We start from the raw sequence: 57671 nt of genomic DNA on the forward strand, positions 1-57671 counted from the left end.
TGAGTGTCACCTTCGCGACGAAACGGGGACCCGTGCGGGCCGTGGACTCGCTCAGCTTCGACGTCCACCGGGGCCGCACCCTGGGCATCGTCGGCGAGTCCGGCTCGGGCAAGTCCGTCACCTCGATGGCGGTGCTCGGGCTGCACACAGCCGCCGATGTCACCGGCTCGATCCGCCTCGAAGGACAGGAGCTGCTGGAGCTCGGGGAACGTGAGTTCAACCGGCTGCGGGGCCGCCGGATGGCCATGATCTTCCAGGACCCGCTCTCCAGCCTCCACCCGTACTACACGGTCGGCGAGCAGATCGCCGAACACCACCGGGTTCACTTCAACTCCCGCCGTGCGGTGGCTCACAGACGGGCCGTGGAGATGCTCGCCGAAGTCGGCATCCCCGAGCCGGAACGCAGGGCGGGCGAGTATCCGCACCAGTTCTCCGGCGGGATGCGCCAGCGCGTGATGATCGCCATGGCGCTGGCCTGCGAGCCCGAACTCCTCATCGCGGACGAGCCGACCACCGCCCTCGACGTCACCGTCCAGGCCCAGATCCTGGAGCTGATCGCCCGGCTGCAGGAGGAGCGCGGACTCGCCGTCGTCATGATCACCCACGATCTCGGGGTGGTCGCCCGGGTCGCCCACGAGGTGCTGGTGATGTACGGCGGGCGCGCGGCCGAACAGGCCCCGGTGGACGACCTGTTCGCAACCCCCGCCCACCCCTACACCCGCGGGCTGCTCGACTCCCTGCCCCGGCTCGACGACGGCGACGACGAACCGCTGCGGGCCATCCCCGGCAGCCCGCCGTCCCTGCTGGCGCCCGCCCCCGGCTGTGCGTTCGCACCCCGCTGCCCCCGGGCGGCAGGCGCCTCGCAGAGCGAGCGGCTGCGCTGCGAGACCGAACGGCCCCTGCTCTCCGGACCGGCCGAGCATCCGGCCGCCTGCCACCTCCCCGCGTACGAAGGCGTCGCCTCATGACCAGTACAGCTCAGCCACTCCTCAGCGTGCGGGACGTGACGATGGCCTTCCCGGGAAAGCGCCGCCGTGCGGATCCCGTGCGGGCCGTCGACGGCATCAGCTTCGATGTGGCTGCCGGGGAGACGCTGGGCCTGGTCGGCGAGTCCGGCTGCGGCAAGTCCACCACCGGGCGCATGATCGTACGGCTCCTGGAACCCACCACCGGCTCCATCACCTACGACGGCCACGACATCAGCCACCTGTCCCAGCGCGAACTGAGGCCACTGCGCCGCGAACTCCAGATGGTCTTCCAGGACCCGCACTCCTCCCTCAACCCGCGCCAGACCGTGGCGCGGATCATCTCCGACCCCCTTCTGGCGCAAGGGAGTTCGTCGTCGGACGCACGCAAGCGGGCAGCCGAGCTGATGGACCTGGTCGGCCTCATCCCCGAGCACATCGACCGCTATCCGCACGAGTTCTCCGGCGGCCAGGCCCAGCGCATCGGCATCGCCCGCTCGCTCGCCACCGGCCCCCGGCTGGTCGTCGCCGACGAGCCCGTCTCCGCCCTCGACGTCTCCGTACAGGCCCAGATCGTCAACCTCATGGAACGCCTCCAGCAGGAGCTCGGCCTGGCCTACCTCTTCATCGCCCACGACCTCTCGGTCGTCAAGCGGGTCTGCGACCGGGTCGCCGTCATGTACCTCGGCCGGATCGTCGAGATCGGCGACAAGAAGCGGGTGTACGCCGCCCCCGCCCACCCCTACACCCGGGCGCTGCTCTCCGCTGTGCCCCTGCCCGACCCCGCGGCCGAACGTGCCCGTGAGCGCATCACGCTCCTGGGCGACCCGCCCAGCCCGGCCTCGCCCCCACCGGGCTGCACCTTCCACCCGCGCTGCCCCAAGGCTCAGGCCATCTGCCGCGCCGAGGCACCACTGCTGCGGATCGCCTCACCCGGCGAGCCGAGGGAGGTCGCCTGCCACTTCCCCGAGGCGGCCTGAACACGGTCGTGCCCCGGATCCGCACAACGGATCCGGGGCACAGCTGTTCTGTGGTGGCTGGTCTTCAGGCGAACGGCTGGACCACGCCACGGCCCGGCGTCCGCCGGAGGTCCCGTCACTCGTCGTCCGGCGCCGGCTTGCGGCGGATGCGGGCCGCCATCACCGCGACGTCGTCCTCCGCGTGGGCGGCGTCGACTTCGTGGAGAACCTCGTCGACCAGGTCGTCGAGTGTGCCGCCCGGGTCGGGGCGGACGTGGGCCAGGCGGGCGAGGGAGGTGTCGATGTCCTCGCTGCGGCGTTCGACGAGGCCGTCGGTGAACAGGAGCAGGGTGTCACCGGGGTCGAAGGTGCGCGAGACGAGTTCGTAGCCGCCCACGCCCGTCCCCAGCGGTGGTCCGACCGGGACATTGACCAGGTGGGCCACGCCTTCGCGGCTGAAGACGACGGGCGGCAGATGGCCCGCGCTGGAGAACGATGCGAGCATGCGCGCCGGATCCACCCGGGCGAGCAGGCATGGCCCGGGCCTGCGAGGACGCGTCCCCGCGTCCGTCCGGCGAGTCGGCACGCACACGATCACCTCCTCCCGCACGGGCGCTGACCTCAAGTCTTATGCGCCCCTCGTCCACGCGCATCACAGGTCCGGGCGTGAGCTCGGCCCGCACCCGGGCGAGGATGCGGGCCGGACGGCGGGCGGGTCAGGGCCGGCCGGGAGTGACACCGCCCTGGAGGCGTGCCAGGTCGGAGGGGCGGACCTGGATGGCCAGCACGGCGATCACGGCCGCGACGACGGTGAAGATGGCGGCCGCGACGAACGCGGCGGAGACTCCCGAGGTGAGGATCTCGTCGCTGAAGGGCGGTGGAAGCTGGCCCGTGCGCTGGAATTGCAGCTTCTCCACCGGGGTCGCCTGGGCGAGGAAGTTCGGCACCTGGTCGTCGGCCTCGTTGCGGCTGGCCGTGCCGTACACCGTGACCAGGATGGACAGACCCAGCGAACCGCCCACCTGCTGGGTGGCGTTGAGCATGCCGGACGCCGCGCCCGTCTCGTGCGTGGCCACGCCGGAGACGGCCATCAGCGTCAGCGAGACGAAGTTCAGGCCCATGCCGAAGCCGAAGACCACTATCGGTCCCAGGATGCTGCCCAGATACGTGGAGTTGATATCGGTCAGGGTCAGCCAGGACAGACCCACCGCGCACAGGATCGAACCGGTCACCATGAAGGGCTTCGGGCCGTATTTCGGCAGGAGTTGGGAGGCGAAGCCCGCGCCCACCGCGACGACCGCGCTCACCGGCAGGAAGGCGAGACCAGCCTGCAACGGGCTGAAGTCGAGCACGTTCTGCACGAAGAGCGTGAGGAAGAAGAACATGCCGAAGATCGCGGCAGCGATGCTGAGCATGATTCCGTACGTGCCCGACCGGTTACGGTCGGCGAACATGTGCAGGGGCGTGATCGGCTGTTTGGATCGGCGCTCTATCAGGATGAACGAAGTGAGAAGCACCACCGCGGCGCAGAACGACGCGATCGTCCACGGATCGCGCCAGCCTTCCTGGGCGGCCCGGATGAAGCCATAGACCAGCGCCACCATGCCGAGGGTCGAAGTGAACGCACCGGCCAGGTCGAAGTGGCCCGGATGACGTTCGGACTCCTTGATGTGGCGGGGAGTTGCCAGAGCGATGAGCAGGGCGATGGGCACATTGACGAAGAACACCCAGCGCCAGTCGAGCCATTCGACGAGGATGCCGCCCGCCAGCAGGCCGATCGCGGCGCCGCCCGCGGAGACGGCAGCGAAAACACCGAACGCCCGGTTGCGTTTCGGGCCTTCGGTGAAGGTGGTGGTGATCAGCGCGAGCGCGGTCGGCGATGCGATGGCGCCGCCGACGCCCTGCAGGGCGCGCGAGGCCAGCAGCTGACCGGCGTTCTGGGACAGGCCGCCGAGCAGCGAGGCGAGTGCGAACAGCAGCACTCCGAACATGAAGACCCTGCGCCGGCCGAGGATGTCGCCCATACGACCGCCGAGGAGCAACAGGCCGCCGAACGTGAGCGTGTAGGCGTTGACCACCCAGGACAGGCTCGTGGTGGAGAAGTCCAGCGAGCTCTGGATGTGCGGGAGCGCGATGTTCACGATGGTGATGTCGAGGACCACCATCAACTGACAGGAGGCGATGACGAGGAGTGCGATCACATCGCCGCCGCTCATCTTGTTCGAGGCGGTGATCTGCGATGTGGGTACCGGCTGCGGGGTCGCCATGACGCATCGAGCCCTCACGCGAGGGTCTGTAGACGGTTCCGTCCACTAATGAACGGTAAACCTACGTCGAGCCCGCCACCAGTCGATCAAGATCCGCCGCCGGAGGGCTCCGCGACGAAGGCGCGCAGTGCCTCGGTGAGCGCGTCGGGCCGGTCCTCGGCGATGAGCGTGCAGCTGTCCTCGATCTCCAGCAGCCGCCCCTCGGGCAGCAGTTCGGCGAGCCGCCTGCCGTGTTCGCGCGGCATCATCCGGTCCTCCGTGGCCCAGACCACCAGCGCGGGCCGGTCGAACTTCCGCAGCCCCTCGGCCGCCTCGAGAAGTTCGGTCTTGCGCAGGCCGGCGTTGTAGCGCTTGAAGTCGGCCCTGATCGCTTTGTCGGTCAGCAGCGGACGCAGCCAGTTGTCGATGATCTCGTCGGGCACGGGACGCTTGGTGAGCGCGCCGAAGCCGATGGGCAGCCGGCGCAGCGGTTTCAGCCCGAGGATCCGCGCCGTCAGCGCGATGCCGCCGGGCACCTTGCAGACGAACGAGATCATCTTTCCGGGCGCTCCCGGCGGGTAGTTGTCGAATGCCTCGCAGGAGATCAGCACCAGTCGCGCGAGCCGCTCGGGGTGGCGGGCCGCGACGGTCTGGGCGCGGCCGCAGTCGCTCTCCACCAGGGTGACGTCGCGCAGGTCCAGGCGGTCCAGGAACTGAGCGATCAGCTCGTTGACGGAGTCGGGGCTCAGGGGGACGCCCGGGCGCATGGGGGTGCGGTGGGCGCCGTACGGGAGGGTCGGGGCGATGCAGCGGTGGTCGCGCCGCAGGTCGGCGACGACCTTGCGCCAGACCGTCGCGTCATGGACGAGCCCGTGCAGCAGGACGACGACCGGGCCCGGGCCTCCACTGTCCTCGTAAGTGATCGTCCCCGCGCTGAGCTCGATCTCCGGCATGGCTTCTCCCTCGGTCATAACGATGTTATGCAGAGGGGGTGGCGGCCCGCCAGAGTCCGGTCAGGGCAGCACCGCCGTGCCGTCCAGTTCCACCATGGCCTCCTCGTCCCAGAGCCGGTCCACTCCGATCACCGCCATCGCGGGATAGTCGCGGCCCGCCAACCGCCGCCAGATGCGGCCCAGTTCAGGGGAGTGCGCGCGATAGCCGGCGACATCGGTGGCGTAGACCGTGACACGGGCGAGGTCCTGCGGGGCGCCGCCGGCGGCCGCGAGTGCGGTGAGCAGATTCGCCAGGGCCGTCTCGAACTGCTCGGGCAGCGTCTCGCCGACGATCTTGCCGCCGGGGTCCAGCGCGGTCTGCCCGGCCAGGAACACCAGGCGCGAGCCGGTGGCCGTGATGGCGTGCGAGAAGCCGGTGGGGGGCGAGAGCTCGGCCGGATTGTGACGGTGCAGGCTCATGCGTGCGGCTCCTTGACGCTCATGCGTACAGCTCCCTGGCGATGATCGTGCGCTGGACCTCGGTCGCGCCCTCGTAGATCCGCGGCGCGCGGACCTCCCGGTACAGATGTTCCAGCAGATGACCGCGCTGGAGCCCGCGGGCGCCGTGCAGCTGGACGGCCGCGTCCACGACGTACTGCGCGGTCTCCGTCGCGAGCAGTTTCGCCATCGCGGACCGCTTCGGCACGTCGGCGGCCCTTTCGTCGTACGCAGCGGCTGCCGCATAGACCAGCAGCCGCGCGGCCTCGGTGCGGGTGGCCATCTCGGCGACCTGGTGGGCGACCGACTGGAGGTCCTTGAGCGGGCCGCCGAAGGCCGTGCGGTGGGCGGTGTGGTCGATGGCCGCGTCCAGGGCAGCCTGGGCCATACCGACGGCGAAGGCGCCGACGCTGGGCCGGAAGAGGTTCAGGGTGTTCATCGCGACACGGAAGCCACCGTCCACATCACCGAGGACATCGTCCCTGGTCACGGGCACATCGGCGAAGGTCAGAGCGCCGATGGGGTGCGGCGAGAGCATCTCCAGGGGGGTTCCGGTCAGTCCCGGCCGGTCGGCGGGGACGAGGAAGGCGGTCACGCCGCGCGCTCCTGCACCCTCGGTCGTACGGGCGAAGACGGTGTAGAAGTCGGCCTCGGGCGCGTTGGAGATCCAGCGCTTCTCGCCGCTGAGGCGCCAGCCCCCACGATCCGGCTCGGCCCGGAGGGCGAGGGCCGCCGCGTCCGAACCCGCATCCGGCTCGCTGAGCGCGAAGGCGGCCACGGCGCGCCCGATGATCACGTCGGGGAGCCAGCGCTCCTGCTGCGCCGCGGTGCCCGCCTGGACGATGGGGTAGCTGCCCAGGCCCTGGAGGGCCAGGGCGGTCTCGGCCTCCGTGCATCCGTGGGCGAGGGATTCGCGGAGCAGGCACAGTTCCAGCGCCCCGGCCCCGAACAGCCGGCCCAGGAGCCCCAGTTCACCGAGTGCCGCTACCAGGGGGCGATTGACGTGGCCCGGTTCCCCCTTGTCGGCGATCGGGCGGAGCTGCTCGGCGGCCAGCGTGCGCAGCTGAGCACATCGGGCGGTTTGTTCCGGATCGAGCGAGAATACGGGCATTCGTGCCCCCAATTCATGCGGCCGGGGATCCGGGCTGGGCCCCGGAAAAGCACGGTATCGCGGACTGTTGACTGTCGTCACCTTCACGATACGCTCGATTCGCGACCCCACCACGAGAAGGGGGCGAACCATGGAACTGTCACCCTCGGCCCACCGCGACACCTTTGCGCGCGACCACCTCCCGCCGCCCGGGCAGTGGCCGGAACTCCTCTTCGATCTGCCCGCGCTGCACTATCCACAGCGGCTCAACTGCGGAGCCGAACTGCTGGACCGTACGATCGAGCGCTTCGGCGCCGACCGGCCCGTCTTCCGGACCGGCGGCGGCGAGGTCTGGACCTACGGCGAGCTGCGGGACCAGGTCGACCGGATCGCGCATGTCCTCACCTCCGGCCTGGGCGTCGTCCCCGGTAGCCGCGTCCTGCTGCGCGGCCCGACCACGCCCTGGCTCGCCGCCTGCTGGCTGGCGGTGATGAAGGCGGGCGCGGTGGCCGTCACCGTGCTGGCCCAGCAGCGGGCCAAGGAACTGGCCACGGTGTGCGAGATCGCCGCCGTCAGCCACGCCCTGTGCGACATCCGCTCCCTCGACGACCTGGCCAAGGCCGAGGTGCCAGGGCTGAGCATCACGGCGTACGGCGGCGACGGGCCCGACGATCTGCTGCGGCTGGCCGCCGCCGGGCCCCCGGAGCCCTACGAGGCTGTCGAGACCGCGGCCGACGATGTCGCGCTGATCGCCTTCACCTCCGGCACGACCGGGCGGCCCAAGGGCTGTATGCACTTCCACCGCGACGTACTGGCCGTCGCGGACACGTTCTCCGCGCAGGTGCTGCGGCCGGAACCCGACGACGTCTTCGCGGGCAGCCCGCCGCTCGGCTTCACCTTCGGGCTCGGCGGCCTGGTGATCTTCCCGATGCGGGCCGGGGCGTCGGCGCTGCTGCTCGAACAGGCGGGCCCGGACCGGCTGTTGCCCGCGATCGCGGCCCACCGGGTGTCGGTTCTGTTCACCGCGCCGACGGCGTACCGGGTGATGCTGGAGCGCATCGACGAGTACGACACCGGCTCGCTGCGGCGGTGCGTGTCGGCGGGCGAGAATCTGCCCGCGGCCACCTGGCAGGCCTGGCAGGAGCGAACCGGGCTGCGCATCATCAACGGCATCGGCGCGACCGAGCTGCTGCACATATTCATCTCGGCGGCGGACGACGCGATCAGACCCGGCGCCACCGGGATACCGGTACCGGGCTGGAAGGCCCGCGTCGTGGACCGCTCAGGGGTTCCGGTTCCGGACGGCGAGCCGGGACTGCTCGCCGTGCGCGGCCCGGTGGGCTGCCGCTATCTGAACGACCCGCGACAGCTGGATTATGTGCACGAGGGCTGGAATCTCACGGGTGACACGTACGTGCGCGACCCCGACGGCTATTTCCGCTATGTCGCCCGCGCCGACGACATGATCATCTCGGCCGGGTACAACATCGCCGGGCCCGAGGTGGAGGAGGCGCTGCTGCGGCATCCGGACGTGGCGGAGGCCGCGGTGATCGGCCGCGAGGACGACCTGCGCGGACAGATCGTGGTCGCGTATGTCGTCCTGCGGGAAGGCGTCCCGAGGGGCGAGGAGACCGTGGAGGCGCTCACCGACGCGGTCAAGCGGCGGCTGACCCCGTACAAGTGCCCCCGCGAGATCGTCTTCCTGGATGCGCTGCCCCGCACGCCCACCGGCAAGCTGCAGCGCTTCCGCCTGCGGGCTCTAAAGTGATCACGTGGCCGAGCAGCACACTCCCCGTTCCCTGATCGTCTCCCTGTACGGCGCGTACGGACGCGAACGGCCGGGTCCCCTTCCCGTGGCCGAACTCATCCGTCTGCTGGCTGTTCTCGGCGTCGACGCCCCGTCCGTGCGCTCATCGGTCTCCCGGCTCAAACGCCGCGGCCTGCTGGTCCCCGAACGCACCGAGGACGACGCGGCCGGGTACGCCCTGTCGGACGACGCCCGCCAGCTGCTCGACGACGGCGACCGGCGAATCTACGCCCGCCAATCGCCCCTGCTGTCCGAGGGCTGGGTGCTCGCGGTCTTCTCGGTGCCCGAGGCCGAACGCCACAAGCGCCATCTGCTGCGCTCAAGGCTCGGGCGGCTCGGCTTCGGCTCGGCCGCCCCGGGCGTGTGGATCGCGCCCGCGCGGCTGTACGAGGAGGCCCGGCACACGCTGCGCCGGCTCCAACTCGACCCGTACGTCGAGCTGTTCCGCGGCGAGCATCTCGGCTTCGCGGCGACGGCGGAGGCGGTGGCGCGCTGGTGGGACCTGGGTGCGATCGCCAAGGAGCACGAGGAGTTCCTCGATCTGCACGAGCCGAGACTGCGGGCGTGGGAGGCGCGCGGCGAGCTGCCCCCGATGGAGGCGTACCGCGACTATCTTCCGGCGCTGGACTCCTGGCGGCGGCTGCCGTACATCGATCCGGGGCTGCCGGCCGAACTGCTGCCGCAGGGCTGGCCGGGGGGACGGTCGGCGGAGGTCTTCGCCCGGCTGCACGCGCTGCTGCGGGACGCGGGAGCGGCGTTCGTACAGGCGTGAGTCTGCGAAAGCGCTCAGCTCAGGGTGAGCCGGGGCTTGGGCGCGTCCGTCCGGCCGGTCGGGGGCCTGCGACTGCCTGCCGCGTACTGGTCGGGCCAGATCGCTCCCGGCCCCTTGTAGTTCTGTTCGGCGGCCGCGTGCAGGGTCCAGTGCGGATCGTAGAGATGCGGCCTGGCCAGCGCGCAGAGGTCGGCGCGGCCGGCCAGCAGAAGCGAGTTGACGTCGTCCCAGGAGGAGATGGCGCCGACCGCGATGACGGGAATGCCGAGCGTGTTGCGGATCCGGTCGGCGTACGGGGTCTGGTACGAGCGGCCGTACTCCGGCTGTTCGTCGGACACGACCTGTCCCGTGGAGACGTCGATCGCGTCGGCGCCGTGGGCGGCGAACGCGCGGGCGATCTCGACGGCGTCCTCGGCGGTGTTGCCGCCCTGCGCCCAGTCGGTGGCGGAGATACGGATGGTTATGGGCCGGTCGTCGGGCCAGACCGCGCGCATCGCGTCGAAGACTTCGAGGGGGAAGCGAAGGCGGTTCTGCAAGGAGCCGCCATAGGCGTCGGTGCGCTGATTGGTCAGCGGGGAGAGGAAGCCGGAGAGGAGGTAGCCGTGGGCGCAGTGGAGTTCGAGCAGGTCGAAACCGCACTCGTCCGCGCGCCTGGTCGCGTCGGCGAACTGCTCGCGGATCTGGGCGAGTCCGTCGCGGTCGAGCTCCTGCGGGACCTGGTTCACGCCGGGACGGTAGGAGAGCGGTGAGGCCGCGACGAGAGGCCAGTTTCCCTCGTCGAGCGGCTCGTTAATGCCCTCCCACATGAGCTTGGTGGAACCCTTGCGGCCAGAGTGCCCGAGCTGGACACCGATCGCGGTGCCGGGTGCGTGGAGGTGCACGAAGTCGGTGACCCGGCGCCAGGAGGCGCCCTGCTCGGGGGTGTAGAGGCCCGTGCAGCCGGGGGTGATACGGCCCTGTGCGCTCACGCACACCATCTCGGTCATCACCAGACCCGCACCGCCGAGGCCCCGCGCGCCCAGGTGGACCAGATGAAAGTCGCCGGGGACACCGTCCTTGGCGGAATACATGTCCATGGGCGAGACGACCACGCGGTTGCGCAGGGTCAGCCCGCGCAGCGTGAGGGGCGTGAACATCGGCGGGGTGGCGGGCGGAGCGCCGAAGTCGCGCTCGACGGCATCGGTGAACCCCGGGTCGCGCAACCGCAGATTGTCATGAGTGACGCGGCGGCTGCGGGTGAGCAGATTGAACGCGAACTGCCGGGCCGGCTGGTCGAGATACGTGCCCAGCTCCTCGAACCAGCGCAGACTGGCGGCGGCCGCGCGCTGCGTGGACTCGACGACGGGGCGGCGCTCGCTCTCGTACGCGGCGAGTGCAGCGGGGAGGTCGGGCTGCTCCTCGATGCAGGCGGCGAGCGCGAGGGCGTCCTCGACGGCGAGCTTGGTGCCGGAGCCGATGGAGAAGTGCGCCGTGTGGGCGGCGTCGCCCAGCAGCACCGTATTGCCGTGGGACCAGTGGTCGTTGACGACGGTACGGAACGCGATCCAGGCGGAGTTGTTGCCGTGCAGCGGCCGGCCGTCGAGCGCGTCGGCGAAGATCTTGGCGCACCGGTCGATGGACTCCTGCTCGTCGCAGCGGTCGAGACCGGCCGCCCGCCAGACCTCCTCACGCATTTCGACGATGACGGTGCTGGCGCCGGGCGAATAGGGGTAGCCGTGCAGCTGCATCGCGCCGTGCTCGGTCTCGGCGACCTCGAAACGGAAGGCGTCGAAGGCGAAGTCGGCGGCAAGCCAGATGTAGCGGCAGCGGTGGGTGGTGATGTGCGGGGCGAAGGCATCGGCGTGCGCCTCGCGGGTGAGGCTGTTCACGCCGTCCGCGGCGATGACCAGGTCGTGGGTCGTGGCGAGTTCGGCGGCTGACGGGGCGGGGGTGCGCAGGCGGAGGTCCACGCCGAGACCGGCGCAGCGGTCATGGAGGATCTGCAGAAGCCGGCGCCGGCCGAGGGCTGCGAAGCCGTGGCCGCCGGAGGTGAGGGTGCGTCCGCGGTGGACGATGTCGATGTCGTCCCAGCGGACGAACTCGTCCTGGAGCGCGCGGTAGATGACGGGGTCGGCGTGCTCGATCCCGCCGAGGGTCTCGTCGGAGAGGACGACGCCGAAGCCGAAGGTGTCGTCGGGGGCGCCGCGCTCCCAGACGGTGATCTCGCGGTCGGGGTCGAGGCGCTTGAGCAGGGCGGCGGCGTACAGGCCGCCGGGGCCGCCGCCGATGATGGCGACGCGGAGGGGGTGGGGCTCCGCACCGGACCCCGTACGGCCTGTGGCCGTTGCCTCAAACGCCGGACGGGCTGAAATGGCGCCCCGGGACGACGGGGGTCGCATGGTCAGCGCCCCCGCCACTTCGGGGCGCGCTTCTCCGTGAATGCCGCGTGGAATTCCGCGTAGTCCTCGCCGTTCATCAGCAGCGCCTGCGTCGCCGCGTCCAGTTCCACCGAGGCCGCGAGCGGCATGTCGAGCTCGGAGGTGAGCAGGGCCTTGGTCTGGGCGTAGGCCAGGGCCGGGCCCTGCGCGAGATGGCGGGCCAGCTCGGCCGACCGCGCGTCCGCCTGACCCTCTTCCGTCAACTCGCTGATCAGGCCGATCCGTTCGGCCTCGGGAGCGCGGACCGGTTCGCCGAGCATCAGCAGTCGCGTGGCGTGGCCGAGGCCGACGACCCTCGGCAGCAGATACGCCGCCCCCATGTCGCCGCCCGAGAGGCCGACCTTGGTGAACAGGAAGGCGAAACGCGCGGACGGGTCCGCGATGCGGAAGTCCGCGGCCAGCGCCAGTACCGCCCCCGCGCCCGCCGCGATGCCGTGGACCGCCACGATCACCGGGAAGGGGCACTCGCGCAGCGCCCGTACGACCTGACCGGTCATCCGGTTGAAGTCGAGGAGCTGGGCGGTGTCCATGGAGAGGGTCGCGCCGATGATCTCGTCGACGTCCCCGCCGGAGCAGAACCCGCGCCCTTCGCCGCCCAGCACCAGCGCCCGTACGGACCGCTCCCGTGACAGCTCGGCGAGCAGATCACGCAGGTCGGCGTAGGCGCCGAAGGTGAGGGCATTGAGCTTCTCGGGGCGGGCGAGGGTGACGGTCGCGACGCCGTCCTGCGTGCTGAGCCGCAGATGGCGCCAGCGCTCGGTGCGCTGCGCGGAGCCGGAAAAGGGGCTCATGGAGTGTGGCCTCCTTCAGGCGGGCGGTCTGCTGCTGCCCGCCCTTCCGAAGTTATCACTCTTACGTGACTCCCGTCACGACTACGCGATACGAGCTTTGTAGCCGGTTTGTACCGAGACAAAGGTCCCGTATCAGCCGTGGCACAGGTCCTGTCCAAGACGGGCCCGGGCCCCTGCTTCGCCCCCTGGCCTCTCTAGGGTTGACATCCGGACCTCCCCGTCGAACGGAAGCCCGCCTTGCTCGAAGCCTCCGGCCCCGCCTCCTGGCGCGTCGCCCTGCCGCACTCGGCGGCCGCCGTGCCCATCGCCCGCGCCCTGGTGCGTACGGCGCTGGCGGACATCGAGCCGTCGGCGGACCGCGACACGGCCGAGCTGCTCACGGCGGAGCTCGTCGCCAACGCCGTGGAGCACACGCGTGGCGGGGGCCCCATCCATCTGGTGGTGGAGCTGCTCCCGACGGGCTGCCAGGTGGAGGTCCACGACGCGGACCCGGCCCCGCCGAGCCGGCTGTCCACGCACGCACCCGAGCCCGACGCCATGCAGGAGCACGGCCGGGGGCTGCTGCTGATACGGGCGCTGAGCTCGGCCTGCGGGCACCGGGCCACCGACGCCGGCAAGGCGGTCTGGTTCACCCTCCCGTCGCGGAGCTGACGGCCCCCTGACGGCTCCCTCAGCCGAGCGTGGCCACCATGATCGCCTTGATCGTGTGCATCCGGTTCTCCGCCTCGTCGAACACGACGGAGTGCTCCGACTCGAAGACCTCGTCGGTGACTTCGAGCTCGGTCAGACCGTGCCTCTCATAGATCTCACGGCCGATCTTGGTTCCCAGGTCGTGGAAGGCGGGGAGGCAGTGCAGGAACTTCACGTCTGCGTTGCCGGTGGCGCGCAGCACGTCCATGGTCACGGCGTACGGGCCGAGCAGCGCGATCCGCTCGTCCCACACCTCCTTCGGCTCCCCCATCGAGACCCATACGTCGGTGGCGACGAAGTCCGCGCCGCGCACGCCCTCCGTGACATCCTCGGTCAGCGTGACGCTGCCACCGGACACCTTGGCCAGCCCGCACGCCAGGTCCACGATCGTGTCGTCGGGCCACAGCAGCCGGGGGGCGACGATCCGCACGTCCATGCCCAGCAGCGCGCCGGTGACCAGGTAGGAGTTGCCCATGTTGTAGCGGGCGTCGCCGAGATAGGCGTACGCGACCTGGTCCAGCGGCTTGTCGGTGTGCTCGGTCATCGTCAGCGCGTCGGCGAGCATCTGGGTGGGGTGCCATTCGTCGGTGAGCCCGTTGTAGACGGGGACACCGGCGTGCACGGCGAGTTCCTCCACCACGCCCTGGCCGTGCCCGCGGTACTCGATGGCGTCGTACATCCGGCCGAGTACGCGCGCGGTGTCCTTCACGGACTCCTTGTGTGCGATCTGTGAGCCGACGGGGTCGAGATAGGTCGTCGCGGCGCCCTGGTCGGCGGCCGCGACCTCGAAGGCGCAGCGGGTACGGGTGGAGGTCTTCTCGAAGATCAGCGCGATGTTCCTGCCCCGCAGCCGCTGGACCTCGGCCCCCGCCCGCTTGGCCGCCTTCAGCTCCGCGGCCAGATCGATCAGGCCGCGGAACTCCTCGGCGGTGAAGTCCAGCTCCTTGAGGAAGTGGCGGCCTTCGAGATGTATCGCCATGGTGGCTGCTGCTCCTGGGTCGCGAATGCGGGGACCGTGGAAGTATATACGTACTCCTGCATTGCTATACAGACGGTCCGGCCGGGCAGTCCCGGCCGGCTAGACGGCGTCGCGCTCGAACGGACAGCTCATACAGCGAGGGCCTCCCCGGCCCCGGCCCAGTTCGCTGCCGGGGATCTCTATCACTTCGATGCCCTGCTTGCGCAGATGGGTGTTCGTCGTGACATTGCGCTCGTACGCGACGACGACACCCGGCTCGACGGCGAGGACATTGCAGCCGTCGTCCCACTGCTCGCGCTCCGCCGCGTGCACATCCTGGGTCGCCGTGAGCACCCGGATCTCCTTCAGACCGAGCGCCGCCGCGATCGCGCTGTGCATGTGCTCCGGCGGATGGTCGGTGACCTTCAGCGCCTGCCTGCCCTCGGCCGGTTCGATGGTGTACGAGCGGAGCATCCCGAGCCCCGCGTACTGGGTGAAGACGTCGCGGTCGACCATCGTCATCACGGTGTCGAGATGCATCAGAGCCCGCCGCTTGGGCATGTCGAGCGCCACGATGGTCCGCGCGGAACCGGCCGCGAACATCCCGCGCGCCAGCATCTCCACGGCCTGGGGGGTGGTGCGCTCGCTCATGCCGATCAGCACCGCACCGTTGCCGATCACCAGGACGTCACCACCCTCGATGGTCGAGGGATAGTCGTCCTGCCCCTCCGACCAGTGATGGAACTCCCCCGCCTGCGGACTGGTGAAGAGCGGGTGGTGCTTGTAGATCGCCTCGAAGTGGACCGTCTCGCGCTGCCGCGCGGGCCAGCGCATGGCGTTGATGGAGACGCCGTCGTAGATCCAGGCGGAGGTGTCGCGGGTGAAGAGGTGGTTGGGCAGCGGGCCGAGGAGAAAGTCGTCCAGGTCCATCACATGGAAGCGGACGGAGGTCGGCTCGGGATGACCGGCGAGGAACTCCCGTTTGGTCATGCCACCCACCAGCGCCTCCACCAGGTCGGCGGAGGGCAGCTCGTCGAAGACCGCGCGGAGGTGATCCGTGGCGAGCGGACCGTACTCCTTCTCGTTGAAGACCCGGTCCAGGACGAGCTTCCTGGCTTCCGGGATCTCCAGCGACTCGCGCAGCAGGTCGCCGAAGAGATGCACCTCCACCCCGCGGTCTCGCAGCACGTCGGCGAACCCGTCATGCTCCTGGCGGGCACGGCGCACCCACAGGACGTCGTCGAAGAGCAGCGCGTCCTTGTTGCTGGGCGTGAGGCGCTTCAGCTCCAGATCGGGCCTGTGCAGTATGACCTGGCGCAGCCGCCCGGTCTCGGAGTCGACATGGAATCCCATGACCCCATCCTCACCCGCGCTGAGCGCCATTCAACCTGCGAACAGCTACTCATCCGGTGAATCTTGATGGTCCGCGAGCGTTCACACGACGTTCCACAGCACCACGAGGAGGGCAACGGCCACCACGAGGACCCCGGCGAGGGCCACGACGATCATCCGGCCGTCCTGTGGAGCGGACCGGTCGGGATCGCGCGGGGCCGCCGAAGGCGGCGGGGGCCGGTCCGGCACAGGGCGGTCCGGGAGCCCGTGCGGGACCGACCGGGCTTCGGGGGCGACAGTGTCCGGCCGGCGCATTCCCTGCGCCGCGCTGAGCAGGGAGAACCACACGGCCTCGGGCAGTCCGGGCCGCTCGCCCGACGCTATCTGCCAGACCGCGGCGCGCCCGGCCCGGTGCGGTCCGGTGCTCAGCCGCGGCAACAGCTCGGCCAGCCGGGTGTTCGCGGCCGGGTCCTTCAGCTCGGGCCGGATCGCCCAGCTGTACAGCGCTGCGGCGTTGGCGGCCCGGATCTCGTCACCGGGACCTCCGATGCCGAGCCCGTGCGCCTCGGTCAGAAAGAGGTCCAGGTCGAGGAGGGTGTCGCACAGCTGACGGCGATGGCGCTGCGGCCACTGGGGCCACCTGCGGGCGATCTCCGCCATCACGAGTGTCAGTGCCTCGTAGTGGATGCTCGCCCGCAGCGCGTACAGAAGATCCTCGTCCGCGGCGCCCCGCACCACGGTTCTGGCCTGGGCCTCGGAGCCGTTGTAGCGATCGGGGAAGGCGGCGAGGACGCTCTGGAGGTCCTGGTGCTCGACGGTGGGCCGGCCGCGCCGGCCGCGGGGGACGAGGCGGCGCGGGCTGCCCTGCGGGAGCGGCCATTCCGGCCGGACGACGCGGACTTCGGGCTCGGCCGCGGGGACCGGGGACGGTTGCGGGACCGTGCGCGGGCCGGGGAGCGGGCTCGGGTGCGAAGCCGGCTGCGCGACGGTCCGGGGCTGCTGCACCGGGGGCCGTTGATGCGTCGTATGCGGCTCGCGCCGGGAATACGGATCCGGCTTGGCGTACCTCTCGCGCTCGGCGTACAGGTCCGGTCTGGCGTACGTCTCGCGCTCGGCGTGCGGGTCCGGCTGCCTGGCGTAGGGCGCACGTGCTTGGGGCACCGGCGCCTCCCACGGCGGCGGACGGTGTTCCTCCGCCCGGCGAGTGCGGTCCCGTCCCGCGCTCTCCAGGGCCGACACGGCGCGCTCCACCGTGTCCAGCAGCGTTTCGCGCCCGCCCCCGTTCCCCGCCCGCCGCGCGGCTGCCTGCCTGAGCTCCCTGTCGACCTCGAACTCCCGCCCCTCGACCTGCGCCCGCACATGGTGACGGACCAGTTCGGACGCGAGCTGCTGGGCACGGTCCCGGCGGCGCTCCAGCGGATCCGTACGCAGCCGCTGGGTGTCCTGAGCCGCCGCGCCCGGCCAGCTCCGCACGAAGACGAAGCGCAGCAGCGGCGTCTCGGCGGTGTCGTGAGTGGCGAAGGTCCAGCCCTTCTCGAAGAGTCCGCCGAAGATGCCCGCCATTCCCCACAGCACCCGGCAGGCGCTGTCGCCGCCCTGCCGGTCGAGCACCGTGAAGCAGTGACGCGGATGGCGCAGATACTCCGCGACCAGGCCGGTCAGTTCCTCGTCCACATCCGCCAGGCTCCCCGCCAGCCGGCGCTGTCCCTCGATGGCCGAGCCGATCAGCTCGGCCGCGCGCACGTGGCCGAGGGGCCCGCGGACTTCGTCCAGGGGCAGTTGGCTGCCCTCCCAGCGCCAGGTGTGCAGCCCGAGGCAGGTCTCGGGGTCGAGTGTCTGGGACGACCCGAGCAGCGCATGGCAGATCGTCTGGGTGCGTCCGCTCTCGTCGCGCCAAGGAGTGCGGTGCAGCAGCAGCGCACTGTTGTCGCGTTCCAGCCGGACCAGCGCCGGCACCGTGTCCTCGCCGGTCGCCCGCAGCAGCGCGGCCGCGCTGCGAAAGACGATGTCGGCGTGCTCCTGACCGCAGGACCAGGCCACCGGGCCGAATCCCGTGGTGCCCGAAGCGTTGTCCGCGTCCCAGCGGAAGACGATCTGGTCCACCGATTCCTCTTGCCGGACCATCAGACGCCCACCTCTCTCGGCTCCGCACCCGGCAGGAGCCCGCACATGGCGAAGATCGACAGCAGTGGCGCCAGCACCCGGCGTGGCCTGACACCGTGGGGGAATTCGTCGCCCCTCGCCTGTCCCCCGGTCGCCGCCACGAAGTGCAGCGTGCAGCGGGCACAGTCGTCGAACGGCTTGAGCCAGGCGGAGCTGGCGTGATGCGACACGAACGCGTAGGCGTCGCGGCTCTCCGCCCGTACCGCTTCCGCGTCGAAGTGAGTTGGCAGGGCGCGGCCCAGCCAGCGGTCCACGGACGGGTCGAAGCGCACCAGGTCGCTCTTGTTCACCGCGACCGCCGCCGGGGCCTCGATATAGGGCCCGCGCCGCGGAATCCGGTTGAGGACGGTGGTGAACGCCTCGTCGCCCAGATCCCGCCGCCGCAGCTTGTTGCGCTCGCGCACCGGGTCGAGGAAAGGCAGCCGCAGTGCCCGCAGCGGATCCAGGACGAAGATGAAGGCGCCGACCCCCATCAGAAATCCGGTCACCTCCCCCTCCTCGGCCAGGTCCTCACCGGCGAGGTCGAAGAAGACGACCGGCCTGGTCGCCCCGCGCCCGGTGACGAGGAGACCGTCGGCGAAGCGCGCGAAGGTCTGCTGTCCCGTGCGGGCCAGCTGCTTTCCCTGGTGCAGTCCCTGCACCCGCTCCCGCAGAAAGGTGCGGTGCGAAGCCGGGTTGAGCGGCAGGCACTTGAGTCCGTACGGCTCGAGGCCGCCCTGCTCGATCTCGCCGAGCATGGCGGCCAGCAGATGCGTCTTGCCCACGGCCGAGCTGCCCACCAGGGCGATGGACAGCGGTTCGCCGTTGGTCAGATACGGGACCGGCAGCTCGTGGGACCTGTCCCCGTCGGCGTGGGGGCAGCGGTGAAACGCCTGGCGCAGCGCGTCCTGACGGTGTGCGGGGCGGTGTTCCGTACTGAGGTCGAGCGGTACGCGGTCGCCCTTGGCGGAGATGGTGATGAGCATGCTCTCGTCGAAGGTGACCGGGAGCAGGCAGTGGGGGCAGAGCCGGGAGCGGGTGGGCGCGGGCGGCTCGGGGGCGGGCTGTGCGGGTCCTGCTCCGTTCGCCTGCGGGGGCACGCCCAGCAGCGAGCGCAGAGAGCGGCGGGCGGGTGCGGGCGGGGTGGTGATCACCTCGTCGGGGTGCCCGTCGAGGCCCAGCTCCCTTCGCTTGCGGGCGCGTTGCGCGTCGTATTCGGCACGCGCCCGGCCGAGGGGGTCGCTGGCCCCGGCGGCCGTGGCCAGCGGGTCGGAGACGTTGAGCAGCCGCATCAGTTCCGCCGGTGTGGGCCTCGCCTGCGCCAGCGGGGCGAACACACCGCCGTGGTCCAGTGCGGCCAGCCGCCGGAAGTCGGCGAGGTCGGCGGGCGGGCCCGTACCTTTGTCCGCCCGCCCCGAGAGCAGGAAGTACATCAGCTGGGCCACGGCCCACAGATCGTCCCTCGCATCGGCGACACCGGTGCCCTCGCGCTGCTCCGGCGACGCCCAGGGAGCCGCGCCGAACGCACTCCTGGGCTCCTTGGTGCGCAGCGCGCCATACGGCTCGGTGAGCCGCACATGGGTGCCGTCCCAGCTGACGGTCTCCGGGGCGATGGCCCGGTGTACGAGGCCCACGTCCTCCAGCAGCCGTACGGACAGGGTGAGTTGGGCGAGCACACGGTGCTGCTCGTCCACGCTCAGAGCGCCCCGCCGGGCGCTGATCGGCTCACCGCCGTGGATCCGGTAGAGGATGAAGGGTTCCGGGGCCTCCAGGTCGAAGCCGATCATCCGGGTGAAGACCTCGCCGAACCGCTCGGAGCCGTAGCGCCGCTCCAGGGCTACGGCCGCTGCCACCTCGCGCTCCAGCGTCCCGTACGCCTGGGGATCGCCCTGGGCCGAGAGCGGAAGCCGGTACTGGTGCACCTGCCAGCCCGCACCCAGGATCACCTTGCGGACGAGCAGCGAAGGCCGCTCGGGTGACGGCCGGTCCGCGCCGAAGCGGGCCGCGAACCGGACCGCATCCTCCTTGTGCGTGAAGAATCCCAGCTCGTCCGGTCCTGGTCCCTGCGCGAAGTGCGCGCCGCCTTCCGGCCGGTTCATGGCGCACCGCCCTCCTCTGACCTGACGGTGCGGACGGTCTCCGCGCGCAGCGGCACGAGCCGCAGTACGCCCGCGTGGCGGCCGGCAGCCGTCCACACCACGTCCTCGGCCGCGCCGCGCCAGCTGTCCTGGGTCTCGTCCGCTTCCGCGCCGCGGCGCATCGCCTCCGGGACGAACCGCACCTGGCGTACCGCCACGGGGTCCTTGGAGAGCATCCGCCGGTGTTCGGCACCGCACAGGGGTACGGTCTGCTCGGCCACCCCGCCCGATCCGAGGAGCGAGGCGACCCGCTCGGCCGAGACCCCGAGCAACTGGGATGCGCCCGGGCGCCGTTCGGGATGGGACGCGTAGGGCGGCGGCGAGGCCGCTCCGTCCCGCTGCAGCCGGGTGTGCACCTCGTCGAGCAGCTCGCCCATCGGCCGCTCCAGCGGCATCCGGCCCGCGTTCGACGGGTCACGTTCGACGGCTCCCCAACAGGGTTTGACGATGAGGGCCACTCCGTCCATGAGGTCGGACACGAGCGTGTCGACCAGCGCCGGTCCGCCGTCTCCCCGCTCCCGCTCCAGCCATGCGGGATCGGCGACGGGCTCGGCCTTCCAGGGTTCGGCGGTCGGCTGGTCCTTCCCGTCGGGCGGCAGGACCGCCTCCTGGGCCCGGGCGGGCTCGAAGAGGTCGGCGTGCTCCGGAAAACCGGCGGGCTGCGGACCACCCGCGGGACCGGCCGCCGCCGTGGCATCGAGCCAGCCGTCCTCGGCCGCGCTGTCGCCCCAGCTGTCCCAGCTCCATGGCGCGGACTGCGGATCCGCTCCCGTCGACGGCTCCGGCACCTGCTCCTCCTCCCGCGCCGCCACGGGCTGCGGCGAGCCGCCCGGAGTGTGCTGCTCCGCCGTGTCCGCGAGGCCCCGAAGGAGCAGGGAGACGGCTCGCGCGCCGTCCGAGCAGTGGTAGCGCGCATCCGCGAACAGCCAGTCGTGGACAGCCGTTTCGATGAGCAGCTGATCGACCTCCCCGACCAACTGGGCGGCGAACTCCGCATCCGTACCGCGCCACCAGGAGTCGACGGCAGCGGTCCAGTGGCGTACGGCCAGGAGGACCAGCAGCACCAGCGAGATCACCAGGGCGAGCGCACCGGCCCAGGCGGGCAGTGCAAGGAGCTGACCGGTGAGCGCCCCGGCGAGCCCGCCCGCCAGACCGCCGAACAGGCGGGGCGCGGCCCCCGAACTGCCACCGCCGTCGAGTCGTCCGTCGGGCGAGCGGTTCGGCCGGCGGCGCAGCATGAGGACGGCGAGTGCCGCCCCGGCAAGTCCGGTGGCCGGTCCCAGCGCCCAGCCGAGTCCGGGCCACAGCCCGGCGGCCAAAGCCAGCACGAAGGCCACCACGGCCGCGATGCGCCGTGAACCGCCCGCGGTGAAGGGCACGGGCGAGGTGAGATGCGCCAGATAGGTCCGGTCGCAGATCTCGTCGAGCCGGGCGAGCCTGGCCGTACTGCCTGCCGGGGCCGAGCGGTCCGAGAGCGCCGCAAGCCGGGCGGCGACCGAACGCAGTGGCAGGCGCCTGGCGATCAGGCTCTCCGTGAAGCCGCGGAGCCCCGGTCCGACACTGCTGCGGGAGACTTCGGGGATCTCCGGCAGATCGATACCGCGCTCCACGAGCCGACTGCGCTGCTCGGAGGTGAGCCGTACGCCGCCGCCGTCGGACAGCGCCCCGGCGATCGTCTCCTGGTACCCGGCCAGGGCGAACGACAGCCGTTCGAGGCGGCCGGGCACATCCGCCTCCCCGGCCTTCATGGTGAACAGCCCTCTCCAGCCGCGCACTTGCTCGTATCCGTCCACGGTGTCACGCAGGGCCGCGCCGCACTCCCGGTGCCGCGCCTCGGCCGGACCGCCGGGCAGCAGCCAGGCCCGGCCCTCCAGGTGACGCGGGACGAAGTCCCCGAGGAGAAGCGCCAGTTCGGCGGGGAGGGCGTCTCCCAGCGCGGGGGCGGGGCCATCCTGTCCGACGAGGCTCTCCAGCGCCTGCCACCAGGACCTGGTCCTGGCGTCGTCCGTCAGATCGTGTTCCAGGATGCGCACGGCAGGCACCGCGACGCCGTGCACGACATCCCCGAGCGCACTCAGCACGGCATCGAACACACCGGGCAGGACGAGGAGCTCGACGAGCGGGCGCAGAGCCTCGTCCGCCTCGGGCGTCCCGGGCCGAGGGCCGCCTCCCGTTGTGCCCGACCCGCCGGACACATCGAGGAGCCACAGCACACCGGCGGCGGGGGGCCGCAGGGTGAGCGGCCTTCGCAGGGTCCGGTCGTCTCCGGCGCCCAGCGCCAGACAGATCACCTGGGCCGGTCCGTAGGAGTAGAGCTGCTCGTAGAGGAGTTGATGTGCGATGAGGTCGCACGCGTCGTCGATGACGAGGAAGCGCCGCTCGTCGCCCTGCTGGGGCTCGTCCAGGGCGTCGGCCACCGCGCGTTCCAGCGGCGGGTTGCCGTCGGGCGGCCGGGCCGAGGACCGCAGGTCGAGGCAGACCGCATGGGAGGGAGTGTGGTGTTCGGGTGTCACGGCCGGCTTCACTCCTCCCCGCCGTCCCGGTCCCAGGGATACCGCGCAGAGGACGTGCCGGCTTCCGGAGCCCCGTGCTCCGGGGACTGCCGTGGCCTCGGGGGCTCGCGCCGTTCCGGTTCACGCCGCGGGGCCTCGGGCTCGTGCCACCCGGGCGCCGGTGCCCCGGGGCTGCGCCCGCCGTTGGACCGCCCGTCCGGCTGCTCGGCGGCCTGGCGCACATAGCGCTCGTCCAGTGCCCGAAGCGAGGGCCGGGTGGGCCGCGACGCCCCCGGGAAGCGCAGCTCCAGGGCCCCCTTGAGGGTCTGCTCCCAGAAGTGCCGCAGGGGTACGAGCCACTCCTCGTCCTCTTTGCCGTACTGCCCGGTCAGCTCGTCCAGGAGCGCGATCTGCCGTGGAGCCACCTCGTGCACGAGTGTCTTGAACAGCGGCGAGGGAGCAACGGGCGTGGTGGCGAGCCCGGTGGGCTGGGTGCGCATCAGCCGGTCGCAGAAGTCCTCGATGATCTGCCCCTCGTCCAGCAGCGCCCACCGCTCGTAGGCGGGCAGCAGCCCGGCCCAGCTGGAGACGGATCCGTCGAAGGCCTCCAGGCGCAGGGTCATGGTCGCCGAGTCGCCGTCCTGGAGCCGGATCCTGATCAACTCGGGCGATGTGGCCGGTCCTTCGACGTCGACGCGGCCGTTCCACATCGCGCAGAGGATCCGGTGCAGAATCCGCTGCCGGTCGTCCTCCGTGCTCGCCAGCCAGTCGTCCCGGTAGCCGAGCCGCTGCCGCCAGTGCAGGAAGTCGTCCACCCCGGCGGCGTCCCGCGCCTCCGCCCAGAGCCTGAGCACATGCCGTACCTCGGAGACATCGGTCAGACTCATCCCGCTGCGGAACAGGACCACAGTGATGGACTCGGTGTCCACCGCCCGGTACTCCTGGGTCGCCTGGGGGTCGCGCGGCAGGTTCAGCTCCTGCTGCAGGAACTGTGCGGCCCGGCCGTCTGCCTCGCTCTGCGGGTGTACGACCAGGACCTTCAGCGGACCGCTGCCGTCGGGGGTGAAGCCGACCGGCAGCAGTCCCGCCAGCTGCGAGCGGAACTGTTCCAGCCAGCGGCTGTCCACGGTGGCCTCGGCGTCCTCGTCCCCGGCCGCGGCCCGCAGCAGCACTGCCATCGAGGGCAGCAGGGGGCGGTCGTTGAGCACGCTCGCCTCCCCGAAGAGGCCCTTCACGCGCTGCTCGACGACCTGCTTGATCTCCTTGACGGAGGCGCGCGGGGAGCGGCGTCCGGCTTCCAGCGCGCGCTGCCAGTCCTCGGGCTGGATCAGTCTGGCCAGCAGCCCGGCGGGATCGGTGTTGTCCGGCAGTCCCTCGTGCTGGACGAGCCGGTCGAAGACATCGTCGTAGAAGGCCCTGAGGTTGCTCTGCGGCGGCAGCAGATACGAGACACCGGTGCGGTCGTCGCGGTAGAGCTCCTTGCGGCGCTCCATGAACAGCTTGCGCTCGCCCTCCTCGTGGGCGCGCAGGGCCCTGGCGAGTTCACCGATCTCCTTGCTCGCGCGGGCCAGCGGGGGCCGCCACCGTGACTCCTGCTCCTTCCATGCCTGGTGCCACAGCCGGTTGGCCCGCCAGCGGTACCAGGCGTCCTGCTCGTCGATCGCCTCCTGGACGTCCGGGTCGCCCCAGCGGGCCGGTACGAGACCGCCCACGGCGCCCTTGATCCGCGGGATCTTGGGAGCGGAGGGCTGGATGCCGTCGGGGCGTTCCGGGTCGTTCTTGCGGTTCTCCAGCATCCCGGCGAACCCGACCTCGGCGGGCCGCTGGGGATGGCCGGGCAGTCCGGCCAGGGTCCGCTCCAGCTGGAACGGCCCGATCAGGCCCAGGAGTTCACGCGCTCCGGCCTGCGGTTTGAAGTCCTCGACCAGCCGCGGCATCTCCCGCTCCAGGTCGCGGCCCAGCCTGCTGAGGCGGTCCTCCATGTCACCGATCCGGTCGCGGAGCGCCTGGCCGATCTGCTTGGACCCCTTGGGCAGCGGATCGGGGACCGGGATCTCGGGTGCCTCACGGGTCCACAGCCTGTCGATGCCCGAGCGTTCGAAGAGCTCCCGGACCCGCTCGGTGCCGTCCTCGCGGGGACGCCGGGCGTCCTCGGCCATGCCCCGGACCGCGTGGGCGAGCATCCGGCCCGCCACTATCTCCGCGAGATCGTCGACGGGCACGGTCAGGGAGGCGGCCAGGCTGGTCGACATGCCGCGGTAGCCGATGCCGGAGCGGGCCGGGGTCGAGCGCTCCACGGCCTTGTTGACGAAACTGGCCGCGAACGACTGGTAGTCGTCCTCGGAGCGCCCCTGGTTGCTCTCGTCCCCCAGCTCCGTGCCGATGAGCGACATCACCATCGCGGTGATGGAACGGCGCAGGTCCTCCGGGCGGATGACAGCGGGCCTGCTGAAGAGGAAGGCCGTCTGCACGGTCGAGGGGCGCAGCGCGACGACCCCGTCCCCGGGATAGCGCACGCTGATCGAGCCGCGCTGCTCCACATCCCCGAGCTCGCCGTGGGCGTCGGGGACGTTCTGGTCGTCCACCAGCCGGGAGAGATCCACCAGCGCGCGGGCGGAGTTGAGCTCCGCCTCACGTCCGCCGCCCGCCTCCGGCGGGAACGCCGACGGCATGACGACCAGCGGATAGATCTTCACCCCGGGCACCTTGGACTTGCGGAACTCGTGCCCGATGAGGTGGATGAAGTCGTAGTAGATCCCGGCTCCGGTGCCTCCCGCCACCGAGAACGCCACGAACACGTCGCAGCCGCGGATCTGCCGCCCGCCCAGGTCACGGAGGTCTCCGGCGGAGTTGCTGATGGTGCTGATGGCCGCGCGCAGCTGGCGCAGTACCGGCTCCAGGCCGCTGCGGAGTGTGGCGAAGAGGGCAGCCCGGCCCACCGTGGGCAGCTGCCCGGCGCCGTTGTGCAGCGGTGCCACGCGCGGCTGCCGCTCCTGGGGCGGCAGCCAGCTGTGGGTCTCGTCGTGGAGGGCGACCCGCAGCATGCGGGTCACCTCCGGGGAGCTGTCGTAGCCGGTGGGCAGCAGGTCGTGCACGACGCGTGAGGTACGCGCGTACGCGGCGGCCTCGGCGCCCTTGGCACTGAACTGCGGCAACCGGTCGAGTTCCGCCTCGCTGAAGTCGGCGTAGACGAACTGCAGATGGTCCGGCAGCTGGAAGGGGGCGCGGCGGCCGGCGGCCACCAGGTTGGTGCCGTCGGGGCCGCACAGCTCCCGGCGCAGACCGCGTTCGAGCTCGGCGCCGATCCGACCGCCGGTTCCGCCCAGGCCGACGAAGAGCATGGGCTGGTAGATCTTCATCTCGTCTCCCGTTGGGGCTGTCCGCGACAGCCCGTCGTCACTCAGAAATTGGGGTCGAACCGGCGCGCGCCGGCGGGATGTTCTCCACTGCCGGCCGGGTCGGCCTCCGGGCGTGGGCGCTCCGGCGCATCGCTGCCGCGGCTGGGCCTCGACCAGCGGCCTCGCGGCTGTGCGCTGCCCGCCTCGCCCTCGGTCCGTCCGTCGCGTCCGCCGCCCCGGCCGCTGCCGGACCCTCCATGTCCGCGGCCCCGGCCGCTGCCGGACCACGCGCCACGTGACGGCCGTGCGGCCGGAGCGCGCCGGTCGCGTACGACGAGCTCCAGGCCGTCGGCGATACCGGTGGCCTCGCCCGCGCGTACGGCGCTTTCGCGCCCCTGGTGCGGGCGCAGCAGCAGCTCGCCCCCTCCGGTGCGCCGCAGCCGGTGGGCCCCGGACGCACCGGGGGTACTGCGCTGCAGCGCGGGCGCGGCGCCTCTGGCCCGGTCCACGGTGAAGTGGAATTCGCCGCCGGTGCTCTGCCCCGACCGGATGGTCAGCTCGTCGAGCGCCCGGCCGTCCGAGCTCAACTCCAGCTGTACGCCGGACAGATCACGGCGCCGCCTGCGTGCCGCGAAACGTACGACCGCGAAGGCCGCGAGCAGCAGCGCCAGCGCCGCGCCGCCGGTCACCGGGCCCCACCAGCGGTCCCACCAGGTGGGCGGCGCCTCGACGCGGACATCGAGGAACGAGGTGTCGAGCACCCGTCCTCCGTCGCCGGTGTCGACGACCGTGATGCCTCCGCCCACCTCACCGAGCGGGGTGCCGGGGCCCAGCGAGAGGGTGAACCTGGCGCGGGTGCGCTCGCCGGGGGCCGCCGTGACGGTGGCCGGACTGATACGCACCGCGGAGCCGGGCGACTGGTCGTCGAGGGCGAGGCGCAGGGTGTGCGGGACGGTGTCGTTGTTGGTGACGTCGAGGGTCCCTTCGACGGTGTCGCCGGGGTGCACGGTCTTCCGCTCGACGGTCAGTCCCGCGGTGACCTTCTCGGTGCCCGAGGTGACGCGGGCATGGAGGGGGCGGTGGTCGGAGGTGACCCCGGGAGCGGCCATCTGCGTGGTGAGTTCGAGATCGCCCGAGGCGCCGGCCGGCACGGTGAGCGTGCCCGTGAAGCGCACGTCTCGGGCCTGGCGGTCCGGTTCCCGGCCGTCGTCCGCGAGGCTCACGGTGACCGGCGCGAATCCGCTTCCGGACAGCCGCGCGGAGACCTTGACGCCCGCCAGCTGGCGCGGATCGGTGACCACGACACCGCGCCTGGTCTGCATCCGTACCTCGACGACGGCACGCTCTCCCGCCCTCGGGGATGCCGGGTCGAGGGTCACCGCGGAACGCAGCCTGCCCTGCCAGATGGCCCGGACCGCGACCTCCCGGTCCCGGTGACCCTCGGGCGCCTCGACGTGGACGCGCCAGCGGCCCGGCAGCGGGTTCTTCACCCGCAGCGCCTCGACCGGCCCGTCCTGGCCGCTGGTCTCGAAGGTCGAGCCGTCGAACTCCCCCTGAGTGGGCACCTTTCGGCCACTCGGGTCGTAGTACGTGACCGACACCTTGGGGTCGTGCTTGCTGACCGTGATCGAGCCGTCGGTGGCGATCGGCGGGATCGTCACCGTCAGATCGGCCGGGGGCTTTCCGACCGTTCCGTGCGCGATCTGAGCGCAGCGGGCCGCGGCGAAGGTCTCCTGGAGCGCCTTGTCGATCTCCGCCGAGCTGTCCACCACCCGCATCCGGGGGGTGGCGCCGGGCAGATCGGCGCAGCCGTTGCGGTAGCCGCCTTCGGCCATCGCGGTCAGGGCCGCCTTGTCGATCTCGCTGCCGAAGCCGAGCGGCCAGATCTGGACGGACTCGCTGCGGGCGCGGGCGAGTTCCTCGGTCAGCCGCTTGGCGCCGTTGGCCTGGCGGCTGGCCGCGTCGGTGCCGTACTCCGGGCTGTCACTGACGTCGAGCTTGCCGTCGGTGAGAAGGAAGACGACCTTCGGGACGGCGCTGTCCGCGCCTTCGGACAGCCGGTCGACGGCCTGGCGCACCGCGGCCGGGAAGTCTGTTCCGGGGCCGGTGTGTTGGGGGTCCCTGTGGGACAGCTGCTGTACGCAGTCGCTCAGGCGCTGCCGTCCAGCGGCGTCGGCGACCGTCAGCCCGCACACCTCCCGCACGGGTGACTGTCCCGCCTTCTCGGAGCTGCCGAAGCCGATGACGGCGGCGCGGGAGCGCTCGGAGATCTCGCCCTGGCTGAGCAGTGCCGCTGCCTCCACCTCGCGTATCAGGTCCTTGTCGGCGAGGGACTTCGACTGGTCGACGACCACGGCGAAGTCGATCGGATCCGGGCCTTCGGCCGCCGCGGCGGTCGCGGCTTCGGCTGCGCCCGGCGCGCGGGCGGGCTCCGTCGCCGTCGCGTTCGGCGGCCCGGATATTGCCAGCAGCACACCGGTGACAACCAGGGCGCCCGCCTTGCTTCTCAGCTGCATCGTCTTCTCACCACAGTTCACTGAAGAGGGCCAGTAGCGCGCCGAGCGCGAGGGAACACACGCCCAGGCGCAGCCACCGGTATTTCGCGGCGAGCACCGCTCCGTGCACGCTCGCCTGGTCGAGCAGCCAGCCGGTGACGTCCTCGCCCGACGCGGCGAGGCGGGCCAGCAGTTGTTCGGACGTGGCGCGGGTCGCCAGGTCGCGCAGCAGGGTGCGGTCGGCGCCGATCCGGGTGCGCGGCAGGATCACCGCGACGAGCATCAGTACGCCCGCGCTCCAGAACAGTCCGCCCACGACGAGAAGCGGCGGCACCGAGTCCGCGGCGGGCAGCGGGGTCTGCCCCTTGGAGGCCACGACGGCAAGGAAGGCGACCGCGCCGGAGAGCAGGATCGCCGCCTTCGTGTCGGCTCTGCCGATGTCCTCGCGGACCGAGGTCAGCAGACGTTCCGCCATGAAGCGGACATCCTCGGGCGCGGTGGGCCCTGGCGGACCGGGCCCCAAGGCGCCGGAGCTCATTCGTCGTCCCAGTCGTCGAATGCCTCGCTGGGCCTGAGGGGCGGCCGCCGGGACCGGCGCCGCTCGTCGAGGTCCCGTTCCGCGGCCGACTCCACCCGGGTCGGTTCGTACACATGCGGATCGCCCGGGCCCGCCCCGTAGCCGTCCGGTGAACCGTCGGACGAACCGCCGGGCGAACCGAAACCCGATCCGGAGACCGAACCATCGCGCGAACCGGAGCCCGAACCGAGCCCGGCCGGCGCCTCCTCGTCCCAGGAGGGACGCCGCGGCTCCGGCCGCATCGCCCGTTCCTCCAGCGCGGGCCGCTGCGCGCCCGACCGTGGCAGCACATGGTCGACGACTCCGCCGAGCACACCGCCGGTGCTCTCCCGCAGGAACTGCAGCACCTCGTACATGGGCTCTCCGATGTCGTGACGCTCCAGGACGCCGCTGTCGATGAGCCGGTTGAACACCGCGAGGAAGTCGGCCTGACCGTCACGCTTCTCCTGCCGGATCGCGCGCCTGATCTCCCACTGCTTGTCGGGGTTCTGCGCCATGTGGTGCGCGATCTCGGCCTCCTCGCCGCGGCGCAGCAGGATCTCCAGCTCACGGGCCCGTTCGGCGACCATCCGCCGTTCGGCCGCGTCCTCGTACTGTCTCTGGACGTTCTGCTGGACCACCGTGTTGAGATCGATGAAGACATGGACCCAGGTGCGCAGGCCGAGGTCGCGGCCCAGGACCAGCCGGCCGGCCCGCAGTTCCTCCCGTACCGCCTCGTCAGCGCGCTGTGCTTCGGTCAGTGCGAATCGCCGCGACACGGCGCGCAGCCCGTCGAGTAGCTCGTCGTGCAGCAACTCGGCGACGTCCCAGACCCGTTGGGTGACCACCACATAGGGGTCCGTGACCTCCCAGTGCACCTTCGCCGACGCGTCGAAGAAGATCCCGTCCCCCGAGGCGGGCAGCCGGAGGTCGAACTCGGTGACGTTCCGGCCGAGAAGCACCTCGAACACGGTGTAGGCGCGGCTGAGCAGCCACCGCCTCTCATGGTTCTCGCGGCGCCCCGGCCACACCACGCTGTGTCCGCCGTTGCCGTACATCACGACCGCCACGATCTGGCCGCTGCGGCGTCTGTACGGCGGCGAGCACTCGCGTACGAGTGGCCCCTTGGGACGCTCCCGGTGCTGCTCCCGGTCCTTGTCCCGGTCCATATCCCTGTCCCAGTTCCCGTCCTGCTCCGCGCGCTGCCACGGGCGCTGTTCCCGATTCCGGGCCGGGTTCCGCTCCTGGTTCTGCGCCCGATTGCGCTCCTGCGGCGGCTGTCCGGGTTGCCCCTGGCGCTGCTCCTGCTGCGCTCTTTGGTTCTGGTTCTGGTTCTGGTTCTGCTTCCATTCCCAGCCCTGGTTCTGCTTCGCCGCCGCCGGCTCCTCGTCCTCCCCCCGTGTGGTCATCGCTCGGCTCCTTCACCCACGGCGTCCCACATCCGCCCCGCCGCCGCTTTGTCCATCGGCCTGTCGCGGTCCCTGACGAGGTCCGCCAGCAGACTGCGCAGCCTGTCGCGGTCCCTGCGCGTCGTGGCCAGCAGCGGCAGGAACCCGCAGACCAGCCCGAGCGCTTCCTCATTGCGGGCGGCCCGGCGCAGCAGGCTGCTCAGCTCGTCGAGCGCCGTGCCTCCGGCGCGGGCGGTGGACACGGCGCGCCGCACCAGGACCGCCAGATCCGGCACGAGCTCCGGCCGGGTCGCCAGCAGCGCGACGATCAGCGGCTGCGAGTCGTACGGCTCGAGTTCGGGGACCTCGTCAAGGCCCCAGAGGTAGGTGGTACGCATGGTGAGCGTCCCGATCATGGAGATCAGCACAAGATCGACGAGCTTGCGGCGCCCGTCCTCCAGCCAGTCGACGAGCCGTTCGACGACCGTCTCGGGCTCACCGGACGCGAGGAGCCGCATGACACTGAACGACGCCGTGCCGATCACGCCGGCGTCCTCGTCGTCGAGCTTGCGCACCACGCTCGCCAGCGCGTCGAGCGAGGATCTGACCGATCCGGCCGGCAGGGCATAGCCGTGGGCCAGCACGGCGGTGTCGCGCAGGGAGTCGTCCTCGCTCTTGGCCCACTCCTTCACCAGCGCCTTGACGGCAGGCTGCACCTTCGGCTCGCGCGCCGCCTCGGCGAGCGCCGTGGCCGCGGCCATCTGCGGGACGACGCCGTCCAGCGTGGCCATGGGGCGCACCAGTTCACCGAATCCGTAGATCCAGTCCCAGGAGCACAGGACACCGGCCGCGATGGAGGCGCGCACCCACACCTCGGGGCGCGGGTCGTCGCACAGGACCCGCAGCCAGCGGGCCATGGGGCCGCGCACATTGTGGTAGCCGTGCCACACCTCGCGGAGCACGGCGGTCGCGAGCGCCTCGCCCTGGAAGCGGATGGCCCGCATGGGGACCTTGGCGTCTCCGAGGTCGAGTTCGCCGTCCTCCAGCACCGAGCGGGCGAGCATCGGGCGGATCTCGGCATGCGTGCCGAAGAGCCGTCGCCCCGTGGGCTCTTCGGGGTCGAGGGTCACCGCAAGCTCCCACGCCAGCAGCTCGGCGGCCTCCGCGGTGAGGCTGTAGGGAGAGCCGTTGAACACGGCGACGGCGATACGGAAGGCGGCGGCGCTCAGCGTCGGCTGTGCCTCGGGAAGGGTGCCCGGCCGGTCGGCCCCCGCGAACCACGCGCGTGCCTGTGCCCGGACGAAGGAGGCGCAGTCGTCGAGCAGTTGCTCGTCCGTCAGCTCCCCCTTCTGGCGGCGCGCCAGAAGGTCGGCGAGCCGGGCGGCCTCCCGGGGGCGCAGCTCGTCGAGGCCGAGTGCCTCGGTCACATCGGTCCGGACGGCCAGCGCCCGCGCGCTGTCCAGGGCTCCTTCCTGCTCGCCCTTGAGCAGCACCCGCAGGTGGCGGTGGAGCACCTCATCGGCGGGCGCGGGCGGGCAGTACATGCCGTAGCGGCCGCGGAGCACCCGGTCGGCCAGGTCCCCGCTCTCGATCAGCACCACTCCGTACGCATCGGCCTTGCGCAGCAGTTCGGCGAAGCGGTCGAGGTGGAGCTCGGAGAGTCGGCCGGGCCTGCGGGTTTCCCTGCGGTGCTCGCCCCGGCCGCGCTCGGGTTCACGCCGCCCGTCGTCCTGCGGCAGCTCCAGCAGATGCCCGACCGCACTCTCGATCATCTGCTCGTTGATCTCGTGCACCGCATGAGTGGGGTCGAGACGGGTGACCTGGTTGCCCGTCAGCTCGGAGAGCAGGGCGAGCGCGGTGGCCTTGCGGCCGCTGCCCGGTTCACCGCACAGCACCAGAAGGCCGTCGCTGCGCAGGAGTTGCTTCATCCGGTGGTAGCCGGATGCTTCGCAGTAGACGTCGGCGAGCTGATTCAGCGTCTCCTGCGGGACCCTGCCCTGGACCACGGGCCGGCTGTCCGGGCCGAACTGACCGATGAAGAGATTGCCCTCATACACCTGGCCGTCGCCGCGGATGTCATACGTGCGCTCGGCCCGGCCGGGTGCGAAGGTGCGCCGGGCGGCGTGCGCGGTGCCCGCGCCGCCCGTGCCGCCCGCGCCGCCGAGGGGGTTGCGTCCGGCCTTCTCGAAGGGGTTGGCCTCGGTCTGCTGCGGCTCGCCCGAGTCGCCGCCGCTGTTCTCGGATGCGGAGGCCTGCGGCTGCGGTTCCTCGCCCTTTTCGTCCTGGGGCGGGGCGTCGTCCGGGTCGCTCATGCGGCGTCGCCTCCCGTGCCCGGGCGGTCTTTGCGGATCCCGGTGAATCCACCGTGGATCTTGTTGTCCTTGAAGATCTGTATGTCTCCCTGGGCGTTGTACTGCTTCGTCGGCGTCGCCTTTGTCGGCGTCGTCGGCGGCTCATCGCCCGCTGCGGGGTTCACTTCCGGCGGATAAGGAGGCGGTGGGCCGTCCCCCTTCGGCCCACCGCCGGTCTGGTGCCCGGCCGGACCGTCGAGCGGCGGCTCCGGCCGGCGGGGAATGAGGAACCATGCCGCCTCGTCGGTCTCCTTGTTCTTCACCGGCGCCTGGCGGTAGTGGCCCGGCTCGACATAGCGCCCGCCCTCGGCGACCACATTGGCGTACAGCCAGTCGGAGACCACGATCAGCAGGTCGGCGTCGACGGCGTTGGCCATGACCCGCTTCGCCGCGGCGCTGTCGCACAGCCGGCAGGCGAGGTCCACCGCGCGTCCCACCAGGCCCTTGCCGTCGTTGAGGACGAGGCCCGCGTTCATGCCGACGCGTAACCGCAGGCGCTGTGCGCTGCCGTCGTTGAGCTCCCGCAGGCTCTCGTAGAGGGTGTCGACCCACCTGCCGACCATGAGGGTCGGCGGCACCTCGGGCTGCAGGGCCGCGAGTATGCCGTCTCCCCTGTCCTCCTGGTGGACCCGGCCCGGCTCGATGCCGACGGACGCGTACGCCTCCGCGAATGCTTCGTACATCGCGGCGCGCATGCGCTTCTTGGCTTCCAGGCCCAACTCCCCCGAACCACAGGCGTCGGCGAAGACGACCAGTCTGTGGACGGCTCCCGCACTGCTCACTAGGACTCCCTGCGTGTGCTGTGGCGCTTGTGACAGGACAACTCTTGCCGCGCTGGGCAACCGGCGATGTAGCCGTTTACACAGTCGGCGGAGATTTCTCCGGCGGGCGTGTCCCCGGTGGCTGCCCCCGGCCCTGAGCGAGCAGCAGGAGCACCTGAAGATCGGTGACGATCACCGTGCGGTTGGCTGTACGGACGACGTCCTGCTCCCTGAGCAGGCGCAATGCCTTGGCGACCGCCTCCCGGGTCGCTCCTATGGCTGCCGCCAGGTCGTGCTGCGGCAAGGGAAGTTCGAGCACGATGCCATCGTCGGCACGGCGGCCGGCCCGCTCGGCGAGTTCGACGAGGCGGGCGGCCAGCCGCTGCAGGACGGTCCCGGAGGCAAGGGAGCGGCGCTCGATGTCGGAGCTGCGCAGCCTGGTGCTGAGCTGACGCATGATCAGTGATGTGGCGCGCGGCCGGGCGGCGAGAAAGCCCCGGAAACGCACGCCGGACACGGCCACCGCCTCCACCCGGCCGAGTGCGGTGACGGTGGCACTGCGGGAACCCTGGTCGACGGCGGCCTGATCACCCACAACCTCGCCCGCGCCGCGCAGCGCGAGGATGAGCCGGGCGCTGCGCTCCGTCTCGACCGAGACGACGGCCCAACCGGAGAGCAGCGCCAGCACATAGGTCGTGGTGTCCCGTTCGCGGATCATCACGTCGCCGGGTTCGTAGGTACGGGGTGCGCCCTCGGCGAGCAGCGCCCGGCGGTCCTGGACGCCGAGTGCGTCGAGGAACGAGCGGTCCTGGCCGAACAGACTCATCGCTCCCCCACAATGATCTTTCTGGCCCTTTTCCGGGGGACCACGGCTTCTGTCGGTGTGAACTTCCTCCCACGTCAAGTGGCGTTCTCAGCCTCAGAGTTGATTCCACGTCACACGGCGGGGTGAAAAACGCTAGGTGTCCCCGCACTTGAGCGTCAACGCGAAAGGGGCGTGCGCCCCTCACCCGCACCCGTGCGCCCCTCGTAGCGTCGATCAGGAGTCCGATTAACGTCCTGTACGGCCGATCAGGCCGGAGCCGGGCAAGATCGGCCGGAGGGGAGACCTTGGGGGTCCGGCGGATCCAGCCCGATCCGCCGGACATCCCTCAGAGGCGGGGGTCGACCGGCTCCGACTCCAGTGCGAGCACCGCGAACACCGCTTCGTGGACCCGCCACAGCGGCTCCCCGTCGGCAAGCCGGTCCAGAGCCTCGAGCCCCAGCGCGTACTCCCGCAGCGCCAGCGAGCGCTTGTGGTTCAGGAACCGGTTGCGCAGCCGCTCCAGGTTCTCCGGGCGGGTGTACTCGGGGCCGTAGATGATCCGCAGGTACTCGCGGCCGCGGACCTTGATGCCCGGCTGCACGAGCCTGCCCTTGCCGTCCCGCGCGAGGGCCTGCAGCGGCTTGACGACCATGCCTTCGCCGCCCCTGCCGGTCATCTCCAGCCACCAGTCGACACCGGCGCCGACCGAGGCCTCGTCGGCTGTCTCGACGAGGAGGCGGCGGGTGACCTGGAGCAGACCCGTCGGGTCGTGCTCCACCAGCCGGTCCAGCCAGGCCAGCTGCTCGTGGTGCGGCACGGAGGCGAGCGAACGCCCCTGCACGGCGAGAATCTGGAACGGCGCGAGACGCACCCCGTCCAGCCCCTCGGTCGTCCAGCAGTAGCGCCGGTACGCCTCGGTGAAGGCCGCGGCGTCGGCGGCCCGGTCGCGCTGCTTGGCGAGCAGGGCGTCCATCGGAACGCCACGTGCGACGGCCGCTTCGAGGGCAGCCGTGGCGCCCGGGAAGACGGCGCCGGAGGCGGCTCCCACCGCCGCGTACTGCGAGCGCAGCAGCCCGGATGCTTTGAGCGACCAGGGCATCAGCTCGGCGTCCAGCAGCAGCCAGTCGCACGCGCCGGAGGCGCTGTCGGATGCAGCCAGTTCCTGCCAGAGCCCGGCCGCGGTGACAGCCGTGCGCAGCCGGTCGAGGATCTCCTCCGTGACCGAGGGGTCGTCGAAGAACGGTCGTCCCGTACGGGTGTGCAGCGCGCCCGTGGGGCCGTCGACCCCGAACCGCTCGCGAGCGGCCGCAGCGTCACGACAGACCAGCGCCACCGCCCGCGAGCCCATGTGCTTCTCCTCGCACACGACCTTGGCGATGCCGTCCGCCCGGTACTGGGCGAAGGCCTCGGCCGGGTGCTCCAGATAGCCCTCCTCCTTCGAGGTCGCGGTCGGCGACATCGTAGGCGGCAGGTAGGTGAGCAGCCGCGGGTCGACCGCGAAACGGCTCATGACCTCGAGCGCCGCCGCGGCGTTCTCCTCGCGCACGCCGATGCGGGCCATGTGCCGGGTCTCCACGACCCGGCGCCCCTGCACATCGGCGAGGTCGAGCGGCCTGCCTTCGCGACCGCCCGGAGCCTCGGTGCCGAGTGGCTTGACCGGCTCGTACCAGACCTTCTCGGCCGGTACGTCGACGAGCTCGCGCTCCGGCCAGCGCAGCGCGGTCATCTTGCCGCCGAAGACGGCTCCGGTGTCCAGGCAGATGGTGTTGTTGATCCATGAGGTGTTGGGCACGGGTGTGTGGCCGTAGACCACAGCGGCCCGGCCCCGGTAGTCCTCCGCCCACGGGTAGCGCACGGGCAGGCCGAACTCGTCGGTCTCGCCCGTGGTGTCGCCGTACAGCGCGTGCGAGCGGACGCGTCCCGAGGTGCGCCCGTGGTACTTCTCGGGCAGACCGGCGTGGCAGACGACGAGCTTTCCCTCGTCGAGGACGTAGTGGCTGACGAGTCCGTCGATGAACTGCCGCACCTGCTCGCGGAAGGCGTCGTCCTCCTTCTCCAGCTGCTCGATGGTCTCGGCCAGTCCGTGGGTGTGCTGGACGTTCCTGCCCTTGAGCCAGCGTCCGAGCTTGTTCTCGTGGTTGCCGGGCACACACAGGGCATGGCCGGAGGCGACCATGCTCATCACACGGCGCAGGACGCCGGGGCTGTCGGGCCCCCGGTCGACCAGGTCACCCACGAACACGGCCGTACGGCCTTCGGGGTGTGCTCCGTCCACATAGCCGAGCGTGGCGAGCAGGGTCTCCAGCTCCGAGCTGCAGCCATGGATGTCGCCGATGATGTCGAAGGGGCCGGTGAGGTGGGTGAGGTCGTTGTAGCGGCGCTCCAGGACAACTTCGGCGGCATCGACCTCCTCCACGCTGCTCAGGACGTGCACCTTGCGGAAGCCCTCGCGCTCCAGACCGCGCAGCGAACGGCGCAGTTCGCGGCGGTGGCGCTGGATGACATGACGCGGCATTCCGGCCCGGTCGGGGCGTCCGGCATTGCGCTCGGCGCACACCTCTTCCGGCAGATCGAGGACGATCGCGATCGGCAGCACGTCGTACTCGCGGGCCAGCCGCACCAGCTGCTTGCGGCTCTCCGGCTGGACGCTGGTGGCGTCGACGACGGTCAGCCGTCCGGCCGCGAGGCGCTTTCCCGCGATGTAGTGCAGTACATCGAAGGCGTCGCCGCTCGCGCTCTGGTCGTTCTCGTCGTCGGCGACGAGGCCGCGGCAGAAGTCCGAGGAGATGACCTCGGTGGGCTTGAAGTGCTTGCGGGCGAAGGTGGACTTGCCCGATCCGGTGGCGCCGACGAGGACGACGAGGGACAGGTCGGTCACCGGGAGCCTGCGCTTCACCGGCGCGGTGGTCGTGGCGGACGTGGTCATGCGGCCTTCGCCTCCTTCTCGGTCTCGGTCTTGTCGTTTCTGCTGAACACAGCCATCTGGGTGGGCGGCCCCACCTCGGGGTCGTCGGGCCCCACGGCCACGAACTCGACGCCGTAGCCGTCTCGTTCCGCCACCGCCCCGGCCCATGCCCGGAACTGAGCACGCGTCCACTCGAAGCGGTGGTCGCCGTGGCGCACATGCCCGGCTGGGAGCGTCTCCCAGCGGACGTTGTACTCGACGTTCGGCGTGGTCACGATCACCGTCTGCGGCCGCGCGGATCCGAACACCGCGTACTCCAGCGCGGGCAGCCGCGGCAGATCCAGGTGCTCGATGACCTCGCTCAGTACGGCCGCGTCATAACCCGCCAGCCGCTTGTCGGTGTACGTGAGCGAGCCCTGGAGCAGCGTGACCCGCGCGGCCTGCCGCTCGCCCATCCGGTCCAGCTTCAGCCTCCGACCGGCGATGGTGAGCGCACGCACCGAGACGTCCACCCCGACGATCTCGGTGAAGCGAACGTCCTTGAGCAGCGCCTGCACCAACTGGCCCTGCCCACAGCCCAGGTCGAGCACCCGGCTCGCCCCGGCACCGCGGAGCGCCTCGAGAATCGCGTCCCGCCGGTGCTCGGCCAGCGGCACCGGCTTGTCTTCCGTGTCCGTCGTCTCGTCCACGGCGTTGTCGACGGCCTCGACCTCCAGGTCGTCGGTCTCGGCGAGCCGTACCAGCTCAAGGCGCTCCATCGCCTGCCGTGTCAGTCCCCAGCGCCGGGACAGATAGCGGCTGGTGATCAGCTTCTGCTCGGGGTGCTCGGCCAGCCAGCCCTCGCCCGCCCGCAGCAGCTTGTCCACCTCGTCGGGCGCGACCCAGTAGTGCTTGGCGTCGTCGAGCACCGGAAGCAGGACGTACAACTGGCGCAGCGCGTCGGCAAGCCGCAGTTCTCCCTCCAGCACCAGCTGTACGTAACGCGAGTCGCCCCACTGCGGGAACTTCTGGTCCAGCGCGACCGGCTCCACCTCGACCGATGTCCAGCCCAGCGGCCCGAAGAGCTTGTGGACCAGCTCGGCGCCACCGCGCGCGGGCAGCGCGGGCACCTCGACGCGCAGCGGCATCGGGGCCTCGGCCCGCCCGGGCAGCGCGGTGCACACGCCCCGAAGGGCGCTCTTGAACACGCTGCTCAGCGCGACCGCCAGCAATGAGGACGCGGCGTAGGGCCGGTCGTTCACGTACTGCGCGAGAGCCGAATCGGGCGCTCCGCCGCGGCCCTTCCCCTTGCCGCGCCGCACCAGCGCCACCGGATCCACCTCCAGCAGCAGCGCGGCGGTGCAGCGCTCGGCGGATGCCTCGGGATAGAAGACATGCGCCGTGCCGTGCGAGGTGGAGAACGTCTGCGCCTTGTCGGGATGCTTGTGCAGCAGAAAGCCGAGGTCGGTCGCGGGACGCTCTGGGGTACCGGTCGTACTGATCGTCAGGAACACGCGTCCGAGTATGGCTGGATTCACCCGTCCCGACCAGGGAATTCCCGCTGGGTGCGGGCGAGCCCGGGGCGCGCTGTCCGACACGCACCGCGCCCCCGCGCCCCTACCGGCCGCCGCCCTCGGTGACCTCCGTGACGGCCCTCGCGAGCTCGGCGATCTGCCCCGGTCCCACCCGGCAGCAGCCGCCCACCAGCCGGGCCCCGGACGCCTGCCAGTCCCGCACCCTGCCCGGGTCGTATGTCGACCCGCCCCGCCACCCCCTTTCCTCGGCGTTCCACCGCTCCCCGCTGTTCGGATAGACGACGACCGGCCCCGCGGTAACCGCCGCCGCCAGCTCCACCGCGCGGTCCGCATCGCGCGGATCGCAGCAGTTCACCCCGACCGCGATCACCTGGTCGTGTCCTGCGGCCAGGGCGAAGGCCGCCGCCAGCTCCTGCCCGGCGCGGGTGTGCTCGCCGGTGATCGTGTACGAGAGCCAGACCGGCAGCCCGTATGCGTCCACCGCCCTCAGCAGGGCCTCCGCCTCGTCCTTGTCCGGCACCGTCTCCAGCGCGAGCACATCGGGGCCCGCCGCGACGAGAGCCTCGATCCTCGGCCGGTGGAAACGCTCCAGCTCCCGCACGGTCAGCCCGTACCGCCCGCGGTACTCGCTTCCGTCCGCCAGCATCGCCCCATACGGCCCGACCGATGCCGCGACCCACACCTCGTGCGGAACCGACTCGCCTGCAGTGCGGGCCAGTTCAACACTGCGGGCGAGCAGCCCCGCGGCCTCCTCCCGTGCGACTCCACGCCGCTCGAATCCTTCAAAGGTGGCCTGGTAGCTGGAGGTGATCAGCACCTGCGCGCCCGCCCGCACATAGGCCGCGTGCGCCGCCTCGATCTCGCGGGGATCGTCGGCGAGCAGCCGCGCAGACCAGAGCTCGTCGGACAGATCGCAGCCCTGTGCCTCCAGCTGGTTGGAGAGGCCGCCGTCGAGGACGACGACACCTTCGGCCAGGGCGGCGGAGAGGGGGCGGGCGGGACGCACAGGGATCAGCTCAGCTGGGACTGGACCTGGGCCGAGATCAGCTCCAGGTGCTCGAGGTCGTCGAGGTCCAGGACCTGGAGGTAGATCCGGGACGCACCGATCGCGCCGTACCGCCCGATCTTGTCGACCACTTCGTCGGGCGAGCCGGCCAGGCCGTTCGCCTTCAGTTCCTCCACCTCCCGTCCGATGGCGGCGGCGCGGCGCGCCACCTCTGCGTCGTCCTTGCCCACGCAGACGACCAGGGCGTTGGAGTACACCAGGTCGTCCGCGCCACGCCCGGCCGCCTCAGCGGCGGCGCGGACCCGGCCGAACTGCCGCTCGCTGTCCTCGATCGAGGCGAACGGGATGTTGAACTCGTCGGCGTACTGCGCGGCCAGTCTCGGGGTGCGGGTCGCCCCGTGACCGCCGATCAGCACCGGCACCTTCCCCCGGACCGGCTTGGGCAGCGCGGGCGAATCGGAGAGCTGGTAGTGCCTGCCCTCGTACGAGAACGTCTTGCCGGTCTCCGTGCCCCACAGGCCAGTGACGATCGCCAGCTGCTCCTCGAGCCGCGCGAACTTCTCCTTGGGGAAGGGAATGCCGTACGCCCTGTGCTCCTCCTCGAACCAGCCCGCGCCGAGGCCCAGCTCGACCCGGCCGCCCGACATCTGATCGACCTGGGCGACCTGGATGGCCAGCACGCCCGGCAGCCTGAACGTGCCCGCGGTCATCAGCGTGCCGAGGCGGATCCGCTTGGTCTCCCGAGCCAGCCCGGCCAGGGTGATCCAGGCGTCGGTCGGTCCGGGCAGCCCGTCGGCGGACCCCATGGCGAGATAGTGGTCGGAGCGGAAGAAGGCGTCGAATCCGAGGTCCTCGGCGGCCTTGGCAACGGTCAGCAGGGTGTCGTAGCTCGCCCCTTGCTGGGGCTCGGTGAAGATTCGAAGATCCATGCATCCATCCTGCACCTTCGAACGGCCGTCAACCCCACGGTCCTGGCCAGACCCGCACCGGCCCGGTTGGGTGAGAGTCCTCAGCCCGGCGGCCCCCGCCGCCCATCCCGCCCAGTTCGTCCGACCTCATGCCGACCCTGCCGATGCGTCCACCGCATCGACGGATATGCCCGCGCCGTCCGCCGAGCCGGACGAGCCCGGAAGTCCGGACGAAGCTGGAAGTCCGGACGAGCCCGGCGGGCCCGAGGAGCCCGACCGTCCGGAGGAACCCGGCACCCGGGAGGGGGTCGGCGGGCCCGACGGCTCCCTCACCCCGGACACCCTTGGCACCTTCGACGTCACGGAAGCCTCCCGCACCTCCGGCGCAGCCGCCGGACCCGCTCTGCCGAGGACAGCTTCGGGAGGTCTGTCGCCGTCCCGTACCGTGAGCCGCCGCAGCATTCCGCGTACCCGGTCGCTCGACTCGTCGGCGGCGTCGATCGCCTCGATGCACTGCCAGTAAAGGCCCTCCTCGTCGGTGGAGCACGCGACCCCGACCAGGGCGATGCCCACATCAGCCAACAGCGCACTCAGCCCGATCAACGTCCTGCGCGCATCAGCCACTTCGGACAGCTGCGCGGCTCTGACCCCACCGCTGCGCACCATCGGGTGGTCGAGCACCCCGCACGCGCGTCCACCGATCTCGCTGAGCCCTCTTGCCTCACCTCTCAACTCCGGCGGTCCGTACGCCGCCAGCCTGCTTCCGATCGCCTGGGCGAGGGCCTGCGCCTGCCACGCCTCCGCCACGATGTCGGGCACTTCACGGCTCTGCGCCAAGGCGTGCCGACTGAGCCCGATGAGCCGCTCCGCGTCCATGTGTACGCCGCCCCCGTTCGTACGACTTACTACCCACTCCGTTATTACCCAGAGTGAAGGTGGTTGAGCCTGAACGCCAGGGGAATTCGGAAATCTGTGGACACCAAGGCCGTTGTGGATAACTCGACAACTCCATAGAGTGACGACGCCCTGATTGCCGGGGTATGAGACCCGCCCCAAGTCACTTCGCCGGGAAGCGAATCTCGTTCCGGTCGATCTTTTCGGAGAGCGCCGCCAGCACGTCGATGCCGAGCACCTCGCAGAACTGCAGCAGATACGCGAGCACATCGGCGACCTCGTCCCGCACCCGGTGCGCAGACTCCTCCTTGTCCATCACCCGGGCCGACTGCTCGGGCGTGAGCCACTGGAAGATCTCGACCAGTTCGGACGCCTCGACGCTCAGCGCCACCGCCAGATTCTTCGGGGTGTGGTACGGCTCCCAGCCCCGCGCCGCCGCGAACTCCGCGAGCCGGCGCTGCAACCCCGCCACATCCAGTCCGTCGTCTTCTCTCGTCACGTCACCAGGTCTACCACCGTCACACCGTCCACTCCGCGCGCATACGACGCGTCGGCGACGGCCCCCACCAGCCGGACATGCCCCCTCGCCGCCATCTCCACGCCCAGTGCGACCAGTTGGCGCGCCTGCCGGGGATCCATGCAACGGTCGAAGCCGTCCGCGAGCACCGTGAGCGCCTGGTAGGCGGCCGGGACCTCGGCGGCCTGGTCCATGGCCAGCACCCCCGGCCCGGTGAGCAGCACCAGGGCGAGGGCCAGATATCTCAACTCGCCCTCGCCGAGCCGCCCCAGGGGGGTCGCGACGCGCGCTGTGCCCCGGCCCAGCAACGCCCGTACCGTCCCGTCGCCCAACTCCTCGACTGCCAGCTCCTCCACCCCGCCCGCGCACCCGACCCGTGCCGCCGCGGCGAGCCGCGCGTGCCGGATGGCGCACTCGCTCCGCGTCCGGTGCAGCACCTCGGCGAGGTTGTCGCAGCCGCGCCGCAGTCGTCCCTCACCCGCGGCGACCGGCTCGCGCATCCGGTGCGGCTGCGGATCGCAGGCGAACACCGACCTCAGCGCGACGACGACCTGCTCGGCGGCCGCAAGCACCTGTAACTGGCCCTGGGTCTTGCCGGCCACGCGCAGCGGCAGCAGCGCCGTGCCCAGCCGGTCGTCCGGGAGCGGTGCGCGCGTGACCGCCGCCGCGCCCGCCGTGTGCCATGCCGCCTGCACCGTGGACCGTCCGGGATCGCGCAGTGCGGTGGCCAGCAGGATCCGTCCGCCGCTGGTCAACCGTTCGCCGACGACACGCAGTTCGGGCTCGGCCTGCACGGCGAGGTCGAGCTGTACGGGACCGGCCGGGCCGTCGACCGTGCAGCCGATCCTGAATCCCCGCCGCCCCTGCCCGTCGGCCCCGGCCGACTCCGGCACACATGCCGAGGGATCGGGGAAGACGCTGTCGAGTTCCTCGCCCGCGCCCAGCCGCGCCAGTGCCTCGTACGCCTGCAGGGCACTCGATTTGCCGCTGCCGCTGGCGCCCGCGAAGAGCGTCAGCGGACCGAGGGGGAAATTAACGCCCCTGTGGGTCCTGAAAGCGGAGAGCCGCAGTTCGGTGACGGTGGGGCGGGCGCTGTTCGCGCCGCTGGACGGCGCGTGTGCGGGTCGGGTGCGTGCGGGCGTGAGCGGGGGGCCTGTGGGGGAGGTCGCGTTCATGATCGGGACGGTACGCAGCGCGCAGCGCGCGGAACCGTTCCCTCTGCGCGACCTTCCTACGAACGGGGGACTGCTGCCGCCGCGATCCCTTCGACCTCCGTGCCGATCGGCGCAAGGAGGAAGACATTCCGGTCGACCCGGTGCATCCCGCTGCCCAGTCCGAAGACGACTCCGCTGCTGAAGTCCAGGATGCGCTTGGCGACTTCGGTGTCGGCGCCGGTGAGATCGAGCAGCACTGGGATCTGCGCGACGAGGTATTCGGCGACCTCGCGCGCGTCGGCGAAGACCTGGACCCGCAGCACGACGAAACGACGCTGCTCGGCCGCCGCGTAGTCCTGCGGAACCGTGCGGTGGTCGACTCGCGAGGGCCACTCGTTACGGCTGCGCAGCGGGACGACCTGGGCCAGGCCCTCCCACTGCTCGTCGGTGACGTCGTACCTCTCGTACCTACTCATGAGCCCCATCCTCGCGCCCCTCACCCGTTCGGCCCAACAGCGACACGGGCGAGTCGGCCATGGATCGATGCGCGCGAATCAGCAGCAGCCCGATGCGGGGTCAGCCCGCGGCCGGATCGGGGACGAGGCCGGCGGCGACCAGGCCCGCGAAGACCGCGTCCCTCATGACCTCGACAGCGGACAGAGGGCGGACCATCACGGTGAACTCCTTGATCAGGCCTGCCTCGTCGAACTGCAGGAGATCGAGGCCGTGGATCTCCTTGCCGTTCACGACAGCCCGGAAGATCAGGATCTCCGAGGGGGTCTCGTCGCCGTCCGTGCTGGTCTGCGCCGTGCCGGCGAGCTGTCCGACATAGCGGAAGTCCTCGAAGGTACGCAGCAGGACACCGAGGAGACCGAGCACCATCGGCCGCCCTTCGAAGGGGGTGAATTTCACCGGGCTGTAGAAGCGGATGTCCTCGGTGAACAGATCCTCCATCGCGCTGAGATCCCGCTTCTCCACGGCGGCGCGGAAGCGTTCGGCAGTCTCCATGATTCCTCCTGATGCCCGTCTTCTTGCCGGGACCGATTACTCAAGAATCTGACTAGTCACTTTCTTGAGTATCATGCGGACAGAGACCGAGGGAAGGGGCTGCCGCGATGGCTTTGCGACATGCCGTGCTGGCGGCGCTGCTGGACGGCGAACACAGCGGCTACCAACTGGCCAAGGCGTTCGACGTCGGCGTCGCGAACTTCTGGCACGCCCTGCCCCAGCAGCTCTACGCCGAGCTGGCCCGGCTGGAGAAGGACGGGCTGGTCACAGGTCGGCAGGTGGTGCAGGAAACCCGGCCCAACAAGCGTCTGTTCACCGTCACCGACGCAGGTCTCGACGAGCTGGAGCAGTTCGCCGCGAGCGCGTCCAAGCCCTCCTTCATCCGCGACGACCTGCTCGTCAAGGTCCAGGCCGCCGACCGCATCGGCACCGGGCCGGTGATCGAACAGCTCGAAGAACGCGCGTCCGTCGCAGCCGCCAAGATCGAGCTTTTCGGCAAGCTTCTGCGGAAGATGCGCGGCGAGATGGACGAGGAGGAGTTCCTGCGCCGGGGCGAGCGGATCGGGCCGTATCTGACCTGTCTGCGCGGTCTGGCCTTCGAGGAGGACAACCGCGCGTGGTGCCTGCGGATCGCGGCCGTTCTGCGCGAACGGCAGCCGGAACGCGCGCAATTGTGAGTCGTACGAGACCGCTCAGGCCGGCCCGCGGCGTTGCGGCGTCGTTGTCCTGGCGTTCCAGCGCCAGTGAACGGTCCAGTGCGCGCTGAGCCTTGGGGTAGTACGACGGGTCCGCGGTGTTCTTGGCCTGCTGTACGTAGTCCACTCCCAGCTCCGCCCAGCCGCCGACATCCCGCGGGAGGCGGCGCAGCCGTTCCTGGAGGGCGCTCACCCGTCGGCCGAGGCTGTCCGCGCACGGACGGCTTCGCCGGCCCGCTGGCTGCAGGCGGCGGGCGGCGGGCGGCGGGCGGCGGGCGGAGAGAGCACAGGAGCCCCCAGTGGGCAGGACGCCGGACAACCGCCGCGCTGCACCCTGGCTGTCCGGGTTTGCGGGCAGAAAAGCACTGGTGGCGTGCGACGTGCTGGAGGGTGTTTGAGCCGCGTGGTTCAGCCAATGGCGGCCGGTCCGCGATGACTTCGCAGATCACAGCGAGGAGGTACCGGCTGTTCGGGGAGCCTTGGACTCACCCGACACGGTCACGCCGGGACTGGGCCGTGTGCGGGCAATCGACCTGCTGCGGCGTGCGCTCATCTGCACGCCACCCGTCAGAAGGGCAGATACATGGGGTCCGCGATCCGGGCCGCGGCGCCCACCGGGCTTGCGGACGGAGGGGACAGGCGCGAATCCGGAGCAGGTGGAGGCTTCGCTCCGCCACCGGGGACCGGGACCAAGTCCGGCTGCGCTGACGGCAGTACACCGCCCTCCGCGCGGGCAGGTCCGGTGACGCGGTGCACCCGGGCAGGCCGTGACGCCACTGGGCGGCGCACAGTACCGTCACACGCACGACGGGAGACTGGAAGAGGAACCCCATGAGCCCGAACGCCGGCGAAACCGTACGCCTGGGGGACGCGGTGCTCACGCGTGCCGCGCAGGCGGGTGACGTCGCTGCCCTGGGTCTGCTGCTGGAGAGACACCGGGCGGGTATGCGCGCCGTGGCGCTGAGCATTCTGGGACCGGGTCCCGACGTCGACGACGTGGTCCAGGACGCGGCGGTGACCGCGCTCCGCCGTGTGGGCGACGTCCGCGACCCGGCGGCCGTAGGCCCATGGCTGCGGATGATCGTGCGCAATGCCGGCCGTTCCTTGTTGCGAGACTCCGTTCCCCTCCAGCCGCTCGACGATCTGCAGGTGCCCTCCACGGAGGCCGGTCCGGAGCGGTGGCTGGAGCACCACGCGATGCGGGACTGGATCTGGGAGGCCATAGAAGAGAAACCGGGGTGGGAGGCGGTGACATAGCGGACCTCGACCGCCCGGTCCGTGAAGAAACGGGAGGCTGAGAACACCTCGTACGGTGCTGCGAAGTCGAGTTCCTCCACCCCGTCGAACATGACGATGTGCACCTTGAAGGGTTTCCCGCCCCCGGCGGTGCTGCTCTCGGCCGCGGAGGCGGCCGGGCCGACTCCCAGTCCGGCGACTCCCGCGACCGCGCCGGTGACGCCGAGGGCGGTCGAGGCCCGGAGCAAGTCCCTTCGGTTCAGGCTCATTCAGTTTTCCTCATCGGTCTGGTTCGGACGGCATGGATCCCGGCCCGCCTTGCATGGTCACTCGAGGCGGGGCGGCCGGGCCTGCCCGCCGGGATCCATGGAAAGCGGGGTCCCCCTCGCCCACACCTGTCCTCACGTTCACCGTTCCAGCGAGCCGCAGCCTCTTCGCAGAAGTCGATGGCGCCAACGCGCGAGTTCCCCACGGAACTTGTGGCACGCGCCACAGCGAGCCTGGCGTGCCAAGACAGTCGGGGCTGACCTGAAGACCGGTTCCCCCCAGCGCGCGCATGTGGAGGCAGCAGCCCCGCACGTATGGCGACGGCTTTTGACGGTCAAGTAGTCGTGGTCACCGGAGCCGGGTCGGGCATCGGCGCCGCGGTCGCGCACGGGTTCGCCGCCGAAGGCGCCACCGTCGTGGTCTCGCGCGGACGCAGGAGAGGTTGAAAAGACCGCCGCGGCGGCTCCTGCCGGAGCGATCGTCCTCGCACGCACCGCCGACCTCACCGTGTCGGACGAGGTCGATGCGGTGATCGCCTCCGCCGTAGCCGATCTGGGGCGCCTTGATGTCCTGGTCAACAACGCGGGGTGCCGTCGTTCGGCAGCCCGGCCCGAGCCTCGCACTTCTCTGCGTTCGCCCGCGTAGCTCAACTCGGGTTGCACGCAGGCTGTCACGGCGCCATGCCTGAGTCGGCGTTCTCACAGCTGAGGGGGCAATTATTGAACGCTGCACAACAGTGGGCTCGAAGAATTTTCTGGTCCAATACCCGCCAAATCTGGACGCGGGCGAAGCAGGAGAGGAAAGATCGTTTCCCCTTTTCCCCACGCCGCTGGGAAATGGTGATGATGGTGCTGCACGAGAAACGGTGTCATTGCCGTCGCCTCATGCTGCTGTCTGGACGGGGGCTTCGGGACTCAGCAACTCAGGGGTGAGCACTCGACAAGCAGTTGCCACGAGGCCTTCCCCTACTACACACCTGATCTGGAGTTGTCATGTCACAGTGGGAACCGTGGTGAGCATGCTCGTCGGGGCAGTTGGCACGGCCACCGCGCTGGGCTCCTCCGACTGCACCGGCCAGACACACAACTGGACCTACAAGGCCAAGCAGGACCTGGTGAACCTGCGCAGCGGTCCAGGTAGTGAGGATGTGACTGAGGTGCAGGCTGACGGTGCAGGAGACCCTGCACTCGGGCCTTCAGCACCTCACGGCCATCTGCTGCCGTCGCGCTGCCCACTGCGCCCCCGCCCGAACCCACGAAGAGGGCCGATCGCGCGACCAGCGTTATTTCCTACACACGGGGTGAATTGAAAGTGCTTCTACCTGACTCATATAGGCCCGGCCCTGACACAGCAGCGTCACGGTTCCCCGCACCACCCTTCTCGTCGGTCGCCGCGTCGCCCGACGAAGTCCCCGCCCGCACGATCGTCCCCGTTACGATCGCAACGCTCCTTCCGGGTGAATCTCCCCGCTCGGAGGGTCCGGACCAGGAGCATGTGGCTCGCCTGGCCGAGGTCGACACCCCCCTACCACCGATCCTCGTCCGCCGGTCCGACATGCGCGTCATCGACGGCATGCACCGGCTCCTGGCTGCCTTGATCCGCGGCCAGACCAGCATTGATGTCGAATTCTTCGAGGGAAGCCCCGCAGACTCCTTCCTTCTGGCGGTTCGGGCCAACATCGCCCACGGCCTCCCACTGTCGCAAGCCGATCGGCGCGCCGCCGCATCCCGGATCATCGCGTCACATCCACAGATGTCCGACCGGGCCATCGCCCGGGCCTCGGGCCTGGGAGCCAAAGCGATAGCGACAATCCGGCGCCGTTCAAGTGACGACCTGCCGCAGTTAAGCGTTCGGATCGGACGCGACGGGCGAGCCCGTCCACTGAACAGCGTTGATGGCCGATGGCGTGCGGCCGAACTCATGGCCGAGAATCCGCACGCCTCGCTGCGTGAAGTGGCCCGGCTCGCGAAGATATCGCCCGCTACCGTGAGCGATGTACGCAAGCGCATCCAGTCCGGCGAACTGCCGGCAACCGTACGGCCTCATGCCGACCAAGACACACCAGAAGCCACGCACCCCACCGAGTCACGGGCAGGTGCCGACGCCGGAGCAGACGCAGCCGTCAGGATGCCCGCGCAGGGCGGGCGCCTGCGGCCCGACCGCAGGGCACGGACGCTTGCACAGGATCCCACAATGGTGCTCGACAAACTCCTACGAGACCCCTCCCTGCGCCTCAAGGAGGAAGGACGACACCTCCTGCGACTCCTGCAACAGAACGCATCGGCGGAGTGGTACCAGCTAACCGAAGCCGTACCGCCGCACTGCGGGGAACTGGTGGGGAGTTTGGCGCGCCAATATGCCGCCACCTGGCTGGAGTTCGCGCAGCATCTGGACGAGCGCAATCGAGCCGTCCCTCAGAGAGCGGCCTACTGATGCTCCGCGCCGACTCCAGCCACCTCCATCCCGCCCTCACACGTACCAAACTGCCCACTGGTTCACCGACTATTGCCAGGAATACGCAAAGTCTTGTATTAGGGGCTGAAGCAAGAGGATAGGTCCTGTCGTACAACGGCGCGTCGGACGTCCACAGTTCGGACCCGACGCGCCTCGGCGCGTACCTCCACTTTCCTGGGCGCACTTGACCTTGCGCTGACACACGCAGTCCGGACCCGTCCGGGATTGATCAGCGCACCCGCCCGGCGCCATGGTGGAGCGCCACGGTCATCGAGTTCCTCTGCATCACCAACGATCTCCTCTCACGAGCACGAGGCAGGTTTCCATGGCCAGGAATGACAACCCGGGCAAGGGCCGGACGGGGCTGCGATCCGACAGCCGATCCCGCACCGCCCCGCGGATCGGGCGGAAAACAATACAGGCCGCCCTCGCCCCCAACGCCCGGTGAGTACCCTCCCTTCCACCGGGACGGCACTCACCTGAGGCAGGTATGACAAAGCAGCCCCGGCTCCCAGCGTGAGTGTCGGCGTCGGCTGAAAAGTGGACCAGTTTGGCCGGGTGAGGGGTGACCCGCTGGTGTCGGTTCAGTCGTTGTCTTTGGCGGTGGGGACGCGTCCGAGCTCGCGTCCTTTCATGCGATAGGAGTCTCCCTTGAGGGAGTGGACCTCCTCGTGGTGGACGAGCCAGTCGATCATGACGGCGGCGACGGTCTCGTCTCCGAAGACCTCTCCCCAGGTCCGAACGGTTTGTTGTTGGTGACGATCACGGACGCGCGTTTGTATCTCTTCGAGACGAGCTGGAAGAACAGGTTCGCGGCCTCGGCATCGAAGGGGATGTATCCCGATCCCACCTCGTCCACCACGAACAGCGGATAGCGGCCGAGCCGGGTGAGCTCGTCGGCCAGGCGGCCGGTGTGGTGGGCCTCCTGCCGAGCCCTTCGCCGCACGCTCGTGCTTCGGCGGCCGGTCCATGGCCGGAGCCCGCTTGACCGTGTTCCTCGAGATCCCCAGATGCCGGGCGATCGCCCGGATCGGCATCCGCTCGGCCCGATGCAGACAGATGTCTGCCCAGTCCTCCACGAGCATCACCCTTCCCTCCTGACCCTGATCACCGCGCAGGGTCTGGCCCCTGCGGGCCAGATACCTGGCTCCGCCGGCGAACGCGGTCAGCTTCGCCTAGGCACTGTCCGATGGCTCGTGTGACTGGGCAGTGATCATGTCGTTCTGGCCTGCGCGAGGCGGGGCGATCTGTCGGATACAGAGTGGATTCGGTTGGAACCACACCTGCCGAAGAACGTGGGGCGGGGCGGGCGTTGGAAGAGCCACCGCAGGGTGCTCAACGGCATTCTCTTCCGTCAGCGGACCGGTATCCCATGGCGAGACCTGCCGCCACGGTTCGGAAAGTGGAAGACGGTGTACGACCGGCATCGCCGCTGGTCGGCGGATGGCACATGGGAACGGATTCTGCAGGCTCTCCAGGCCGATGCCGACGCGGAGGGCCGGATCGACTGGAGCATGGCCAGTGTGGACTCGACCTCATGCAGAGCCCACCAGCACGCCTCGGGCGCCCGTAGGACCACACCGCGCGTTCCGGGCCGGCATGGTCAGCCTGCTCAGCACCGCCCCGACGAGGCGCTGGGTCGTTCCCGAGGCGGACTAACCTGCAAGATCCATCTGGCCAGTGAAGGAGGACTCCGCCCCCTCGCGTTCCTAATTACGCCGGTCCAGTGGGGCGATTCCCCACAACTCATCCCGGTCCTAGAACGCGTCCGCGTTCCGCGGCTGAGCGGCGGACGCCCTCGCACCCGTCCCGACCACTTGGGCGGCGACAAGGCATACAGTTCCCTCCGGAACCGTCGCTACCTGCGGCGACGCCAGATCAAGCACACCATCCCGGAGCCGAAGGACCAGCGGGCCAACCGTCGACGCCGAGGCAGCAACGGCGGTCGCCCGACCGCTTTCGACAAGGACAGGTAAAGGCGCCGCAATGAAGTTGAGCGGACGATCAACGTCCTGAAAACGTTTCGGGCGGTAGCTACCAGTTAAGACAAGCGGGCCTACGTCTTCCACGGAACCGTCACCACCGCAGCCATACGGCTCTGGCTCCGAGCCTGAGCTCGGGGCATACGAGCCATCGAGCAGGGTTCCCGCCTCCGACGATGCATCCGCAGAGTCCACTTGATCAACTGGCTTAGGGTTCCTGCATGACGACCACTTGGTGTCTGGGGCAGATCACCCCGGCCAACTTCGACGTCGCGATCGGTCTGCGGGTTCATCCGGATCAGGAGCACTTGGTCGCGCCAGTCGTGAAATCTCTGGCCGAGGCATATCTCTATCCCGGCATAGCTTGGCCCCGCCTCATCCTTGACGGTGACCGTCCCGTCGGTTTCCTCATGGCCTTCTTCGACATCGACTGGAGGGGCGACGGCACAGGCACCGACATCCGTTCCGGTCTTTGGCGGCTCAACATCACAGACGGCGAGCAAGGTCGAGGTTACGGTCGCTTCGCGGTCGAGTCCGTTGCTGCTGAAATCCGCCGTCGCGGCGGCACCCGCCTGACCACCACCTGGCATCCGGGCACGGGCGGCCCCGAAGGTTTCTACCTCGGGCTCGGATTCCGTCTGACGGGTGAGACCAGCGGAGGCCAAGCAGTCGGCGAGCTGGACTTGCGCTAGGACTCGACCTAGCGGACAGGACCTAAGTCCGGCACGGCACCGTCGACCTGTTCGCCGCCCTGAATATCGCAACCGGCAAGGTGATCACGAAGCTGTCCGCGCAGCACCGGGCCGTGGACTTCCGTGACTCCTCGACGAGATCGACCGCCAGACCGACAAGGGCCTGGCGGTCCACGTGATCTGCGACAATCTCTCCGCCCACAAGGCGCCTGCGGTGCACAAGTGGCTGCTCGCGCATCCCCGTTGCCAGCTGCACCCCCACGTACTCGTCGAAGATCAACCAGGTCGAGCGGTGGTTCGCGGAGCTGGAACGGCGCTGTCTTGAGCGCGGGGTGTTCTGTTCTCTCGACGATCTCAAGGCCGCACTCGAAAACTGGATCAAGGTCTGGAACGACGAGGCCCGGCCGTTCAAGTGGACCAGGACCGCCGACGAGATCCTCGACAGGATCTGCCGCTACTGCTGACGCATCTCTGAACCAGATCACTGGTCCTGTCCGGGCGCGGACAGCTGCTCGCGCTCGGGGTTCAGCAGCTGCATCAGGTGACGTGCCGACTCGTCCCAGGACCACGACTCCTGCGCCCACCGGCGGCCCGCAGCGCCCATCTGCGCCGCCCGTCCCGGGTCGAGCAGCAGCTGGGTCAGTGTGGCGGCGACCGCCTTGGGGTCGGTGCCGTCCACCACCCGGCCCGTACGCCCGTCGAGCACTGCGTCCGGAGCTCCGCCGGAGTCACCGACGACGATGGGCAGGCCGCTGGCGGCCGCCTCCAGGAAGACGATGCCGAGACCCTCCGCCTCCAGGCCGCCCTTGCGCGTCCGGCAGGGCATCGCGAAGACGTCCGCGGCCGCGTAGAACGCCGGGGTCTCGGTGTGGCGCTTACCGCCGACGAACCACACGGCGTCGGCGCCGTGCCGCTCGGCGAGCCCCCGCAGCCGTTCCTCGTCAGGGCCCTGGCCCACAACCAGCAGGACGGCGTCGGGCACCTGGCGGCGGATCAGCGGCATGGCCTCGATCAGCCGGTCCTGCCCCTTGCGCGGCACCAGTCGGGCCACGCTCAGGATGACGCGTTTTCCCTCCAGGCCCAGTTCGGCGCGGAGGGCGGCCCCGGCCGCAGCGTCGGGGCGGTACATCTCCGCGTCCACAGCCGGGACGAGCCGGCTCAGCTCCGCGCGCGGTCCGAGGGCGGGTGCGATGCGGGTGAGCGTGTAGTTGCCGAGGTAGGTGACGACGTCCACGCCGTCGCCTATCCGGCGCATCATCCGGCGGGCGCCGGGTATCTTCGCCCACCAGATCTCATGCCCGTGGGTGGTTGCCACGATGCGCCGTACGCCGCTGTCGCGTAGGGAGGGCGCCATCAGTGCGAGCGGTGCCGCCGCCCCGAACCAGACCCGGTCGCATCCGTGGGCCCGGGCTATCTCGACGGCCCTCTTCGTGACGCGGCCGGTCGGGAGCAGCATGCGGCTGGTATCCCGTACCACGGGGAACGGAAGGCTTCTGTCATAGGCGGTGTCGCCCGGCTCGTGGGAGGTGTAGACAACGACGTTGTCGTCCGGCACCCGCGTGGCCATGGCATGAACGAAGGTCTCGATTCCCCCCTGGCGAGGCGGGAAGTCGTTGGTGATGACAAGGGTGGAGCCCATGGCAGTGCAGGTTCCTTCACTTCGAGGTGATCGGGCGGACGGTGAAGAGGTAGTTCCGGCAGTCATCCGTCACTTCGGAGACCTGGTCCCAACCACCGCTGCGCCAGCGATGCATGGTGTAGTCGAGATATCCCAGGCAGCTGACGAGCTCGGCTGGCTTTACGTCGTACTTCGCGAGGTGGCGGTCCTCGATCTCCAGCAGCAGGGAAGGCCGGTGGCGCAGCAGGGTGCTTCGGGCGCCTGACAGAACGGCCCCCTCGGCCCCCTCGACATCGGCCTTGATGAAGTCGACACGGTCCAGCCGCATGTGGTGGCACAGGCCGTCCACCGTCCGCACCGGCGTGGCCACCGGAACGGCGCGGGGGAACTCGCGGTTGGGGCCCGGTCCGGAAGCGCCCTCGGTGAGGTAGGCGCGTCCGTGGACAGGGAGCAGGCGCCGCCGCGGCAGGCTCATCGTGCCCTCCTGGGCGCGCTCGCCCAGAGCGGTGCGGTGCACGGTGACGTTGCGGCAGCCCAGTGCTCCGGTCATGGTGCGCAGCCACTTGGCGGGCCCGGGGAGCGGCTCGACGCTGTGCACTGCACCGGTCGGCCCGACGAGGTCCGACAGGACCCAGGTGTAGAGGCCGTACTCGGCCCCGATGTCGAGACAGACCGCGCCCGGCGGCACGAACGGCCGCAGGCCCTCTAATTCGTCCTCGACGAACGGGAAGCGCGGCGAGGCCCAGCGCAGCCCACCTGCGACCGCGGACACCCGTATCCCCTGTTGGGGATGGCCGCCACGGACCGGTCCAGGCGGATCCGCCGGAGGAGTTGAGCTGCCCAACATCGAAGGCCCTTTCATTCCCATATGGTCCGCCTAGGGCGATCACCCGCCGCCTCTGCCGTCGTCGGCCGGCCCTGCGCACCACCCGGCTGCTGCCGCGCGGCCTGGCCTGCTCGTACGTACGGAACGCGGTCCAGCAGACGAGCAGGGCCGCCGCGAACGCGGGCAGCCAGGCCAGCCGCGCGAGGCCCCAGCCCGGGTTATCGGGCACCGTGTTGCAGTCCGGGCAGGGGGTCTCCGGCGAGGAAGCCGATGGCGGTCACTGCCGGACGATGTCGGCGCCCTGCGCCCCGGAAGCGGCGCGGGCACAGTCGGCGCTGCCGTAGGAGTGGCAGACGAGGGTGGTTCGGGCCGCAGGCTTGCTGGCACCGAGGTCCCTGAGGAACGAGGTGAGCCCGGAGGCGGCTTCCTCGGCCCGCCCCGAAGTCACCGCGGCCAGGCTCACCGTGGTAGGGGTCTGGTAGCCGAGCCAGGCAACGACGACGGCGCGGTCACCCGAGGCGCGCTGCAAGGACGTGCTGCCACTGCGCAGGCGCCAGTAGTTGTCCACGCTGACCCCGGCGCCCGGCACCATCACGGCGATCCTGTCGGCCGTCGACAGGTCCCCGAAGACCTCGAAGAGGCGGCCCCCGTCGCGGCCGTCGAAGGTGAGCACCTGGCGCCCGGGGGCACGGAACTCGCGCAGCGCCGCAGCTCTCTTGCCGTCACCGTGTGCGGTGGCCGTCCGCTCGGCGGCGACGAGGACCGCGCGGGTGGCGTCATACCGCTCGGAGAGAGCCTGCGCGCTCGCGACGGGGACGGTGCCGGAGGTGGCCGGAACCGGCGCGGGTACCTCCGCGGGCCGGGCGGCGCCGGACACCGGAACGGCCACAGACGCCACGACCAACGCGCTGAGTACAGCGCGGCGCAAGCGGATTCCGCTGAGTCGGGAGGCCATGGCAGGTACTTCCTTCCGTGCCGGGACGACTGTCGTACGTTCTCGCCGATTAGGCTATTGATCACACAGTCGAACTGTCATCACCCCAGGGATGTCATTCCGCAGCACTGGCAGGCCAGAACACATCGCACGGCAGGAATTCGCCTGCCGTGCAGTCAATTTAGGCGGTCGGCCGCATAGCCCGCTCCGCCCGTTACCTCCGGCCATTTCTCAATCCGACGTGCCTGCCGGTGCTTTGATGTGGCAAATCGGGCAAGCCGAGGACCACCGGGAATACGGGTTCATCACTCCGGAGAATGGCGGCGAACAGCGCGGAGCAGGGCCCGGTCGGCGCTAACGCGCAACCGGGCCCTGGTCGTTCTGTGTTTGCCCCCTCCGCTTGGTGTCGCAGCGACGGGTCCCCGCAGCAGCTTCTCCACGACGGTGGCCGGTGGGGGCGGCGGCGCAGGCGTCCTCCGTACGGCCTTCGACCGGACATCCGAGGCCGCTCCGTTCGCACCAGGCACCTCGGCAGCGGCGGGGGGCAGTCCCGAAGCGAGCCTCTTACGGACGTCGCTGACCGTGGCTGGCGAGATGCTGGCGCGCCGTGCGACCACGCAGGGAGGTCATCGGGTTCTCGGTGATGATCTCGGCGGCCCGCCTCCTGCTCTCAGCACTGTTCAACGGGCGGACCTTGCCGTCGAGTCCGACACGGACGACCGGCTGCTGCCCCGGGCAGGCCATCTCCCGCTGGATGCTTGCCACGGTCCGCGCCCGCGAGACCCGCGGCCCGCGCGATGGCCCGGTCCGAGCTCTGGGGGTGGGAGCGGATGATCCGCTCCGCGGCCCTGCGCCGGTCACCATGCGACAGCGGAAGGCCGTGCTTCACATTCGACTCGACGGCGCGCAGGAACGCTTCCTCAGCGATGTCGTCGAAGAAGTCGACCTCGATCGACTCCTAGCCCTTGAGAGTGGCGGCCATCAGTCGGTGTGTTCCGTCGATCACGCGCATCGTGCGGCGGCCGACGAGAATCGGGGGCAGCGGGGCGTCGAGTTCCGCCAGCCTGGCTACCTGGCCGACGTCCTTTCCCCGCGACCGGGGGGGAATCCCCCGAATGAATCTGCCGATGGGAACGGTCACGATGCGCGGGAGGGTATTCCGCTCGCGTGCCGGGGAAGGTGGGACCTGCGACTGCCTCAGTGCCCGCCACATCGGATGGGCGGACGTGGGACTTGCTCAATGTGTTTCACCCCGTTGGATAGCTGGTACATCAGCTGCTCATGTCTGTCACGACCCTGGAGCCGACCGCGGGTAAAGCGTGCGGGCCCCCTCCCGCACCTCGTTCCCGCTCGATCCGGCGCTTGGGCAGCCGTCGGACATGGCTACTCCCGCATCCATGTCGACCGCCCTTTACACCACTATTCCCTCGACCGTCGAAAGTTCACTCCATGTTTTGATCAAATCACAAGCAAATCCATCATCTCCTGCACCCCACAATCCTGTCGATACGTCAAATTCGGCCTACGCGCGGATGCCGACCGGACTCTGCGGAATACCGGCGTCCCCGCCCACGATGCGGATGGTCTCATTCGCCCGTGACGCACGTAGCGCACATAACGCGCACCGGGTAAAGATGCAGATCAGACGCCCTTTACGGCGGGCCCAAGGATCGCGACACACTCAACATGATGGGTCCGCCGCATCTGGTCGCCGAGGTGGCCGAGGCCATCCCCGGCAGTTACTTCGTGGAGTTCCCCGACAGCGGGCACCTCGGGAACCTGGAGCGTCCCAAGGCCGTGAACGCGGCGATCGTCGACTTCTTCGCTACGCACTGACCGGACCGGTCCGCGCCGACCGGTCCGCGCTCGACGTACGGGCGCGACGCCCAGGGCGCCGGCCCGTGAGAGCGGTGACGGGGGACACCAGGGCTCACGGGCCGGCTCCGGGCCGGACGCCTACAGGTACTGCGCGTCGCGCGGCACCTGGGCGGTGGTCGTGACAGCAATCTAGAAGATGGGGCGACGGCGGCACCTCCCTCCACCGATGTATCCGTCCGCGGCCGTCATCCTGCGGATGTACGCGGCCCCCGTACGCCGCCCCGGCGGGCGGGTCGGAGAAGGGTCGGCGTTTCCGGCGCCGTTCAAGTGACGCGGGACCTCAGTTGAACGTCAGGTTTCGGCCCCGGCGTGCGGAATTAGCGGCGAAATGCTGGATTCGACCGACGCCGTCCGGCAGTTGAACACTCGCACCGGCCGGGCGGCAACCTGACCTCGTGGCCGAACGGCGCGAAACGGAGCGAAAGGCGACTGCTCGACGCATTCACGCCATCCCGAACGTTGATCATCCACACGCACTCGAGTCATCCTGGCCCTGGAGAGCGCCCATGCGCGCCGAGGCGCGTGTTTCGCCAATCGTTGGATCTCGAAGAGAGGGTGGGGATCAGATGGCTGAGGAGCCGTTGTTTCTGCGTTCGAAGGCCATTGTGGAGCCGTTGGTTGACCGGTTCTTCGCGTGGCCGCATACGCTGGCGCCGGTGCAGGCGGCGATGAATCTGGCGTTTTTGCAGGTGCCGATGCTGGAGTCGTATCTGCAGTCCCCGAAGGTGCATGTCGCGGCGAGTAACAATCCTGAGCTGCGGGGTGGGTATTTCATCAACATTCCGGAGGAGCGTGCCGATGAGGTGCGTGATCTTCTGGAGGGGATCAAGCGGGACCGGGCGGACATGCTGCGGTTCGCGGAGGCGATCGCCGCGGGTCAGGAGATCCTGCGGGCGAACGCGACGGGGTTCGATCTGACGCCGTTGTATCCGAAGATGCCGGCGGAGCTGCACGGTCTGGTGGAGCTGGCGTACGACACGGACAACCAGGCGCAGATGCGGTTCATGGAGCCGCTGGTCTACAAGGGCAGTGTGTATTCCGAGGCGCGGCAGTCGGTGCAGCTGTCGTTGGAGCCGGGGTATGAGCGTCCGTTCATTCTGAGTACGCCGCGGCTGCCGTCGCCGGATGTGCTGGAGCTGGCGGTGCCGTTCCGTCACGCGGGTCTGGAGGAGCTGTTCAAGGCGCGGGTGATTCCGGCGACGCTGTCGCATCTGCGGGAGGCGCTGGGGCTGGACGATGCGCAGGCCAAGCAGTTGTCGG

The 57671-nt window shown here is 70.4% G+C and carries 45 protein-coding genes and 5 pseudogenes (2 of these 50 only partly in view); 15 read left to right on the forward strand and 35 right to left on the reverse strand.

Features of this window, described 5'->3' with window-relative positions:
- Both OHA61_RS08530 and OHA61_RS08535 read left to right on the forward strand, forming a co-directional pair.
- Positions 1–968 carry the 3' portion of an ABC transporter ATP-binding protein gene (locus tag OHA61_RS08530; protein ID WP_406302523.1) on the forward strand. Its footprint begins 37 nt before the window's first position, so the window shows 968 of its 1005 coding nt (coding positions 38–1005); its start codon lies off the left edge, out of view; its stop codon occupies positions 966–968.
- Entirely contained in the window at positions 965–1945 is a 981-nt protein-coding gene (locus OHA61_RS08535; RefSeq protein WP_406302524.1) for an ABC transporter ATP-binding protein, read from the forward strand. Before OHA61_RS08530 ends, OHA61_RS08535 begins: the two co-directional genes overlap by 4 nt.
- Positions 1946–2060: 115 nt before the next feature.
- On the opposite strand, the gene OHA61_RS08540 is transcribed toward OHA61_RS08535, so the two are convergent.
- From OHA61_RS08540 to OHA61_RS08560, 5 genes are all read right to left on the reverse strand, one after another.
- Positions 2061–2534 carry a PP2C family protein-serine/threonine phosphatase gene (locus OHA61_RS08540; protein WP_406302525.1) on the reverse strand — a complete coding sequence of 158 codons (474 nt, stop codon included), beginning with the start codon at positions 2532–2534 and terminating at the stop codon, positions 2061–2063.
- A 106-nt stretch (positions 2535–2640) separates the two neighbouring features.
- Positions 2641–4140: an MFS transporter gene (locus OHA61_RS08545; protein WP_406307302.1), complete on the reverse strand. Its 1500-nt coding sequence runs from the start codon at positions 4138–4140 to the stop codon at positions 2641–2643.
- A 137-nt stretch (positions 4141–4277) separates the two neighbouring features.
- Positions 4278–5123 (reverse strand): alpha/beta fold hydrolase, encoded by an 846-nt coding sequence (locus OHA61_RS08550; protein WP_406302527.1) that lies wholly within the window; start codon positions 5121–5123, stop codon positions 4278–4280.
- Between the two features lie 60 nt (positions 5124–5183).
- Complete coding sequence (locus tag OHA61_RS08555; protein WP_406302529.1) at positions 5184–5582, reverse strand: RidA family protein; 399 nt, start codon at positions 5580–5582, stop codon at positions 5184–5186.
- Between the two features lie 19 nt (positions 5583–5601).
- A complete protein-coding gene (locus OHA61_RS08560; RefSeq protein ID WP_406302531.1) occupies positions 5602–6711 on the reverse strand; it encodes an acyl-CoA dehydrogenase family protein in 1110 nt (369 codons plus the stop codon).
- Between the two features lie 130 nt (positions 6712–6841).
- On the opposite strand from OHA61_RS08560, the gene OHA61_RS08565 reads away from it, so the two are divergent.
- Entirely contained in the window at positions 6842–8458 is a 1617-nt protein-coding gene (locus OHA61_RS08565; protein WP_406302533.1) for an AMP-binding protein, read from the forward strand.
- Positions 8459–8462: 4 nt separating this feature from the next.
- Positions 8463–9269: a PaaX family transcriptional regulator C-terminal domain-containing protein gene (locus tag OHA61_RS08570; RefSeq protein WP_266481982.1), complete on the forward strand. Its 807-nt coding sequence runs from the start codon at positions 8463–8465 to the stop codon at positions 9267–9269.
- A gap of 14 nt (positions 9270–9283) precedes the next feature.
- Here OHA61_RS08570 and OHA61_RS08575 read toward each other — a convergent pair whose 3' ends face one another.
- Positions 9284–11647 (reverse strand): bifunctional salicylyl-CoA 5-hydroxylase/oxidoreductase, encoded by a 2364-nt coding sequence (locus OHA61_RS08575; RefSeq protein WP_406302534.1) that lies wholly within the window; start codon positions 11645–11647, stop codon positions 9284–9286.
- Between the two features lie 2 nt (positions 11648–11649).
- Positions 11650–12477 (reverse strand): enoyl-CoA hydratase family protein, encoded by an 828-nt coding sequence (locus tag OHA61_RS08580; protein ID WP_406302535.1) that lies wholly within the window; start codon positions 12475–12477, stop codon positions 11650–11652.
- Positions 12478–12714: 237 nt separating this feature from the next.
- Here OHA61_RS08580 and OHA61_RS08585 point away from each other — a divergent pair, with 237 nt between their 5' ends.
- A complete protein-coding gene (locus OHA61_RS08585; RefSeq protein ID WP_406302536.1) occupies positions 12715–13128 on the forward strand; it encodes an ATP-binding protein in 414 nt (137 codons plus the stop codon).
- Positions 13129–13147: 19 nt separating this feature from the next.
- Here OHA61_RS08585 and argF read toward each other — a convergent pair whose 3' ends face one another.
- The 21 genes and pseudogenes from argF to OHA61_RS08690 form a co-directional block, all read right to left on the reverse strand.
- The gene (gene argF, locus OHA61_RS08590) at positions 13148–14146 is read right to left on the reverse strand and encodes an ornithine carbamoyltransferase (RefSeq protein ID WP_406302537.1); all 999 of its coding nucleotides are present in this window, start codon (positions 14144–14146) and stop codon (positions 13148–13150) included.
- Positions 14147–14245: 99 nt separating this feature from the next.
- Positions 14246–15478 carry an arginine deiminase gene (locus tag OHA61_RS08595; RefSeq protein ID WP_266481970.1) on the reverse strand — a complete coding sequence of 411 codons (1233 nt, stop codon included), beginning with the start codon at positions 15476–15478 and terminating at the stop codon, positions 14246–14248.
- Positions 15479–15559: 81 nt separating this feature from the next.
- Complete coding sequence (locus OHA61_RS08600) at positions 15560–17581, reverse strand: hypothetical protein (protein ID WP_406302538.1); 2022 nt, start codon at positions 17579–17581, stop codon at positions 15560–15562.
- Positions 17581–19698 carry a hypothetical protein gene (locus OHA61_RS08605; protein ID WP_406302539.1) on the reverse strand — a complete coding sequence of 706 codons (2118 nt, stop codon included), beginning with the start codon at positions 19696–19698 and terminating at the stop codon, positions 17581–17583. Before OHA61_RS08605 ends, OHA61_RS08600 begins: the two co-directional genes overlap by 1 nt.
- Positions 19695–22250, reverse strand: coding sequence for a hypothetical protein (locus tag OHA61_RS08610; RefSeq protein WP_406302540.1), 2556 nt, complete (start codon positions 22248–22250; stop codon positions 19695–19697). Before OHA61_RS08610 ends, OHA61_RS08605 begins: the two co-directional genes overlap by 4 nt.
- Positions 22251–22258: 8 nt before the next feature.
- Positions 22259–25588 carry a tubulin-like doman-containing protein gene (locus OHA61_RS08615; RefSeq protein WP_406302542.1) on the reverse strand — a complete coding sequence of 1110 codons (3330 nt, stop codon included), beginning with the start codon at positions 25586–25588 and terminating at the stop codon, positions 22259–22261.
- Between the two features lie 41 nt (positions 25589–25629).
- Positions 25630–28083: a VWA domain-containing protein gene (locus tag OHA61_RS08620; RefSeq protein WP_406302543.1), complete on the reverse strand. Its 2454-nt coding sequence runs from the start codon at positions 28081–28083 to the stop codon at positions 25630–25632.
- A gap of 7 nt (positions 28084–28090) precedes the next feature.
- Positions 28091–28537, reverse strand: coding sequence for a Pycsar system effector family protein (locus tag OHA61_RS08625; RefSeq protein ID WP_266481952.1), 447 nt, complete (start codon positions 28535–28537; stop codon positions 28091–28093).
- 59 nt (positions 28538–28596) lie between these two features.
- Entirely contained in the window at positions 28597–30027 is a 1431-nt protein-coding gene (locus tag OHA61_RS08630) for a hypothetical protein (RefSeq protein ID WP_406302544.1), read from the reverse strand.
- Positions 30024–32318 carry a hypothetical protein gene (locus OHA61_RS08635; RefSeq protein ID WP_406302545.1) on the reverse strand — a complete coding sequence of 765 codons (2295 nt, stop codon included), beginning with the start codon at positions 32316–32318 and terminating at the stop codon, positions 30024–30026. The genes OHA61_RS08630 and OHA61_RS08635 overlap by 4 nt, the downstream gene beginning before the upstream one ends.
- Positions 32315–33139 carry a hypothetical protein gene (locus tag OHA61_RS08640; protein ID WP_406302546.1) on the reverse strand — a complete coding sequence of 275 codons (825 nt, stop codon included), beginning with the start codon at positions 33137–33139 and terminating at the stop codon, positions 32315–32317. Before OHA61_RS08640 ends, OHA61_RS08635 begins: the two co-directional genes overlap by 4 nt.
- 76 nt (positions 33140–33215) lie before the next feature.
- On the reverse strand, positions 33216–33944 hold the full coding sequence (locus tag OHA61_RS08645) for a Crp/Fnr family transcriptional regulator (protein ID WP_406302547.1): 729 nt from the start codon (positions 33942–33944) through the stop codon (positions 33216–33218).
- 325 nt (positions 33945–34269) lie between these two features.
- On the reverse strand, positions 34270–36849 hold the full coding sequence (locus OHA61_RS08650) for a polynucleotide kinase-phosphatase (protein ID WP_406302548.1): 2580 nt from the start codon (positions 36847–36849) through the stop codon (positions 34270–34272).
- On the reverse strand, positions 36846–38321 hold the full coding sequence (locus OHA61_RS08655; protein ID WP_406302549.1) for a 3' terminal RNA ribose 2'-O-methyltransferase Hen1: 1476 nt from the start codon (positions 38319–38321) through the stop codon (positions 36846–36848). Before OHA61_RS08655 ends, OHA61_RS08650 begins: the two co-directional genes overlap by 4 nt.
- Before the next feature lie 103 nt (positions 38322–38424).
- A complete protein-coding gene (gene mmuM / locus OHA61_RS08660) occupies positions 38425–39348 on the reverse strand; it encodes a homocysteine S-methyltransferase (protein WP_406302550.1) in 924 nt (307 codons plus the stop codon).
- 5 nt (positions 39349–39353) lie between these two features.
- The gene (locus OHA61_RS08665) at positions 39354–40277 is read right to left on the reverse strand and encodes an LLM class F420-dependent oxidoreductase (RefSeq protein WP_406302551.1); all 924 of its coding nucleotides are present in this window, start codon (positions 40275–40277) and stop codon (positions 39354–39356) included.
- A 360-nt stretch (positions 40278–40637) separates the two neighbouring features.
- Positions 40638–41132, reverse strand: a pseudogene (locus OHA61_RS08670) (DUF6099 family protein); the annotation flags it as partial.
- A 181-nt stretch (positions 41133–41313) separates the two neighbouring features.
- Positions 41314–41649, reverse strand: coding sequence for a nucleotide pyrophosphohydrolase (locus OHA61_RS08675; protein ID WP_324978020.1), 336 nt, complete (start codon positions 41647–41649; stop codon positions 41314–41316).
- A complete protein-coding gene (locus tag OHA61_RS08680; protein ID WP_406302552.1) occupies positions 41646–42842 on the reverse strand; it encodes an ATP-binding protein in 1197 nt (398 codons plus the stop codon). Before OHA61_RS08680 ends, OHA61_RS08675 begins: the two co-directional genes overlap by 4 nt.
- Positions 42843–42898: 56 nt before the next feature.
- Positions 42899–43297, reverse strand: a complete 399-nt coding sequence (locus OHA61_RS08685) for a cell division protein SepF (protein WP_142213204.1) — start codon at positions 43295–43297, stop codon at positions 42899–42901.
- A gap of 100 nt (positions 43298–43397) precedes the next feature.
- Positions 43398–43829, reverse strand: a complete 432-nt coding sequence (locus OHA61_RS08690) for a nuclear transport factor 2 family protein (RefSeq protein WP_324978014.1) — start codon at positions 43827–43829, stop codon at positions 43398–43400.
- Between the two features lie 107 nt (positions 43830–43936).
- Between OHA61_RS08690 and OHA61_RS08695 the strand changes: the two genes are divergently transcribed.
- The 5 genes and pseudogenes from OHA61_RS08695 to OHA61_RS08715 all read left to right on the forward strand — a co-directional run bounded on the left by OHA61_RS08695 (position 43937) and on the right by OHA61_RS08715 (position 48460).
- Positions 43937–44506, forward strand: a complete 570-nt coding sequence (locus tag OHA61_RS08695) for a PadR family transcriptional regulator (protein ID WP_406302553.1) — start codon at positions 43937–43939, stop codon at positions 44504–44506.
- Between the two features lie 849 nt (positions 44507–45355).
- Positions 45356–45751, forward strand: a pseudogene (locus OHA61_RS08700) (RNA polymerase sigma factor); the annotation flags it as partial.
- A 590-nt stretch (positions 45752–46341) separates the two neighbouring features.
- Positions 46342–46473 (forward strand): SDR family NAD(P)-dependent oxidoreductase, encoded by a 132-nt coding sequence (locus OHA61_RS08705; protein WP_406302554.1) that lies wholly within the window; start codon positions 46342–46344, stop codon positions 46471–46473.
- A 31-nt stretch (positions 46474–46504) separates the two neighbouring features.
- Positions 46505–46672: an SDR family NAD(P)-dependent oxidoreductase gene (locus tag OHA61_RS08710; protein WP_406307303.1), complete on the forward strand. Its 168-nt coding sequence runs from the start codon at positions 46505–46507 to the stop codon at positions 46670–46672.
- 849 nt (positions 46673–47521) lie between these two features.
- Entirely contained in the window at positions 47522–48460 is a 939-nt protein-coding gene (locus OHA61_RS08715) for a transcriptional regulator (protein ID WP_406302555.1), read from the forward strand.
- Between the two features lie 605 nt (positions 48461–49065).
- Here OHA61_RS08715 and OHA61_RS08720 read toward each other — a convergent pair.
- Both OHA61_RS08720 and OHA61_RS08725 read right to left on the reverse strand, forming a co-directional pair.
- A pseudogene (locus tag OHA61_RS08720) lies at positions 49066–49427 on the reverse strand (ATP-binding protein).
- Positions 49411–49569 (reverse strand): annotated as a pseudogene (locus OHA61_RS08725) (helix-turn-helix domain-containing protein); the annotation flags it as partial. The pseudogenes OHA61_RS08725 and OHA61_RS08720, both read right to left, overlap by 17 nt.
- Before the next feature lie 135 nt (positions 49570–49704).
- On the opposite strand from OHA61_RS08725, the pseudogene OHA61_RS08730 reads away from it, so the two are divergent.
- From OHA61_RS08730 to OHA61_RS08740, 3 genes and pseudogenes are all read left to right on the forward strand, one after another.
- Positions 49705–50595, forward strand: a pseudogene (locus OHA61_RS08730) (IS5 family transposase).
- Positions 50596–50684: 89 nt separating this feature from the next.
- Positions 50685–51155, forward strand: coding sequence for a GNAT family N-acetyltransferase (locus tag OHA61_RS08735; RefSeq protein WP_406302556.1), 471 nt, complete (start codon positions 50685–50687; stop codon positions 51153–51155).
- A gap of 332 nt (positions 51156–51487) precedes the next feature.
- Positions 51488–51619, forward strand: a complete 132-nt coding sequence (locus OHA61_RS08740; protein ID WP_406302557.1) for a hypothetical protein — start codon at positions 51488–51490, stop codon at positions 51617–51619.
- 17 nt (positions 51620–51636) lie between these two features.
- Here the strand turns inward: OHA61_RS08740 and OHA61_RS08745 are convergent, their stop codons facing one another.
- From OHA61_RS08745 to OHA61_RS08765, 5 genes are all read right to left on the reverse strand, one after another.
- Positions 51637–52794: a glycosyltransferase family 4 protein gene (locus OHA61_RS08745; RefSeq protein WP_406302558.1), complete on the reverse strand. Its 1158-nt coding sequence runs from the start codon at positions 52792–52794 to the stop codon at positions 51637–51639.
- Positions 52795–52810: 16 nt separating this feature from the next.
- A complete protein-coding gene (locus tag OHA61_RS08750) occupies positions 52811–53545 on the reverse strand; it encodes an FkbM family methyltransferase (RefSeq protein ID WP_406302559.1) in 735 nt (244 codons plus the stop codon).
- 331 nt (positions 53546–53876) lie between these two features.
- The gene (locus tag OHA61_RS08755) at positions 53877–54554 is read right to left on the reverse strand and encodes an alpha/beta hydrolase (protein ID WP_406302560.1); all 678 of its coding nucleotides are present in this window, start codon (positions 54552–54554) and stop codon (positions 53877–53879) included.
- Positions 54555–55097: 543 nt separating this feature from the next.
- Complete coding sequence (locus tag OHA61_RS08760; RefSeq protein WP_406302561.1) at positions 55098–55298, reverse strand: hypothetical protein; 201 nt, start codon at positions 55296–55298, stop codon at positions 55098–55100.
- 193 nt (positions 55299–55491) lie between these two features.
- Entirely contained in the window at positions 55492–55674 is a 183-nt protein-coding gene (locus OHA61_RS08765; RefSeq protein WP_406302562.1) for a hypothetical protein, read from the reverse strand.
- Between the two features lie 545 nt (positions 55675–56219).
- On the opposite strand from OHA61_RS08765, the gene OHA61_RS08770 reads away from it, so the two are divergent.
- Both OHA61_RS08770 and OHA61_RS08775 read left to right on the forward strand, forming a co-directional pair.
- Entirely contained in the window at positions 56220–56369 is a 150-nt protein-coding gene (locus OHA61_RS08770; protein ID WP_406302563.1) for an alpha/beta fold hydrolase, read from the forward strand.
- Positions 56370–56977: 608 nt separating this feature from the next.
- Positions 56978–57671 carry the beginning of an MBL fold metallo-hydrolase gene (locus OHA61_RS08775; protein ID WP_406302564.1) on the forward strand. Its footprint extends 890 nt past the window's final position, so only the first 694 of its 1584 coding nucleotides appear in the window; it begins with the start codon at positions 56978–56980; the stop codon falls past the right edge of the window.

It is taken from the genome of Streptomyces sp. NBC_00885, from assembly GCF_045207475.1.
Lineage (GTDB): Bacteria > Actinomycetota > Actinomycetes > Streptomycetales > Streptomycetaceae > Streptomyces.

Coding starts and splice junctions, on each gene's coding strand:
- OHA61_RS08535 (WP_406302524.1), top strand. CDS start 965: ATGACCAGTACAGCTCAGCCACTCCTCAGCGTGCGGGACGTGACGATG.
- OHA61_RS08545 (WP_406307302.1), bottom strand. CDS start 4,140: ATGAGCGGCGGCGATGTGATCGCACTCCTCGTCATCGCCTCCTGTCAG.
- OHA61_RS08550 (WP_406302527.1), bottom strand. CDS start 5,123: ATGCCGGAGATCGAGCTCAGCGCGGGGACGATCACTTACGAGGACAGT.
- OHA61_RS08555 (WP_406302529.1), bottom strand. CDS start 5,582: ATGAGCCTGCACCGTCACAATCCGGCCGAGCTCTCGCCCCCCACCGGC.
- OHA61_RS08560 (WP_406302531.1), bottom strand. CDS start 6,711: ATGCCCGTATTCTCGCTCGATCCGGAACAAACCGCCCGATGTGCTCAG.
- OHA61_RS08565 (WP_406302533.1), top strand. CDS start 6,842: ATGGAACTGTCACCCTCGGCCCACCGCGACACCTTTGCGCGCGACCAC.
- OHA61_RS08575 (WP_406302534.1), bottom strand. CDS start 11,647: ATGCGACCCCCGTCGTCCCGGGGCGCCATTTCAGCCCGTCCGGCGTTT.
- OHA61_RS08580 (WP_406302535.1), bottom strand. CDS start 12,477: ATGAGCCCCTTTTCCGGCTCCGCGCAGCGCACCGAGCGCTGGCGCCAT.
- argF (WP_406302537.1), bottom strand. CDS start 14,146: ATGGCGATACATCTCGAAGGCCGCCACTTCCTCAAGGAGCTGGACTTC.
- OHA61_RS08595 (WP_266481970.1), bottom strand. CDS start 15,478: ATGGGATTCCATGTCGACTCCGAGACCGGGCGGCTGCGCCAGGTCATA.
- OHA61_RS08600 (WP_406302538.1), bottom strand. CDS start 17,581: ATGGTCCGGCAAGAGGAATCGGTGGACCAGATCGTCTTCCGCTGGGAC.
- OHA61_RS08605 (WP_406302539.1), bottom strand. CDS start 19,698: ATGAACCGGCCGGAAGGCGGCGCGCACTTCGCGCAGGGACCAGGACCG.
- OHA61_RS08615 (WP_406302542.1), bottom strand. CDS start 25,588: ATGAAGATCTACCAGCCCATGCTCTTCGTCGGCCTGGGCGGAACCGGC.
- OHA61_RS08620 (WP_406302543.1), bottom strand. CDS start 28,083: ATGCAGCTGAGAAGCAAGGCGGGCGCCCTGGTTGTCACCGGTGTGCTG.
- OHA61_RS08625 (WP_266481952.1), bottom strand. CDS start 28,537: ATGGCGGAACGTCTGCTGACCTCGGTCCGCGAGGACATCGGCAGAGCC.
- OHA61_RS08630 (WP_406302544.1), bottom strand. CDS start 30,027: ATGACCACACGGGGGGAGGACGAGGAGCCGGCGGCGGCGAAGCAGAAC.
- OHA61_RS08635 (WP_406302545.1), bottom strand. CDS start 32,318: ATGAGCGACCCGGACGACGCCCCGCCCCAGGACGAAAAGGGCGAGGAA.
- OHA61_RS08645 (WP_406302547.1), bottom strand. CDS start 33,944: ATGAGTCTGTTCGGCCAGGACCGCTCGTTCCTCGACGCACTCGGCGTC.
- OHA61_RS08650 (WP_406302548.1), bottom strand. CDS start 36,849: ATGACCACGTCCGCCACGACCACCGCGCCGGTGAAGCGCAGGCTCCCG.
- OHA61_RS08665 (WP_406302551.1), bottom strand. CDS start 40,277: ATGGATCTTCGAATCTTCACCGAGCCCCAGCAAGGGGCGAGCTACGAC.
- OHA61_RS08680 (WP_406302552.1), bottom strand. CDS start 42,842: ATGAACGCGACCTCCCCCACAGGCCCCCCGCTCACGCCCGCACGCACC.
- OHA61_RS08685 (WP_142213204.1), bottom strand. CDS start 43,297: ATGAGTAGGTACGAGAGGTACGACGTCACCGACGAGCAGTGGGAGGGC.
- OHA61_RS08690 (WP_324978014.1), bottom strand. CDS start 43,829: ATGGAGACTGCCGAACGCTTCCGCGCCGCCGTGGAGAAGCGGGATCTC.
- OHA61_RS08695 (WP_406302553.1), top strand. CDS start 43,937: ATGGCTTTGCGACATGCCGTGCTGGCGGCGCTGCTGGACGGCGAACAC.
- OHA61_RS08705 (WP_406302554.1), top strand. CDS start 46,342: ATGGCGACGGCTTTTGACGGTCAAGTAGTCGTGGTCACCGGAGCCGGG.
- OHA61_RS08735 (WP_406302556.1), top strand. CDS start 50,685: ATGACGACCACTTGGTGTCTGGGGCAGATCACCCCGGCCAACTTCGAC.
- OHA61_RS08745 (WP_406302558.1), bottom strand. CDS start 52,794: ATGGGCTCCACCCTTGTCATCACCAACGACTTCCCGCCTCGCCAGGGG.
- OHA61_RS08755 (WP_406302560.1), bottom strand. CDS start 54,554: ATGGCCTCCCGACTCAGCGGAATCCGCTTGCGCCGCGCTGTACTCAGC.
- OHA61_RS08770 (WP_406302563.1), top strand. CDS start 56,220: ATGATGGGTCCGCCGCATCTGGTCGCCGAGGTGGCCGAGGCCATCCCC.